The 57,671-nt window shown below is 34.7% G+C and carries 29 protein-coding genes and 2 pseudogenes (1 of these 31 running past the window's edge); 30 read left to right on the top strand and 1 reads right to left on the bottom strand.

The features are described 5' to 3' along the window. From ACEN2I_RS15925 to ACEN2I_RS15780, 30 genes and pseudogenes are all read left to right on the top strand, one after another. Positions 1–778, top strand: the 3' portion of a protein-coding gene (locus tag ACEN2I_RS15925; RefSeq protein ID WP_441767091.1) for a cellulase family glycosylhydrolase. The gene continues 389 nt to the left of window position 1, outside the view; only the last 778 of its 1,167 coding nucleotides appear in the window; its start codon lies beyond the left edge, outside the window; the stop codon is at positions 776–778. Between the two features lie 277 nt (positions 779–1,055). Then, positions 1,056–2,054, top strand: coding sequence for a glycoside hydrolase family 43 protein (locus ACEN2I_RS15920; RefSeq protein WP_441767090.1), 999 nt, complete (start codon positions 1,056–1,058; stop codon positions 2,052–2,054). 21 nt (positions 2,055–2,075) lie between these two features. Continuing rightward, positions 2,076–3,260, top strand: a complete 1,185-nt coding sequence (locus ACEN2I_RS15915) for an aldose epimerase family protein (protein WP_441767089.1) — start codon at positions 2,076–2,078, stop codon at positions 3,258–3,260. Between the two features lie 177 nt (positions 3,261–3,437). After that, on the top strand, positions 3,438–5,606 hold the full coding sequence (locus ACEN2I_RS15910; RefSeq protein WP_441767088.1) for a TIM-barrel domain-containing protein: 2,169 nt from the start codon (positions 3,438–3,440) through the stop codon (positions 5,604–5,606). A gap of 14 nt (positions 5,607–5,620) precedes the next feature. Further along, complete coding sequence (locus ACEN2I_RS15905; protein ID WP_441767087.1) at positions 5,621–7,978, top strand: GH92 family glycosyl hydrolase; 2,358 nt, start codon at positions 5,621–5,623, stop codon at positions 7,976–7,978. 116 nt (positions 7,979–8,094) lie between these two features. Then, entirely contained in the window at positions 8,095–11,676 is a 3,582-nt protein-coding gene (locus tag ACEN2I_RS15900; RefSeq protein WP_441767086.1) for a GDSL-type esterase/lipase family protein, read from the top strand. Between the two features lie 87 nt (positions 11,677–11,763). Beyond that, positions 11,764–12,747: a glycoside hydrolase family 43 protein gene (locus ACEN2I_RS15895; protein ID WP_441767085.1), complete on the top strand. Its 984-nt coding sequence runs from the start codon at positions 11,764–11,766 to the stop codon at positions 12,745–12,747. 799 nt (positions 12,748–13,546) lie between these two features. After that, on the top strand, positions 13,547–16,684 hold the full coding sequence (locus tag ACEN2I_RS15890; RefSeq protein WP_441767084.1) for a SusC/RagA family TonB-linked outer membrane protein: 3,138 nt from the start codon (positions 13,547–13,549) through the stop codon (positions 16,682–16,684). A gap of 16 nt (positions 16,685–16,700) precedes the next feature. After that, positions 16,701–18,593 (top strand): RagB/SusD family nutrient uptake outer membrane protein, encoded by a 1,893-nt coding sequence (locus ACEN2I_RS15885; protein WP_441767083.1) that lies wholly within the window; start codon positions 16,701–16,703, stop codon positions 18,591–18,593. Between the two features lie 18 nt (positions 18,594–18,611). Further along, a complete protein-coding gene (locus ACEN2I_RS15880) occupies positions 18,612–19,775 on the top strand; it encodes a SusF/SusE family outer membrane protein (protein WP_441767082.1) in 1,164 nt (387 codons plus the stop codon). A gap of 508 nt (positions 19,776–20,283) precedes the next feature. Continuing rightward, positions 20,284–24,417 carry a TIM-barrel domain-containing protein gene (locus tag ACEN2I_RS15875; RefSeq protein WP_441767081.1) on the top strand — a complete coding sequence of 1,378 codons (4,134 nt, stop codon included), beginning with the start codon at positions 20,284–20,286 and terminating at the stop codon, positions 24,415–24,417. A gap of 96 nt (positions 24,418–24,513) precedes the next feature. After that, positions 24,514–26,832 (top strand): RICIN domain-containing protein, encoded by a 2,319-nt coding sequence (locus ACEN2I_RS15870; protein WP_441767080.1) that lies wholly within the window; start codon positions 24,514–24,516, stop codon positions 26,830–26,832. Positions 26,833–26,850: 18 nt separating this feature from the next. Then, on the top strand, positions 26,851–28,965 hold the full coding sequence (locus ACEN2I_RS15865) for an RICIN domain-containing protein (RefSeq protein ID WP_441767079.1): 2,115 nt from the start codon (positions 26,851–26,853) through the stop codon (positions 28,963–28,965). Positions 28,966–29,079: 114 nt separating this feature from the next. Beyond that, positions 29,080–31,620, top strand: coding sequence for an RICIN domain-containing protein (locus ACEN2I_RS15860; protein ID WP_441767078.1), 2,541 nt, complete (start codon positions 29,080–29,082; stop codon positions 31,618–31,620). A gap of 110 nt (positions 31,621–31,730) precedes the next feature. After that, on the top strand, positions 31,731–34,979 hold the full coding sequence (locus ACEN2I_RS15855) for a TIM-barrel domain-containing protein (protein WP_441767077.1): 3,249 nt from the start codon (positions 31,731–31,733) through the stop codon (positions 34,977–34,979). Positions 34,980–35,431: 452 nt separating this feature from the next. After that, positions 35,432–35,959, top strand: a complete 528-nt coding sequence (locus tag ACEN2I_RS15850) for a GDSL-type esterase/lipase family protein (protein WP_441767076.1) — start codon at positions 35,432–35,434, stop codon at positions 35,957–35,959. Further along, positions 35,947–36,078 carry an SGNH/GDSL hydrolase family protein gene (locus ACEN2I_RS15845; RefSeq protein ID WP_441767116.1) on the top strand — a complete coding sequence of 44 codons (132 nt, stop codon included), beginning with the start codon at positions 35,947–35,949 and terminating at the stop codon, positions 36,076–36,078. The genes ACEN2I_RS15850 and ACEN2I_RS15845 overlap by 13 nt, the downstream gene beginning before the upstream one ends. A 292-nt stretch (positions 36,079–36,370) precedes the next feature. After that, entirely contained in the window at positions 36,371–37,312 is a 942-nt protein-coding gene (locus ACEN2I_RS15840) for an ROK family protein (protein ID WP_441767075.1), read from the top strand. Between the two features lie 35 nt (positions 37,313–37,347). Then, the gene (locus ACEN2I_RS15835; protein ID WP_441767074.1) at positions 37,348–37,863 is read left to right on the top strand and encodes a phosphoheptose isomerase; all 516 of its coding nucleotides are present in this window, start codon (positions 37,348–37,350) and stop codon (positions 37,861–37,863) included. Between the two features lie 152 nt (positions 37,864–38,015). After that, the gene (locus ACEN2I_RS15830) at positions 38,016–39,047 is read left to right on the top strand and encodes a LacI family DNA-binding transcriptional regulator (RefSeq protein ID WP_441767073.1); all 1,032 of its coding nucleotides are present in this window, start codon (positions 38,016–38,018) and stop codon (positions 39,045–39,047) included. 464 nt (positions 39,048–39,511) lie between these two features. After that, positions 39,512–42,625: a SusC/RagA family TonB-linked outer membrane protein gene (locus tag ACEN2I_RS15825; RefSeq protein WP_441767072.1), complete on the top strand. Its 3,114-nt coding sequence runs from the start codon at positions 39,512–39,514 to the stop codon at positions 42,623–42,625. A gap of 12 nt (positions 42,626–42,637) precedes the next feature. Beyond that, positions 42,638–44,251 (top strand): RagB/SusD family nutrient uptake outer membrane protein, encoded by a 1,614-nt coding sequence (locus ACEN2I_RS15820; protein WP_441767071.1) that lies wholly within the window; start codon positions 42,638–42,640, stop codon positions 44,249–44,251. Between the two features lie 30 nt (positions 44,252–44,281). Then, on the top strand, positions 44,282–45,403 hold the full coding sequence (locus ACEN2I_RS15815; RefSeq protein WP_441767070.1) for a SusE domain-containing protein: 1,122 nt from the start codon (positions 44,282–44,284) through the stop codon (positions 45,401–45,403). Between the two features lie 60 nt (positions 45,404–45,463). Continuing rightward, on the top strand, positions 45,464–46,648 hold the full coding sequence (locus ACEN2I_RS15810; RefSeq protein ID WP_441767069.1) for a glycoside hydrolase family 76 protein: 1,185 nt from the start codon (positions 45,464–45,466) through the stop codon (positions 46,646–46,648). Positions 46,649–46,804: 156 nt separating this feature from the next. Further along, entirely contained in the window at positions 46,805–48,613 is a 1,809-nt protein-coding gene (locus tag ACEN2I_RS15805) for a glycoside hydrolase family 2 protein (RefSeq protein WP_441767068.1), read from the top strand. A 3-nt stretch (positions 48,614–48,616) separates the two neighbouring features. After that, positions 48,617–50,911, top strand: a complete 2,295-nt coding sequence (locus tag ACEN2I_RS15800; protein ID WP_441767067.1) for a GH92 family glycosyl hydrolase — start codon at positions 48,617–48,619, stop codon at positions 50,909–50,911. 36 nt (positions 50,912–50,947) lie between these two features. Then, complete coding sequence (locus ACEN2I_RS15795) at positions 50,948–52,378, top strand: glycoside hydrolase family 125 protein (RefSeq protein WP_441767066.1); 1,431 nt, start codon at positions 50,948–50,950, stop codon at positions 52,376–52,378. Positions 52,379–52,408: 30 nt separating this feature from the next. After that, positions 52,409–54,589 carry a GH92 family glycosyl hydrolase gene (locus ACEN2I_RS15790; RefSeq protein WP_441767065.1) on the top strand — a complete coding sequence of 727 codons (2,181 nt, stop codon included), beginning with the start codon at positions 52,409–52,411 and terminating at the stop codon, positions 54,587–54,589. A 66-nt stretch (positions 54,590–54,655) separates the two neighbouring features. Next, positions 54,656–56,632, top strand: a complete 1,977-nt coding sequence (locus ACEN2I_RS15785) for a glycoside hydrolase family 97 protein (RefSeq protein ID WP_441767064.1) — start codon at positions 54,656–54,658, stop codon at positions 56,630–56,632. 4 nt (positions 56,633–56,636) lie between these two features. Beyond that, positions 56,637–57,028 (top strand): annotated as a pseudogene (locus ACEN2I_RS15780) (MFS transporter); the annotation flags it as partial. A 40-nt stretch (positions 57,029–57,068) separates the two neighbouring features. On the opposite strand, the pseudogene ACEN2I_RS15775 reads toward ACEN2I_RS15780, so the two are convergent. Then, positions 57,069–57,581: pseudogene (locus ACEN2I_RS15775) on the bottom strand (IS3 family transposase); the annotation flags it as partial. Positions 57,582–57,671 lie beyond the last annotated feature (90 nt).

Raw genomic sequence — 57,671 nt, 5'->3', positions numbered from 1 at the left:
TATTAAAACATTATTTGTTTTGTTCGATTCTTGCTGGGATCCTTTTCCGTTATCTGGAAAACAAAGAGCTCCAAAGCCTTTTCTGCATAATTCGGGCTGGGTGCAGTCCCCAGGACAAAAAGCACTTTTGGACGAAAAACAAACGCCGCGTTTAGAAAAGTATATTAAAGAAACAGTAGCGCACTTTAAAGACGATAATCGAATTATAGGCTGGGATATCTGGAATGAGCCAGACAACATGAACAGACCAGCTTATGATAAAGCAGAAAGGGACAATAAAGAAGATTTAGTTTACAAACTTTTGGAAAAAGCTTTTGAATGGGCACGTTCCAGTAATCCTTCACAACCTTTAACATCAGGAGTTTGGGCAGGTGATTGGTCTAGAAAAGGAATGAAACCTATTTTTAAATTACAACTGGAGCAATCAGATGTTATTTCCTTTCACTGTTATGACAAGCCAGCTGACTTTATAAACAGAATAAAAGAGTTAAAACGCTATGGAAAACCATTATTGTGCACTGAATATATGGCCAGACCAAATGGCAGTACTTTCGAAGGATTTTTGCCAATTGCCAAAGAAAACAAAATCGCTATGATGAATTGGGGATTAGTAGACGGGAAAACACAAACTAAATTTCCTTGGGATAGTTGGACAAAAAAATATAAGTCAGCACCGCCTGTATGGTTTCATGAAGTATTTAATGCTGATGGTACACCATACAAAAAATCAGAAACCGATTTTATTAGAAAAATTACATCCGAAGTAAATTCTAAATAAAAGACGACATCATAAAGAGAGCATACTTATTTTAAAATAACTGTGGTTAGTTGTTTAACGTGATTTCAAATTATTGGAACGCTTTGTACCGATAATTTGATTTTTAATTTAACCATTTTTAAAATAAGTCATCATAAGAAATCAAAAAAATCAAGATGAAATATATTCATTAATTAGTTTAAAAAGATGACCAAAAATGGGTCAAAAACAATTATATCTACGTATGAAAATAAATAATTCCATATTAAAAAAAGCACTATTACTGATCCTATTTTGTATGACAAGTAATGCTCTGTCAGCACAGCAAACCTTTACCAATCCTATTTTGGATTATGGACCAGATCCATACAGTACTTATCATAATGGCTATTATTATTACACCCATACCATGCAAAACCATCTGGTTCTTTTGAAAAGCAAAAATTTAGCAGATTTAAAAAACGCAGAAAAGAAAATCATTTGGACAGCACCGGCAAACACAGCATATTCTGCAGAAATCTGGGCACCTGAATTTCATTTTATTATGGGCAAATGGTATGTGTATTTTGCTGCAGACAACGGTTATAATAATACACACAGAATGTATGTTTTAGAAAATAATTCTGAAAATCCAATGGAAGGTGAGTGGATTTTTAAAGGAAAAATAGCCGCACAAACCGATAAATGGGCAATTGATGGGAATGTTTTTACCTATAAAAAACAATTATATATGATTTGGTCTGGTTGGGAAGGAGATACTAATGGGCAGCAAAATATTTATATCGCCAAAATGAAGAGTCCTACTGAAATTGACGGAGACAGAGTTTTAATTTCAAGTCCCACCAATCAATGGGAGTTGCATGGTGCATTGCACGATGATGTAAATCCCGCACAGGTAAACGTAAATGAGGGGCCTCAATTTCTGACACATAAAAATAAAGCCTTTATCGTCTTTTCAGCAAGTGGGTGCTGGACTGATAATTACAGTTTAGGTTTGCTCACTTTTACAGGAAAAAACAATTTATTGGATCCTTTGGCATGGGCAAAATCAGACAAACCCATTTTAGAAAAATCAGATAAAGCTAAAGTTTATGCTCCGGGACATAATTCTTTCTTTAAATCACCAAATGGTAAAGAAGACTGGATTTTGTACCATGCAAATTCAAATCCGGGAGAAGGATGCGGTATGCAAAGATCCCCAAGAATGCAACAAATAAAATGGGACAAAAACGGAAAACCAATTATAGGAGAACCAATATCTGAAGAAGTTACATTAGCAATTCCGGCAATGCAATAATTAGAAATTTAAAATATCAAAATGAAAAAAGTACAAATATTTACCATTCTTATTTCAGGGTTGCTCCTGCAGATTTCCTGTCAAAAAAGGCAGCAAGGCTACATCCAGAAATCAAATAAACTCCTATCAGAAAACGCAGATATACAACCCATCGTTCTTGATGCAGACAATTTTAAAGGAGAAATTGAAGGAAAAAAAGTGAGCCTTTACTGGATTAAAAACGAAAATATCCAGGCAGCTTTTACCAATTACGGTGGACGTTTAATTAGCTTATTGGTTAAAAATAATAAGAATGAATTTGTAGATGTAGTGGTTGGTTTTAAAAGTATAAAAGACTATCAGAATTCTACTGAGAAGTATTTTGGAGCTACTATCGGAAGAGTTGGTAATAGAATTGCCAAAGGTAAATTCAGCTTAAACGGAAAAAATTATAGTATTCCGATTAATAATGGTGAGAATGCTTTGCATGGTGGAACAAAAGGGTTCGAGGGCGTAGTTTGGGATGCAGAAAAAACAAACGAACATACTGTGGTTTTTACTTATATTTCCCCGGATATGGAAATGGGTTTTCCCGGAAACTTAAAAGTAAAGGTAACTTATAGTGTTACGAATGATAACGAAGTTAAAATAGAATACGAGGCTACAACCGATAAAACAACGATTGTAAACCTAACTAATCATGCCTTTTTTAATTTAAATGGAGAAGGAAGGGGTACTATCCTGAATCATATTATACAATTTAATGCTAAAGAATATACTCCTGTTGATAAAGGTTTAATTCCTACAGGGAAAATTGAATCTGTTACAGGTACCCCATTCGACTTTTTTACTCCACACACAATTGGAGAACGAATAAAATCAGATAACATTCAATTAAAGAATGGAGGTGGATATGATCATAATTTTGTATTAAAGCATAAAAATAAAGAAGAGATGATTCACTTAGGTTCAATCACTGGAGATTTATCAGGAGTTGTGATGAATGTCTATACCGAAGAACCTGGTTTTCAGTTTTATACTGGGAATTTTATGCAAAGTAAAAACACCTTTAAATCAGGTGCAAAAGATGATTACAGAACCGCTTTTGCTTTAGAAACGCAACATTTTCCAGATACACCGAATCAGTCTAATTTTCCATCAATAACATTAGAACCAAAAGCAGTTTATCACACTATTTCTTTGTATAAATTTTCGGTCAGCCCTTAGTTTGTTTTCTTTCTTTAATCACTTATAAGTAATTAATAGATTACTAAAAATACAATTCTCCTACTTATTTTTATAAAAAATTTTGTAAAATCAAAATGTTTACATTTATTTGCTAAATCGTTTTAGTATGTCTTAATGATGCATTTGTGATAATTTAATAACATTTAAATTTCTAATATGAATTTAAAACCCGTATTATTTTCAATTTTCTTTATTTCAACAGTAATATTAAAATCCACCAGTCAGGAAGTTTCGTTAAAGAGAACGACGTCGGTGGGTAATAGAATTGTAGAGTTTATACCGACAGGTTTTGATAAAAACAAAACACCCTCATTGATTTTTGCGACAGAACCAAAACCTAAAGGAAAAGTACCAACTGATTGGTCATTGATTCCGGAGTTTACATTCAACAATAGTAAAGCAAGTGCTGTTTTAAATTTGAAAGAAGATATAAGTTTATACGGAGGCGGAGAAGTTACAGGTCCTTTGTTGCGTAACGGTCAGGCTATTAAATTATGGAATACAGACACGGGAGCTTATAGTGTAGAAGGCGGCAAAAGATTGTATCAAACGCATCCATGGGTAATGGGTGTACGAAAAGATGGTTCTGCTTTCGGAATTATTTTTGACAGCACATGGAAAGCTGAGTTAATTACAAACTCAGATCAGATCATATATAATTCAGAAGGAGCTTTGTTCAGGGTATATATCATTGATAGAAAATCGCCTCAGGAAGTGATGAAAGGACTTTCTGAATTAACAGGCACAATCAAATTACCACCTCGCTGGGCATTGGGATATCACCAATGCCGATTTTCTTATGACAGCGAAAAACGTGTTATGGAAATCGCTGACACTTTCAGGGAAAAGAAAATTCCTGCTGATGTAGTTTGGATGGATATTGATTATATGCAGGGTTACAGGGTGTTTACATTTGACAGTATCAGATTCCCGAATCCGAAAGTTTTAAATAATAATTTACATAAAAAAGGATTTAAAGCCATTTATATGATAGATCCTGGAGTAAAAGTTGATAAGGAATATTCTGTTTATAAATCTGGTACAAAAAATAATGTATGGGTGAAGAAAAATAATGGAGAAGAATATCACGGAAAAGTTTGGCCTGGTGATTGTGCTTTTCCTGATTTTACAAATCCAAAAACTAGAAATTGGTGGTCTGGACTTTATAAAGATTTTTTAAACATTGGAATTGATGGTGTATGGAATGATATGAATGAACCAGCTGTAAATGATAATGATTTTCCTGAAGGTAAACGTTTAGGGACAATGCCTTATGATACGCCTCACAAAGGCGGTGGAAATTTGCCTAAAGGTGATCATTTACTTTATCATAATGCATATGGCAGATTAATGGTAGAAGCATCTTATGACGGAATTTTAAAAACAAACCCAGCCAAGCGCCCTTTTCTTTTAACCCGATCTAATTTATTAGGAGGACAGCGTTATGCCGCGACCTGGACAGGTGATAATTATGCCAGTGTCGAACACATGAAATTATCGGTACCAATGTCAATAACATTAGGATTGTCAGGTCAGCCATTCAGCGGACCGGATATTGGAGGTTTCCTTGGAGATACAAGTGGTGACTTATGGGCCAACTGGTTAGGTTTTGGAGCGTTTATGCCTTTTGCACGCGGTCATGCTTGTGCAGGAACAAATGACAAAGAACCATGGGCGTTTGGTCCAGAGATTGAAAAAACATCGCGTATTGCATTAGAAAGGCGCTATCGCTTGCTTCCGTATTTATACACTCTTTTCTATCAATCTTCTAAAACTGGAATGCCGGTTATGGCACCCGTATTTTTTGCAGATACTAAGGATTCACGTCTTAGAGCTGAAGAACAGGCTTTTTTGTTAGGAGCAAATCTTTTGGTTATTCCGGCATTTGCAAAAGATCCAATACTTCCTTCTGGAATTTGGGAAGAATTAAATCTTATAGAGGGTGAGAAGCAGGATAAATATCAGGCAAAATTGAGTATTAGAGGCGGAAGTATTATTCCTGCGGGTAAAGTGATTCAAAATGCTGGAGAAAATTCATTCGATCCTTTAAGTCTTTTTGTTTGCCTTGATGCAAGTGGTAAAGCAAACGGAGAACTTTACTTAGATTCAGGTGATGGATTTGGTTTTGAAAAAGGCGATTATGTTTTGCTAACTTTTAATGCAGAAAAAAAGAGTGATACTGTTTTTGTCAAAATTTCTAAAGTTGAAGGTAAGAGAAACAGCGATGAAGATGTAAAGGCAGTAAATGTAAGTGTAATGCTTGAAGGTAAAATATATACAGGTTCTGGTACACTGAAAGATGGAATTACGATTGATTTAAAATAAAATATAATTGAGATATGAAAAATATTCTGGTACGATTTTGCATTATAACTGTCGCCTTATTATCTTATAATATGGCCTTGAGTCAGCAATCTGGTAAAAAGTTGTCAGATTATGTAAATCCAAATATTGGAACGGCACATAGCCGTTGGTTTTTTTATACACCTGCTGCAATGCCTTTTGGACTTGCAAAACTGGGGCCTTCGACTAATGGGCATTTGGGCAATGCTCAGGGATGGGAAGCTACAGGTTATGATGATAGAGATACTTCGATAGAAGGGTTTGCCTGTTTACATGAATTTCAGATAGGCGGAATCGTATTGGCGCCATCGGTTGGTAAATTACAAACAATACCAGGAAGCCTTGATCATCCGGAAGATGGGTACAGATCAAAATTTGACCGTAAGGATGAATATGCTACAGCAGGCTACTATTCAGTTTTGCTTAAGGATTATAATATAAAAGCAGAACTTACAGCAACAAAAAGAGTCGGTTTTCAGCGGTATACATTTCCAAAATCTTCTCAGTCGAATATCATTTTTGATATTGGTAACAGACAGGGTGAGAGCGGCGCTGTTAAGGAATCAAAGGTTACCATTTCTGAAGATGGAAGAGTAGAAGGTTATGTGATTACAATTCCGGAATATGTTAAAAAATTTCAGTCTGGTGCTGATGTTGCTATATATTTCTCAGCCATTTTAGATAAAAAGCCAACGAGTTTTGGCGTATTTAATAAAAAAGAAACTCAGGCTGGGATTAAACAAATTGCAGGAGAAGGTGCAGGAGTTTATTTGACTTTCGATACAAAAGAGAATGAAATGATTACTGTTAAAATAGGGTTGTCTTATAACTCTATTGGCAATGCCCGAATTAATCTTGAAAGAGAAGCCAAAAAACTAAACTTTGCTGCGGCTAAGAAACAAAGCCTTGCGACATGGAACGACTATTTAGGCAGGATAGTCGTAGAAGGTAAAAATGAAACAGACAAAATTAAATTCTACACAGGTTTATATCACGCTTTATTGGGGCGTGGATTAGGAAGTGATGTAAATGGAGCTTATCCAATGAACAATGGTAAAGTGGGGCAGATTCCTTTGGATGCAAAAGGAAAACCACAGCACAATTATTATAATACGGATGCAATTTGGGGAGGCTTCTGGAACTTAACCCAATTATGGGCGCTCGCTTATCCTGAATATTATGCAGACTGGGTACAGGGACAAATATTGATCTACAAAGATGCAGGATGGCTTGGCGATGGTATTGCTAATAGCAAATATGTATCGGGCGTAGGTACCAACTTTACAGGACTTGCAATAGCATCGGCTTATAATTCCGGGATCCGTAATTTTGATGTAGAAAAAGGATATGAAGCAGCTCTGAAAAATGAATTAGAATGGAGAGGCAGAATAGAAGGTGCAGGTAAAATGGATGTGAAGCAATTTGTAAAACTAGGTTATTCTCCATACTTAGATAACATGGATTATCAAACCAGCGCAGAAGGTTCAGGATTTTCAGCTTCCCACACTTTGGAATATTCTTATAGTGCGTATGCTGTAGCGCAATTTGCTAAAGCGTTAGGTAAAACCAAAGATTATGAAAAACTTATAAAATTAGCTGATGGCTGGAAATTACTTTATGATAAAGAAACAACTTTTATAAGACCTAAGTATGCTAATGGAGAGTTTATAAAAGATTTTGATCCATCACAGCCGTGGAGAGGATTTCAGGAAGGGAATGCCTGGCAGTATACATTCTACGTTCCTCACAATGTTCCTGAATTAGTTAAAACTTTAGGAAAAGATACTTTTAACGATCGTTTGGATAACATTTTTACAAAATCCCAGGAAAATGTTTTTGGAGGCGGAACTAAAATCGATGCATTTGCCGGATTATCAGGATTTTATAATCATGGTAATCAGCCGAATTTACATATATCGTGGCTGTTTAATTTTTCAGGAAAACCATATCTCTCACAAAAATGGGTACGTGCTATTTGTGACGAATTTTATGGAACCGAAGGTATTCACGGCTATGGCTATGGTCAGGATGAAGACCAGGGTCAGTTAGGAGCTTGGTATGTTATGTCTTCTATTGGATTATTTGATGTTAGGGGACTTACAGATGTTAATCCGTCATTTCAAATTGGAAGCCCATTGTTTGATAAAGTCACTATAAGACAATTAGGAAAAAACCGTGATAAAAGTTTTGTTATTGATGTAAAAAATAATTCTAAAACCAATATTTACCTGCAGGAAGTAAAACTGAATGATACTGATTTAGATAATCTTTCAATCGACTTAGAGGCTGTTAAAAAAGGAGGGACTTTAAAAATGAAAGTAGATGTGAAGCCTGCAGCTACTTGGTCTGAATAAGTTATTTTCTATTATTTTCTTTCACAAAACGCGAATGTTATGAGAGCGATGATCTGCTGATTTAGATTGTACATCAGGTGTTTATAATTTTACTAACTAACTATAAAAACCAAAAAATGAAAAAAAAATTACTCTTATTATTTTACCTTTTATGTGGATTTATTCATCTGAATGGACAAACTCTTAATCAAAGTTTTTATGTGGATTTTGGTCCGACAGGGGGAACTCAGGGAGCAATAACATTAAGCCCTGATGCAAGTGGTCATTATTGGAATAATATGATAAGTGAAGGCGTAGGAAGCAGCCTCACTTTGATCAATGCTAATAACATTACTACAGGTTTTAAACTTGAAGTTACCGATAATTTTACATTAAATTCGACTGTAAATTATGGACCATCAGTAACAATGGCAGCTAATTTAGACGACTTAGCAATAGGAACCGCCACTCAGGATTATTTTTTTGTCGAGGTTCCTAATCCAACAGGACAGCTTAAAATACGCAATTTATCCCCTACAAAAGGCTATAAGTTTACTGTTTTTGGTTCAAGAGTTGCTTCTGGTTCGGGGGTAAGAGAATCGAAATTTGTTTTTACAGGAGGAAATTCTTTTACAGGTCAGCTTATAACAACAGATGGATCAACTGGGAACATTACCACAATGCTTAAAACAATACTATTATTACCGGATGCTTCAGGAGTTATAACTATAGACTTATCTATTGTTACAGGAAATTTCGCCTATATAAATGCCTTGAAAATGGAAGAATATGACATTCCGGTAAATCAAAGTATGTATGTAGATTTTGGCCCGACAGGTGGTAATAATGGAGCAATTACACCAAGCCCGGATGCAAACAATCACCATTGGAATAACCCAACAAACGGATCTGTAGGAGCGACAACTGCATTGATCAATGCTAACAACGTGGCTACCGGTTATACCATTACTGTCACTGATAATTTTTCAATAAATTCATCTGATAGTTATGGATTATTAACACCAACGACAGCTAATTTAGCTGATCTTGCAGTCAAAACTGCTACTTCAGATTATTTTTATTTAGAAAGCGGTAATCCTACAGGGCAGCTTAAAATAAGTAATTTATCTCCTTCAAAAGGGTATAAGTTTAATGTTTTTGGCTCAAGAGTTGCTGATCCGCCGGTAAGAGAATCGAAATTTATCTTTACAGGAAAAAATTCTTTTACAGGTCAACTTGTAACAACTGACGGTGCGGCTGGGAACAATAATACAATTATTAGCACAAATGTATTATTTCCGAATCTTTCCGGAGAAATAATTATTGACTTATCAATTATTAGTGGCGGTTTTGCATATATAAACGCTTTGAAAATTGAAGAATTTGAAATTCCTGTAATTAATGTAAACGCACTTCAAATAACAGGAAACAATATTATAACAAGTGGACAAACATCACAACTGTCAGTTGTAGTTACGCCGTCAAACGCAAGTTCATCTGCAGTAAGCTGGAAAGTTGATAATACTAATATTGCCACTATCACCAGCGCAGGTTTGCTTAGTCCTGTAGGTAATGGGGCGGTAGTAGTGACAGCAACGAGTTTGCTGACCCCTTCAGTTTCGGCTACTAAAACAATTAACGTTTCTAATCAGATATCAGAATTGTTTTTCTCAGGAACGGCTACAGAAAAAGGAGATAATATGAATGACGCTCTACCAATGAGAATGGTTAGGGGGCTGACTAATAACATAACAAACATTTTTGAAATATATACTTCATTAAAAGCAAATGGTACAATTAACTTTTATACTTCTAAATCTGGTGGTGCTTTTTATGGCGCGGGTTCAGGAGGGGGAGCACTTTCTTTAAATGGTGCAGGAATTGACCCCGCTGAAACAGGAACAGTACTTATTACCGTAAATTTAAATACTAATACATATAGCATTGTCCCAATAAGATGGGCTGTAGCCTCCAACATGATTACAGGCAGTTGGGCTGCTGCTGAAGGTGCTCCCTTGGATTATCAAGGTAACGGAATCTGGTCAAAAACAATTGATATGACTGTTTCCAATGGTGAAACTGACACTCGTTTTAGTTTTAAAGGAAATGGTGATTGGCCATATTCTTTCCATAAAGTTACAAATACTGCCAATACAGTAATGTTGAAATCAGAGTATCAGGCATATAATGTTCCGACTGAAGATATAGCACTTAAATATGGAAAATTTAAAATTACACTTGATTTAAGTACATACACATATTCAATTGAATGTGATAATATAGATGATTTGGAAATATCTGTAATGGGATCTTCTGTAGCAAACGGACATGGTGCTACTGATAATCATGGGTATGCTTATCAATATGCTCAATTACTTGGAGAGCGTTTTTCGAACGGAACAAGTTCTAAATTTACTACTTCAAATATTGCCATAAATGGAAATAATACGATTAGTCTCCTGAACCGATATGAAAAAGACCTTATAGGGGACTGCAGTAAATATGTAATTTACGGTCTTTCACTTGGTAATGAAGGCATTCATGAAAATGGGCAGCCAGCGTTTGACCAGTTTAAAGCTAATATGTTATTGCTTATTGCAAAGGCGAAACAAAACGGAAAAATTCCGGTGGTTATGAATAATTATACTCGTGAAGATTATAATGCAGCGGATTATAACTTTATAAAACAAATGAATTTGCTAATTCATGAATGGGATGTGCCAAGTATCAATCTTCTGGGAGCAATTGATAATGGAGCCGGCAGATGGGCAACAGGATATAAATCCGACGATTTACATCCAAATGATGTTGGACATACAGAGTTCTTTTATGCAATGGTTCCATCTTTATTTGATGCTTTAGAACAAGGAAAGTCCTTACCAAAAATTGTTGCAGGAACTCCTTTAAATATAAATAATATACTTTCTACAGGATCAATAAAATTTACACCTGAAAAAACCATACATTCATTTACAACATCGTTTGATGTTAAGATAAGTTCAATAGGTAATATAGCCTCTTTTAGTACAGCGACAACGGCTGGCATTATTGCTATTGATAAAGATGGACATCTAATTTACACTTCTCCTTCAGGAACTAAAATTACAGGATCTACTGTTTTAAATGACAATCAGTGGCACAAAATCACACTTACTCATTTTTACGCAAGAGGAACAACAGTTCTTTATTCAGGTGCTACACTTTTAGGAAGTCTTAATGAAAAATTAGAAGCAAAAATGTTTTCTTTAAATCCTGCAAATGCACCAACATCAATTCAGTATAAAAACTGGTTTTTCTACAGATCAGGGATGAATTTAGAAGAGGTAACAGCACTGAATAATGGTAACATGCTTAAATCAAGCCTTGAGTTATATGCTCCACTTGATGGAGGGCAGGCTACAGGTGATGCAACTTTTGCTAATCTTGCTCAAAGTACTAATAAAATTGACTTCTCAGCAGTAACCTTAAAAACTATTGACTTTAACAGTAGCAGTAAAATAATACAGTTATATCCAAATCCGGTACACGAAATCCTTACAATTGATTCTGGAGACAATGACATTAATAAAATTGAGGTCTATAATGCACTTGGAGGATTGGTTAAAACGGTTATTGACTCTAAAATAATAAGTGCAGGTTCATTTACTTCGGGAGTTTATATTCTGAAGATCTTTTATTCAGATTCCACAATTAGTTCTTATAAGATAATGAAGAAGTAAATTTGGGATTAAAAAAAATCAATTTTTATATAATCTGCCTTTTTTAAAGAGGCAGATTTTTTCTATAAACTATATATAAGAAAAACTATGAAACAGATTTTATTTTTTCTTCTGATTATTTGGTGTTCAAAAGCAATTGCACAACCAATAGTTTCAGGGAAAACAAAAAACAATAATCCCATTTTCAAAGGTTGGTATGCCGATCCTGAAGCAATTATTTTTGATAAAATGTATTGGGTTTATCCCACTTTTTCGGCTCCTTATGAGGACCAGATTTTTCTGGATGCTTTTTCTTCCAAAGATTTAACTCATTGGACAAAACATCAGAGAATTTTAGATACAGTGGCAGTAAAATGGGCAAAAAAAGCAATGTGGGCGCCTTCAATCATTAAAAATAAAAATAAATATTTCTTGTTTTTTGGAGCAAATGATATTCAGAGTGACAATGAAGTAGGCGGAATTGGTATTGCCGTAGCTTTAAAACCTGAAGGGCCTTATAAAGATTATTTAGGAAAACCACTGGTTGATAAATTTTATAACGGTGCACAACCTATTGATCAATTTGTATTTAGAGATAAAGATGGTCAGCATTATTTAATTTATGGAGGATGGAGACATTGTAATATTGCAAAGCTAAAAGCAGATTTTACAGGTTTTGTTCCTTTTGAAGAGAAAACTATTTTCAAAGAAATAACACCCGAAAACTATGTCGAAGGTCCTTTTATGTTTATCAGAAATAACAAATATTACTTTATGTGGTCTGAAGGAGGCTGGACAGGACCTGATTATTGTGTGGCATACGCGATTGCAGATTCTCCAATGGGGCCATTCAAAAGAATTGGAAAAATCTTAGAACAAGACCCTGAAATAGCTACAGGAGCGGGTCATCATTCTATTATAAAAACACCTGATTCTGACACCTATTATATTGTTTACCACAGAAGACCGCTTACTGAAACTGATTCAAGTTCCAGGGAAACGTGCATAGAGGAAATGTATTTTGATGAAAATGGTTTTATAAAACCTGTTGTTATAACAAACGAAGGGGTAAAAGCACATACCATTAAATAATTTAGATATTCTATTTAAAATAAAGAGATCTGTTAATACTTCTTTAAATTTTGCCCTTTAAAAAAATAAAAATCATCTTTCAAATCAGGATTATTAATTATGTTGATTGATTTTTTTATTTATTTATTTATACTGATTATCATACAGTTGTTTGTTGTTTTTAACAATGAATTTTAGCTAAGATTTATTCTTAAATATTTTTTAGACTTATTTAAAAAACCTGACAATGGAGTCATTAAAAACAATTTACCTGAGTTTTAAGAAGTCTCTGTAAGAATATTAGCCAACATGTGGAATAGATGCTGTCAATGTATTTTTTGACAAAACATCTTGTTTTTAAATTTTTTAAAAATGAATTTAGATTAAACTAATTGGATAAAAATTAAAAGAATACACCACTTTTTTTACCTTAAAAATGCTTGTATTTTATTCTTTCTTTTGGAGCAATTTTTCATTTGTAGTGTATTACGTATTTATTTTTTAAATATTCCATTTATTCTGCGTTTTCAGGCGTGTATGAACCATTTCAACATAATTATGAAACAAAATGGGATTAAAATTATGTTGTCTATAGCCTAATTTGGTCAAAAATTAAAATGACATTTTTTAGGATATAAAATTACACTATCAATAAAAAAAATGATAAATATTTTAACATGTTTAAAAAAAAGTAAAATTTGGTATCTTATTACTATTTCAATTTTTTTTCATATTGAAAATAGTAATAAAAATAAAATCTTAAAAAACACATTTTAATTCAAAAAGAAAACTAACTAATAAAAACCAAAAACTAACTCAAATGAAAATTAAACCGACTTGGAAAATTTTATCCACTCAACTGAACTTATTTACCTTGAGTAAAAAGTTTAGTAAGAATGGATTGATTTGCTTATTGTTTCTAATGCTCTGTGCGGGGAATGGTTATGCACAGAACAATTCACAGGATCCCATAAAAATAACCGGAAAAGTAACGGATTCTAAAGGACTTTCATTACCAAGTGCTACTGTATTGGAGAAAGGCACAAAAAATGCTGTAAATACAGATTTTGATGGTACTTTTAACATTACGGTATCTTCTCCTAATGCAGTACTTATATTTAAGTATATCGGAATGAAATCGCAAGAGCATCCTTTGAATAATGCTAAAAAAATAACAGTAGCAATGGCAGAGGAGACAAACGACCTTCAAACAGTTGTAGTTGTTGGTTATGGTACGATGAAAAAAGCTTCAGTTGTAGGATCTATTAGTACTGTAAAGCCTTCGTTATTACAAGTAGGAACTTCCCGTACATTAGGTAACAATCTGGCAGGTCAGGTAACTGGGATAATGGCCGTTCAAAGATCAGGTGAACCAGGCTATGATCAATCGGATATTAAGATTCGTGGAATCTCTACTTTTGCGGGGGGACAAAATCCGCTTGTATTAGTGGATGGAATTGAACGAAACCTAAACGATCTTGACCCTTCAGAAATTGAATCTTTCTCAGTTTTAAAAGATGCCGCTGCTGGTGCTGTTTATGGCGTTAGAGGTGCAAATGGAGTTATTTTGATCAATACCAAAAGAGGTTTTGTGGGTACTCCAAAAATACAGGTAAGAACAGAGTATTCTATTCAGGAACCTACTAAATTGCCAAGATTCATTGGTGCTGCACCGTATATGAGTTTGCTAAATGAATTAGCTGCAGACGATGGTAAAGTGCAACCCTATTCAGAAGATCGTATTTTAAAAACAGCAAGTAAATATGATCCTGATTTATATCCCGATGTAAACTGGGTAGATGAAATTACCAAAGATTATGCTTATACGTCCAGAACGAATTTAAACATTGCAGGAGGTTCTGAAATCCTAAGATATGCTTTGACAGCTTCTTATTATAGCGAGAAAGGTATACTTTCTGCTGATCCAAAGTTATCCTATGATACAGAAACGCGATTGAATAGAGCAAATATTCGTTCAAATGTTGATGTTAACTTGTCTAAAACAACTTTATTCAGATTAAATATCGGAGGTTTTCTACAAAATCTTAACAAAGGCAATAGCAGCACTGACGACTTGTTCGACAGTGCGTTTCAAACGACTCCTTTTGCGCATCCGGCAGTTTATTCAGACGGGACTATTCCTAAGGTTATAAACCGTGCAAACCCATGGGCTATGAATACGCAACAAGGATTCTACAAACACAGTGGCAGCAAAATTGAAAGTCTCGTGTCATTAGAACAAGATTTTAAAGCTATTACGCCAGGATTGAAAGCGAAATTCACGTATGCGTTTGATTCTTTTTCTGAAAATAAGGTAGAACGCGGTAAATCACCTAACTATTATAATGTTGCTACTGAAAGAGATCTTGATGGGAGCTTAATTCATGGAATTCAAGTATATGGTCAGGATTACCTTGGGTACAATAAAAATTATAACAATGATTATTTTGGAAATAAGCGTATTTATTTGGAAGCAAATCTATCGTATAGCCGTGCTTTTGGAAAACACGATGTAACAAGTATGTTGCTGTATAATCAAGATAGTTTTCAGGATGAAAGAGGGCCTCAGGCTTTTAAACATCAAGGAATGGCTGGAAGGGCTTCCTATACTTTTGACCGAAAATATGTTGGGGAAGTAAATTTTGGATACAATGGTTCAGAGAATTTTGCAAAAGGACAGCGTTTTGGATTTTTCCCTTCTGTATCTGCGGGCTGGATAGTAAGTGAAGAAAAATTTATGGAGCCGGTAAAACACATTTTCAATAAAATTAAATTTCGCGGATCTTATGGGTTGGCAGGAAATGATAACATTAATGGAAACAGAAGATTTGCCTATCAAACTACAATTAATGAGGGTAGTAATTCAGATTATCACTGGGGAAATGGTCAAGGTGTAAAATATGAAGGTATTGAGGAAGGTGAAATTGGAGTAACTAATTTAACATGGGAAAAAGTTGCAAAAGCAGATATTGGTTTAGAATTAGGAATATTGAATACGATTGATTTGACAATAGATGTATTTCAGGACAAAAGGAAAGACATCCTTATTCAACGAAATACTATTCCAAGCCAGGCAGGAATTATTAATTCGCCTTATGCCAATTTTGGGAAAATGGAAAATAAAGGATTTGAATTCGCCTTAAATTTCAATAAGCAGATAACTCCAGATTTTTTTATGAGCTGGCGCGCCAATTTTACTTTTGTTGAAAATAAAGTGACTGAAAGGGACGAAGCCGAAGCTGTAAAAGGCACTTACCGTTCTGCTACAGGTATTCAGCATAATACATTATATGGTTATATAGCAGCAGGGTTATATACTCAGGAAGACTTTGCTTCGGACAATGTATTAGTTTCAGGATTGCCAACACCTACATTTGGTAAAGTTCGTCCAGGAGACATTAAATATGAAGATAGAAATAAAGATGGACTGATAGATGGCTTAGACGAAGGTTTTATAGGTGGCACAACGGATCCTCAAATAGTATATGGTTTTGGAAATACTACTAAATACAAGCAATTCGATTTTAGCTTTTTCTTTCAGGGGATCGCAAAATCTGAACGAATCATAGGAGGAAGCACTTTTATACCAGGAACTGGTCAGGGTACTTTGGGGAATATTTATGATAACTACCAGGACCGTTGGACCGAAGAGAATCCTGATCAAAATGCATTTTATCCAAGATTGAGTTATGGTCCTAATATAAACAACGCTCTTCCATCGACCTGGTGGAAAAAAGACATGAGTTTTGGCCGATTGAAATCTGTAGAAGTTGGATACTCATTGCAGAAAAACACCGCAGAAAAAATGAGACTCCAAGGATTAAGGGTATATGTTAGCGGTAATAATTTATTCTACGTTTCGAATTTTAAACTTTGGGACCCTGAGCTAAATACATCAAATGGTTTGAAATACCCATCAACAAAATCTCTTCTTTTTGGATTAGATATAAGTCTATAATTTTAAAACAATGAAAATGAAAAATTTACATATCAGATTAATATTCCTTTTTTTAGGATTATTTTTATCGACTTCGTGTTCAGATTACTTAGATAAAGAGGATGATGTCGAGCTTACTTTGGACGCTGTGTTTCAGAGTAAAACGAAAACAGAGAATTGGCTGGCTAGCTGTTACTCCAGGATTCCGGATCCTACTTGGGGGTATACCCGCAGCTTGGGATGGGAAATTTTAGCAGATGATATGACTCCATCAGAGAGATGGCGTCAATATGACTGGCAAGTAATACCATTTGCGATTGGTGACTGGGCAGTTAGTTCACAATGGAACCCTGGCTATTGGAATAATTTACCTCAAAGAATAAGAGAATGTAACATCTTAATAAAAAACATTAAGGTTATACCTTCACAAAATCTAACTGAAAGTGAAGTAAAATTGATGATTGCTGAGTGCCGTTTTTTAAAAGCATATTATTACTCACTTTTAATAAATACTTATGGCCCAGTCCCTTTTAATCCTGATGAAATTACTCCCGTAGATTTTAATCTTCCGGATTTGCAAGTTGGCCAAACACCTTATGATGAAATTGTAAGCTGGATTGATAATGAATTAAAAGAGGCAGAAAAAGTTTTGCCGCAATCATACACAGATGGTAAAAAATACGGTCGTGCAACATCTATTATGTGTAAAGCTGTTAGAGCCAGAATGTTGCTTTTTGCAGCAAGCCCACTTGTAAACGGAAATCCAGAGTATGCTAATCACCTTTCAAAAGATGGGAAAGCATTATTTAACCCTTCTTACGATGCTAATAAATGGAAAATTGCGGCAGATGCAAGTAAAGATTTGATTATAAGTGCAGAAGCAGCCGGTCATAAATTGTATGTAGAATTGAATACTGCTGGAGAAATTGATCCGTTTTTATCTTGTCAAAAGTTACATCTTGTAGAAGCTAGTCAGGGAAACAGAGAAGTACTGTTTGCTCGTCCGAATGTAGAATCCAAAGAATATGACAGGCATACAGCACCAAGCGGAAGCGGTGGCGCTGGAGGATACGGTGTTACACAATCTCTGGTAGATGCATTTTTTACCGCAAATGGCTTGCCTATAAGTGATCCTGCTTCCGGATATGTTGAAAATGGTTTTTCCGGAGAAGATGGATATTGGACCAATGGATTAACAAAATGGAATGAATCTAAAAATGCGGGCTTAGTTACGGTCTCTGGTACTTACAATATGTATTGCAATCGTGAACCAAGATTTTATCTGGCAGTTAACTTTGATAGGGCATGGTATACAGATGGTGCAAATGCTGGAAAAGATCAAGGTAGAAAACTAGAGTTTTTTAACGGTGCTAAAGATAATAACCATACACATGATGCCCCGCAAAATGGCTATTTGGCTAAAAAAAGAACTGATCCAACAAGAGATCCTCTACGCGATTATTTTGCACCACGTCATGGAATTCTATATAGATTGGGAGAAGTATATTTAAACTATGCCGAAGCACTTAATGAATCAGATGCAGGTAATCCAGATATCTTGACATATCTTAACAAAATTAGACAAAGAGCTGGTGTAAGAACGTATACAACAGGAGCATCTGACGCTTTAAATATACATGTTGACAGTGATCAGGAAAGCATCAGAAAAATAATCAGAATGGAACGCAGAGTAGAACTTTGTACTGAAGGAATACGTTACGATGATTTAAGAAGATGGAAATTAGCAGAAACTGTCCTGAATGGTTCTTTTTATGGGATGAACTTTAATGGTAAAAATGAAGCTGAATTCTATAAAAGAACAGCGTACCAGACAAGAGTATATAGAAAATCATTTTACTGGTTTCCAATATACCTGGCAGAAATTGAAAAGAATCCAAATTTAGTCCAATCACCTTTCTGGGCCAAATAACTAAAAACCAAAACAAAAATGAAAAATATAAAAAATATTATCTCATTTATAATAATGAGTATAGTTCTTGTTTCGTGTGATGACAAGGGGATTGAAAATCATGATTGGCTTCAGGAGCCAAATTTTACTAATCCTATGACTTTAAGCCTTTCTAGTAATGAGGTTGTATTGATTAAAGAGAATGAAGATGCAGATGCTATAACTTTTACCTGGACACAAGGAAACGACAGGGGAGCCGGAACTACTTTAAAGTACTTCTTCCGTATCGATATCTTAGGAAATAATTTTAGTAAAGATATTGATGATGTGACTAAAAGAACCGTATATACGGAAGAAATTCCTGATGGTGTTTTAACTAAATCCTATACAGTTAAACAGTTAAACTCTTTATTATTGAAGCATTTTAAACGCCCGGGAGGTGCTGTAACGAATCTTGAAGTGCAAATAATAGCACAAGTAAATGGTGGAACACAGTTTCAGCTTCCAGAAGTATCTACATCAAGTTTTGCTGCTACAAGCTATAGCCCGGGACCATTACCGCTATTTATGGTTGGAGACGCTATAAGTGGCAGCTGGGATTACAATACAGGTAAAAGTTTACCAGAAATAACAGAGAGAACCCTATACAATTTTATAGGTGATTTCTCGGTTGGCTCATTCAAGGTTATTGAGAAACCAGGCAGTGAATTACCTTCTTACGATCCGGTTGCAGTAAATAATCTTGTGTATAACGAAACGAATCAGAGAACAGCCGATAATGTTTTTAAAGTAACTGAATCAGGTCGCCATTCCTTGTACATGGATATTGATAAAGGAACCTACATTTTTGGATATGTGCCTTATCAAAATGTTTATATGGTAGGAAATGCCATAACCGGAATTGGCTGGGATATTGGTAAGGCTAAACAAATGATATGGGATGCTAAGAATCCTGAAGTCTTCTCCTATAAAGGACAATTTGACGCCGGAGAATTTAAACTTTATACACAGCAGGGTGACTGGGGGGGCAGAGCTTTAATGCCTGCAATAAATGGTACCAAACTTATACCTGATGCAGATGCAATAGTAATGTCGTTGATGCCTAATGCCAATCCCGATAATAAATGGGTTATTGAAGCTACTGGAAATTACGAACTCATCGTTAATCCTTCTAAAATGACCATTAAACTAAAAAAACTGTAGATATAGTAATAACCATATTTTTAGATTAATAAATTGCCCCAAATAAATGAAGACAAAACTTTTCAATCTTGTATTGGAAAGTTTTGGATTCTTTTTTAGTTCTACGAATTTTAGGATTCAGACAATCATTTATTAAAATCGCTAAAACGTAAATTATATGTGATTATGATTAATTCGCTAAAACGTTTTATTATATTTTGTCGAGAAAAGAAAAAGAAGAAATGATAAATTTTATAACATGATAAAAACTTTACTCTGTAAATATAAGGATACTACTAATGTCTTTTTTATTGTGTACCCCTACTGTGATATTTCTAATGATTTAGCCCTTAAGCTAATTGCTATTTTGTTTTTCCTATTGTAAGACAGGAACAGCATATAATTTTATTTATACGGTTTAACACCTCATTATAACCCGAAGAAGTGTTTTGTAAGTCAAATATTCGCATTAACACCTCTTCGGAATTATTTAAAATTTGAATACAATAAAAATGTAAACTAAACAATTATGAAAAAAGGATTTAAGTTACTCCTATTGGTTTCTATATTGGTATTAAATGTATTCGTATCCAGGAGTCAGACTTCAAATATGGCTGGGGATAATATTGCGGTTTTTTACCCAAACAATTTTAAACCCACCGAGACATTACCCTCACTAATTTTTGTAAATGATTTAACTGACAAGGGAAGTGTTCCTGCTTCATGGTCGATAAAGCCTGTTTTTAGTACAGTAAATGGTAAAAGTACAGTGAAGATTTCTTATACAGGTAGTGTCGATTTTTATGGTAACGGAGAAGTTTCAGGGCCGTTGAAACGTAATGATACACAAGTTACATTATGGAACAGTGAGGCGCCAAATTATTGGATCGACAATGGTACTCGTTTGTATCAGTCGCATCCATGGATTATGGGTGTTCGCTCCAATGGTACTGCATTTGGGATTATTGCGGATCATACCTGGAAACAATCTTTTGTGATAACAAATCCAGTAACTATAACATCTGAAGGTCCTGGATTCAGGGTAATTATTATAGAAAGAAATAGTCCGCAGGAATTAGTAAAGACCCTTGGGGATTTAACAGGTAAAATAGAACTTCCCGCTTTATGGACGCTGGGCTTTCAGCAAAGCAGATTTACGTATACCCCGGATTCAAAGGTAAAAAGTATTGCTGATGAATTCAGAAATAGAAAAATTCCATGCGATGTACTTTGGATGGATATTGACTATATGGATCAATATAAGGTGTTTACTTTTAATCAAAGTACATTCGGTAATCCTAAAGGGTTGAATGATTATTTGCATACTAAAAATTTCAAAGCTGTTTACATGATTGACCCCGGCGTAAAAAAAGAGACAGGGTATTTTGTGTATGATCAGGGAAAATTGGGTAATCATTGGGTGCAAAAATCGGATGGTACGGAGTTTAACGGTCAGGTTTGGCCAGTTGATGTTGCCTTTCCTGATTATACCAGACCGGAAACCCGTACTTGGTGGGCAGGATTGTATAAAGATTTCATGGCGAAAGGGATAGACGGAATCTGGAATGACATGAATGAACCCTCAGTGTTTGAAACTCCAAACAAAACAATGCCTGAGGATAATTTACATCGTGGTGGTGGTGGATTTCCTGCCGGAAGTCACTTAAGATATCACAATGTATATGGGTATTTGATGGTCAAAGCAAGCCGCGAAGGAATCGTTGCAGCTAACCCGGATAAACGTCCGTTTGTTTTATCTCGATCTAACTTTTTGGGAGGTCAAAAATATGCCGCTACATGGACAGGTGACAACTCTTCTACCTGGGCACATTTAAAGCTTTCTATTCCAATGTCCATAACATTGGGACTTTCAGGCCAGCCCATTTCCGGTGCTGATATTGGAGGTTTCAACAACGATTGTACTCCTGATTTATTGGGGCATTGGATGGCACTTGGAGCTTATTATCCTTTCTCAAGAAATCATGCTGCAAACAACTCTGTTAATCAGGAACCATGGGTTTTTGGATCGCAAATTGAAAATGTGTCCCGCACCGCTGTTAATCGCAGGTATCGCCTTCTTCCTTATATGTACACCCTATTGAGAGAAGCTTCGGAAACTGGAATGCCTTTAATGAGACCCACATTCTTTGCAGATAATACAGATTTAAGTTTACGAAATGAACAACAAGCCTTTTTGCTTGGAAGAGACTTATTAGTAGTGCCGAGATGGGCTGTAAATCCCAATTTGCCAAAAGGAAATTGGAATAAAGTAACCCTAGAATCTACTGAGGATGATAAATATCAGGCTCATTTATATGTACGACCTGGTTCTGTAATTCCTGTTGGAGAAGTGATACAAAGCACAACAGATTACAAAAGTGATAATATTACCTATTTGATAAATCCATTGAAAGATGTTACAGCTAGTGGCGAAATTTATCATGATGATGGAGATGGATATGGCTACAAAACAAATGACTACGCACTGCACGGAATTAATGTAACAAAACACACTGCGGATTCATTAAAAGTGGTAATCAACCAAATAGCAGGAAGTAAAAACATTAATCGTGTGAGCAGAATTGGATATGTAACAGATAAAGGAATCGAATATTCAGGTTGGTCTACAAGTACCGTTCGCTATATACCCATTATCCCTGATCAAAATCAAAGTATTGATTTAAGCATGATAAATACAATGTTTCTTAAAGGAAGTTTTAATGCAAATATAATTCCAATGATAAATATTGGGGAAAAGAAATGGAAGTTTGATTCACAAAATTTAAAGGCAGGTCAAACCTACACATTAAAATTTATTCAGAGCAAAAACGCAGATGGATTGGAATGGGGAGGCGCAACAGGGATTTCTGGAAAAGCCATTCAAACGAATGATAGTAACAATACAATTTCATTTACTATAAACGCTGATGGTAATTATAGTATAACATTTGATGAATCTACATTAAACTATGTTATTCAAAAAACACCAGCTATAAATTCACTATCTATTGTAGGAGATGCTACGGATCTTATGAATTTTGATCTGATGGGATTACCTATGAGTCAATCTGTGGATGATTTGAATGTTTTTACATGGACTGGTCATTTATTTCCTAGTAATGGTAATACGGAGGGAAAATTTAAATTCCATAATGGTACGGAAGGGCAATGTGATGATGTATGGATTTATGCATCTACAGCCGACCAATCTTTGACTTCAACAGCAATGGTTATTGCAAATGGATGCTCTAACCCAGATAATAAATGGATAGTAAAATCTGGAGAAAATGGAACCTACAAAATAACTGTTAATACTGCTACGAGAATAGTCAAGATAGAAAAGCTTCATGAATTTGCAACTTTGGCTATAGTTGGAGATGCCAATTCAATAGGGTGGGATCCTAAAGGACTGCCAATGGATCATGATCTCAATAAGCCAAATATTTTCAAATGGACAGGAAAATTAACGGCAAGTAATGGTACGACAGAGGGAGCATTCAAGTTTCACTCTGGTGCTAATAATTTTTGCGATGATATTTGGGTGATGGCCACAGACGTAGATCAGACTTTGTCTGCAACTACATATAAAGTAGAAAAAGGCTGTAATAATGATAAAAAATGGAAAGTCCGCGAAGGTCAGACGGGAACCTATAATATCACTATTGACGTAATAGCAAAAACAATTAAAATAGAGCAGGTTATAAACTCTTTATCAATAGTAGGCGATGCAACTTCAATAGGCTGGGATCCAAAAGGACTTGCAATGCAGCAATCCACAGATAATATGAAAGTTTATACATGGACAGGAACTTTAGCAGCAGGCAATGGCAATACTACCGAAGGCAAATTCAAATTTCATTCTGGCATCAATAATTTTTGCGATGATATTTGGCTGAATTCCTCTGTCGCAGATCAATCGTTGTCTGCAAATTCATTTACAACAGTAAACGGATGCGCTTCTGATACTAAATGGCAAGTAAAAGCTGGAGAAACCGGAACTTATAAAGTAACCGTTAATCTTGAAACTAATAAAATAAATTTTCAAAAAGTAGCACTCCAATCCTTATCAATTGTTGGTGATGCAACTTCTGCAGGCAATAATACTAAAGGTTTATTGATGGAACAATCCGCTACTGATTTAAATGTTTATACCTGGATAGGAACATTATCTGCTACAAATGGCAGTACCGAAGGAAAATTCAAGTTTCGTTCAGTTAACGGTGGTAATTGTGAGGATACATGGCTGTACGCAGCAGTAGCAGACCAAACACTATCTGAGAGGGAATTTACAAAAGCCACAGGATGTATTACTCCTGATAATATGTGGAAAGTGCCAGTAGGAGAAACAGGTATATACAAAGTAACGGTTAACTTAAAGACTAATAAAGTAAGTATAAAAAACATTTCTACAAGCCTTGGACAAAGTAGTTTTATAAAAAAGCAAAATTTTATTTACCCTAATCCAGTAGAAAATACTCTTTTCTTCAGTGATGATATGACAGGAATAAATGTTAGTATTTTTTCGACAACTGGTAGTTTAATTTTAAAGCAAAAAGTAAATAGTAGTAACAATATTGATGTTTCTAAGCTAAGTGCTGGTCTGTATTTTATTACTGCTTATAAAAATGACAATAAGATTTATAATAAGTTCCTTAAAAAATAAGCTTAAAAGCCTTAACTATTCCATTAAGTTGGTTTAGTTAAGGCTTTTTTATTTACATCATTTAATATTTAGTCATTAATCTTAAAAAAGTAAATTATGAAGAATCTATTTAAAATTAGAAACGTATGTTCAGTATTCTTTTTGATATTTGTTTCTAATTTATTGGCACAAACAGCTGATCAAAGGGCAGAAAATTTACAGAATGGTACGAATACTATTTTTATGTCTGCCGACAAAAGTTACTATAAGCATAACAGTGCCTCAGATAATGATCCTTATGGTTATGGGTATTGGATACAGGCACATACGTTGGAAACTCTAGCAGATGCCTACCAAAGAACCCGTAATTCTGTTTATAAAGACCGAATGAAAAGCATTATTGCAGGAATTAGAAAATACAATTCGTATGGTGCAGGAACATATCACAATGATTTTTATGATGATCTGGAATGGCTTTGTCTAGCGAGTTTTAATTGCTATAATGCAACAAAAGATCCTGAATTTTTAGATGCAGTTCATCAAATGTGGACAGAAATTAAAACCGGATATGCAAATGGTGCGATGTCTTGGAAAAAAGGATGTACGATACCTTGTAAAAATTCAATTGCAAATGGTCCTGCCATCGTAATTGCGGTAAAATTATACCAATTAGAAGGGGATAATAACAACCTGCAGATGGCAAAAGACATTCATACCTGGATGAAAGTCAACGTTTTTAATATTCAGGGCGGAATTTGGGATTCACCAACAAATATGGATCCTGATTGGCAATTCTCATATAATTCAGGGATGTTTATCGCTGCTAGTTTAGAACTTAATCTTGCTACAGGTACACAGTCTTATATAGATGATGGGATCAAGGCATGTGAGTTTATGATGAATTACAGAAATTATAATGGAGGCGTATTTTTCCTGAACGAAAATGGACAGGGAGATGGTGGTTTATTTAAAGGGATTTTTGCGAAGAGGTTTGTAGAGTTTGTCCGTATGGGGAATTTAACGCAAGCTCAAAAAGACCGATATTTAGGCGTAATCAATTATACCAGCAATTATGTATGGGCGAAAGCGGTTAATAAATCTAACTATTTAATTAACTCCTATTGGGATTCATTACCAACAGGAACGATTGACTTATCTACTCAATCTGCTGGTTTGCATTTGTTTGAGTCGGTTGCCAGTTTAAACAAGGTTCATGCATACCAGAATATTAATTACGGGGGTTTTTATTCCCAGCTTTCAACAGGGACGTATACTTTGGCACAACTTCAGGCTAGAGGTATTTCTGATAATGATATCACATCTCTAACCATTCCAGCAGGTTATGTGGTTACGGTTTATGAGAATGATAATTTCGGGGGAGCTTCCAAAATATTTACAGCAAATTCCGCATGGCTTAATGATTGGAATGACAGGATTTCTTCCTTAAAAATAGTTGATACCAACAGTTCTTTAGTCAATGTGTATCAAGATGTAAATTTTGGAGGTTATACAGCAGGTCTGAATATTGGAGATTATACTTTAGCTCAACTCCAAGCCAAAGGGATATTAGATAATGATATTACTTCTTTGAAAATCACTGAAGGATATAAAGTAACAGTTTATGATGGAGATAATTTTACAGGAGCTTCAAAAGAGTTTACATCAACTACAGATTGGGCTGGTGATTGGAATGACAGAACTACATCTTTGCGTATTAGCACTAATGTACCTAGTTTAGGAAACAAAACCTACTATCTACAGAATCGTAACAGCGGATTGTATATGGATGTTTGGGGACTTAGTACTACTGATGGTGGCAATATAGCACAAGGAAATTATACAGGAGCTACTAATCAACAATTTAAATTCATCGATGTGGGAGATGGAGCTTATGAAATTCAAGCTGTTAATAGTGGTAAGGCAATAGATATTTCTGGAGTGAGTGTAGACAACGGAGCCAATGTTCATCAATGGTCTTATGTTGGAGCGGCCAACCAGCAATTTACAGCAGTGTCAACAGGTGATGGTTATTACAAATTGATAGCCAAACATAGTGGGAAATTAGTTGAGGTATCTGGTTTTAGTATTGTAAGCGGAGGAAATGTTCAACAATGGGAAGATTTAAATCAATCAAGCGGTCAATGGAAATTGATTACCATTGGTACAGCCAAATTCGCTAATTCAACATTGAAAGCAGAAAAAGAAGAGGAGACAATGCCTGTAAATCTATATCCAAATCCAGTCGAAAACACACTATTCTTTACAACCCAAATGGCAGGAACTCAGGTAAGTGTTTTTTCTGCGATGGGAAATTCCGTTTCGCAACAAAAAATAGCAGAAAATAATTTGGATGTTTCAGGGTTAGCAACGGGAACTTATTTTATAGTTTTCGAAAAAGATGGGGCGAAAATAACCAAGCGATTCATTAAAAAATAACACCAAACACTAGAAATTATGATACAAATATATAATCAGATTGATAAATTCAGATTGCGTTTTACCGCATTTTTAATGTTTATAAGTTTTGCAATTCCTGTTCAGGCACAGCTTAGCGGAAATCCTTTATTTACAGGAGCTGATCCTGAGATTCATTACTTTAACAATAAATATTACATCTATACTACTGCTATTTACGGCACACAGTTTCATGCGTATTCTTCAAATGATTTAACCAACTGGGTTGATGAAGGTCTTATTTTTGATCTTTTTCCGGATAGTCCCTGGGCACAATATAACGGCTGGGCTCCGGCTGTAGTTTTTAGAAATAATAAATACTATTTCTATTATACTGCCGAAACCAAAATAGGCTTGGCTGTGGGTAATACACCTATTGGTCCTTTTACAGATATTGGGTCACCACTTATTGGTACAGATCCTTACACCGATGATATTATTGATGCCAATGTTTTTGTTGACGATGACGGACAAGCCTATATTTATTATGGAGGTTCAGGCAAAAGCAGAATGGTGGTGCGTAAATTAAATCCGGATATGATTTCATTGGCAACTGGCCCTACAGATATCACACCTCAAAATTATACCGAAGCTCCTTATATGGTAAAGAGAAAAGGAATTTATTATATGACCTATTCTAATGGATCCTGGTTTAATGACACGTATAATGTGCAATATTCTACTTCAACTTCACCTATGGGGCCATGGACCTATAGAGGAAAAATATTAAGTTCAAACTCAGAAGACAAAGGTCCCGGACATCATGGAGTATTAAAAATAGGAAACTGTGATGAATATTACATGGTGTATCACAGGTATGAAAATGGCACATCGGGTGACAGAAAAATTGCTATCGACAGAATGTATTTCAATTCCGCCGATTTGATTGATCCTGTTAATATGACCAATTATGGAGTTGCACCTAGAATCCCAGATCAATCCTGCCCTACACAAAGTATCGTTTCGGGAGGTATTTATAAGTTAACGCACAAAGGAACGAATCAATGTTTGGATGTTTACAACAACGGAAGCCAATCGGGAGCGAATGTGCAGCAAAGTATAGATAATGGAAACGATGCACAGCGTTGGATTATTACACTGGAGGCTGATGGTTTTTATAAATTAACGCATAAAGGAACAGCTCAGGTTTTAGACGTTGATAATAATAGCAGTCAGTCTGGAGCCAATGTACAACAATGGACAGATCTTGGTACAAATGCTCAACGTTGGAAAATTGAAAAGATGTCTGATGGGTATTATAAATTGACCCACAAGGGAACCAATCAATCTTTGGATGTAGATAATAATAGTAATCAATCAGGAGCTAATGTACAGCAATGGGTAGATAATCCTAATACCAATAATGATGCACAACGATGGAAATTCGATTTAATAGAAGTTCCAATTGTTTCTGGAGGTGTTTACAGACTAACTCATAAAGGAACTAACCAAAGACTTGATGTAAGCGGAGGAAGCACACAGCAGGGTGCAAATGTGCAGCAGCATAACCCAAATGAAACGGATGCACAGCGTTGGGTAATTACAAAAGAAGCAGATGGTTTTTATAAATTGACTCATAGAGGAACCAATCAGGTATTGGATGTGGATAACAATAGCAGTCAGGCTGGAGCCAATGTGCAGCAATGGACAGATCTTGGTACTAATGCACAGCGTTGGAAAATTGATTTGATGCCGGATGGCTATTTCAAACTTACCCACAAAAATACTAGTTTATGTCTTGATGTTGTGAATAATCTAGCGGAGCCAGGAACAAATGTACACCAATACACAGATAATGGCAATGACGCACAACGCTGGAAAATGGATTTAATAAAACCTACAGCAAGTACTGCTAAATCAGGTAATTTAAAAGGAAAAACCGATGCTGTGGAAACGGCTTTAAATATATACCCAAATCCAGTAAAAAACATGCTTTTTTTTACACCCGAGATGAAAGGAATTCAGGTTCGTGTTTTTTCTCAAGCAGGAAACCTGGTTTTAGAGCAAAAAACGAAAGATAACAGTTTAGATGTTTCGGGTTTAACGACAGGAATTTATTTTGCTGTTTTTGAGAAAGACGGAGAAAAAATGACAAAACAATTTATTAAAAAATAACATAAAACTTGTTTAAAAAAAAACAATTAAGTTAATCTAAACATCTCTAAAAATACTCTTGTAAAGTTCGATTATAGAAAAGATAACTTTTAGGGATGTTTTAAAATTAAAATTATGATGAGAATTATACAAAAAAAATATAAAATATTTGGCCAGTTACGTCTTGCGGTCTTTTTCATATTTATAAGTTTGGTTGCGCCTCTACACGCACAGTTGAGCGGTAATCCGTTATTTTCCGGTGCAGATCCCGAAATTCATTATTTTAATAATAAATATTACATCTATCCTACAGCGTCAGCAGGAAAACAATTCCATGCTTATTCATCAGTAGATTTGACAAACTGGACAGATGAAGGGGTTATTTTTGATATTGGTCCTCAATGCAGCTGGGCAGAAAATAATGGCTGGGCTCCCGGATTAGCATACCGAAATAATAAATACTATTTCTATTATACTGCCGAAGTCAAAATTGGAGTTGCTGTGGGTGATTCTCCATTAGGTCCTTTTACAGATATAGGTGCTCCGCTTATTGCAACAGATCCATTTACAGATGATATTATTGATGCCATGGTATTTACAGATGACGATGGTCAGACCTATATTTATTATGGAGGATCAGGGAAAAGCAAATTAGCGGTTCGTAAATTAAATCCTGATATGGTTACTTTGTCCTCTGGTTCTACAAATATAACGCCTCAAAATTATACCGAAGGGCCTTATATGGTAAAGCGTAAAGGGATTTATTATATGATGTATTCAAATGGTTATTGGGGTAATGATTCCTATAATGTACAATACTCAACTTCCAATTCTCCTATCGGACCCTGGACATATCAGGGCACTGTACTGAGTTCTAATTCACAAGACAAGGGGCCAGGACATCATTCTGTCATAAAAATAGGGGATTGCGATGAGTATTACATCGTATACCATCGTTATGAAAGCGCATCAAGCGGAGACAGAAAAATTGCGATTGATCACATGTATTTTAATGAAAATGATTTAATTGAACCTGTAAACATGACCAATTATGGAGTTAATCCAAGAGTACCGGATAATACATGCTCATCATTGCAGGTATCTCAAATTGTTTCGGGTGGTGTTTATAAATTGTTACACAAAGGCACGAATCAGTGTTTAGAAGCAGCAAACAATAGCACCCAGCCAGGCACTAATATACAGCAAAATACCGATAACGGGAACGATTCACAACGTTGGGTTATTTCACTTGAATCGAATGGTTTTTATAAATTGACCCATAAAAATACCAATCAAAGTTTAGAAGTTTCAAATGGAAGTAATCAGCCTGAAGTAAATGTGCAGCAAGGTACAAGCACTGATTCTGATGCTCAATATTGGAATTTGGAAGCGATGACAGATGGTTACTTTAAGATCACGCATAAGGGAACAAGCCAATGTCTGGATGTAGATCAAAACAGTACTACTCCTTTAGCCAATGTGAAACAAAATACTGACAATGGAAGCGACGGACAGCGTTGGAAATTAGAATTAATTCAAGCGCCAATTGTTTCCGGAGGATTATATAAATTAACCCACAAAGGAACAAATCAGGTGATAAGTGTAGACAGAGATCTTATAACACCAGGTGCTAATATACATCAGTGGACTGATAGTGGTAATGTTGATGCTCAGCGTTGGTATATCACTCTCGAAAGTGACGGTTTTTATCAGTTGAAACACAAAGGGACGAATCAGGTTTTAGATGTTGATAATAATAGTGCTAATGATGGTGCCAATGTACAACAATGGGATGATACTGATAATGATGCCCAGCGCTGGAAACTGGATTTAATGCCTGATGGTTATTATAAAATAACCCATAAAGGCACAAATAAATGTCTTGATGTAGACAATGATCTTTCGGAACCAGGAACTAATATTCAACAGTGGACAGATCTTGATAACAATGCACAACGCTGGAAACTGGACTTAATGCCGGATGTTAACCCAATAATTGGTAGCGGAACAGGTTTGAAAGGAAACTATTTCAACGGAATGAATTTTGAAACACAAGTATATAGCAGGGTAGATTCTGCTATTAATTTTGACTGGGGATTCGGATCTCCGGATCCAAGTGTAAATCCAGATCGTTTCACAGCACGCTGGACAGGCCAGATACAGCCAAAATATAGTGGAGAATATACTTTTTACGTGACCAGTAATAATGGAAGAAGACTATGGATTAATAACCAATTAATTATTGATAAATGGCTTGATGACACAGGAGAAAACAGAGGTAGAATTTTCCTTTTAGCTGGTCAGAAATACAATATCAAATTAGAATATTTTGAAAACACTAGTGCTGCTAACTGCAAATTGGAATGGTCAAGTTTTCTACAGGGAAGAGAAGTGATATCTAAGTCACAATTTTATGAAACTACTTTAGGTATTGATAATTTGCAGTCAAACCTAGAAATTATTATAGCAAATCCTGTTGATCAGATATTGCATATTATGTCGGATATTGATTTATCATCTGCAGATATAAAAATTTATGATATGCAAGGCAGACTTTTGAATAATCCTCTAAAATATTACAACGATCTTTATGTAGGAAATTTGAAATCAGGTATTTACATAGTGCATATTCAAGTAAATGGTACCAGATATATAAAGAAATTTATAAAAAAATAAACCTAAAAGAAAAATAAATACTTCAAATAAAATCGTTGAATCCTAAATAGCCATTATTTTAGATGAAATGATTTGAAATATTTATTTAAAATTAATTTTTAAAATAGAATATGAAAACAAAACAATTTTTAGTTACAATTTTTAGTTTTGCTTCAGCAGTTTTATCTGCTCAGGAATACAAACCTGAAGCAAACCCATTGGCAACGATAGTATCAGGTAATACTAGGTTTACAGTACTTTCACCACGTGTAATTCGTATGGAATGGAGTGCTGATGGTAAGTTCGCAGACAATGCTTCCTTAACTTTTGTAAATCGAAATCTTCCTGTACCTAAATTTACTAAAAAAGAGACTAAAGGTGAATTGCAAATTGTTACCGACGTTGTTAAGCTTAAATATAAAAAAGGTTCAGGCAAGTTTTCCGATAAAAATCTGAGTGTAGATTTTATTGTAAATGGTAAAACTACAACATGGAAACCAGGATTGCCAAATAATAAAAACCTTTTGGGCACAACACGTACTTTGGATGGGGTTGATGGTCCGGCTAAAGAACTGGAACAAGGTATCATTTCACGCGATGGATGGTATTTGATAGACGACAGCGAGCGCCCGCTTTTTGATAATTCAGAATGGAATTGGGTAATGGCTCGTCCCGGAGATAAACATCAGGATTTGTATCTTTTTGCTTATGATTCCGATTATAAAAAGGCCTTAAAGGATTACACCGATATTGCAGGTAAAATCGCTATGCCGCCACGATTCGCCTTTGGTGCATGGTGGTCGAGATACAGAGAGTATTCAGACACTGAATTCCGTGATCTTGTTGGCGAATTCAAAATGCATGATGTCCCGCTTGATGTATTTGTAATTGATATGGACTGGCACGTAAAATCATTGCCTGAGTTTTTCAAAAATGGCCAGAGACAAAGAGACCAGGCCGGAGAAGATTCTGGCTGGACTGGATTTACATGGAATAGAAATTTGTTTCCTTCACCTGAAAAGTTTTTAAAATGGACAAATGAGCAGCATCTCAAAACCTGTTTAAATTTACATCCGGCATCAGGTATACAACCTTATGAAGAGGCATATCCTGAAATGGCCAAAGCAATGGGAATTGATCCGGCTACAAAAAAATATGTACCTTTTGATATTACAGATAAAAAATTCGCTACCAATTATATGAATCTGGTGTTGCATCCTATTGAAAAAGCAGGTGTAGACTTTTGGTGGTTGGACTGGCAGCAATGGGGCAGCACTAATATACCAGGAGTTAACCCTACTTTTTACTTAAATTATGTGCATTACAGTGACATGGAACGCCAAAACAAAGTGCGTCCTCTTATATTTCACCGTTGGGGAGGCCTAGGAAATCACAGATATCAAATCGGATTTTCAGGAGATACACATGTCACCTGGGAATCGCTAAATTATCAGCCCTATTTTACTGCTACTGCTGCCAATGTAGGATTTGGGTACTGGAGTCATGATATTGGCGGACATCAGGGTGATGCTGGAACAGCGGAACTATATACAAGATGGATTCAATGGGGGGTGTTTAGTCCGATTTTCAGAACGCATGCTACTGCAGCACCACAGCATGAAAGACGTATTTGGGCTTATCCTCTTGACAACTTTCTTATTATGAGAGAAGCCTATCTGCTTCGGTATTCTCTTGTGCCTTATTTATACAATGAAGCACGTAATACTTATGAAACCGGAGTTTCTACAGTTCATCCCATGTACTATGATTATCCAAAAGATGAAAATGCCTATTCTATACCAAATCAATATATGTTTGGCCGGGATATGATTGTAAACCCTATTACGAAACCTATTGAGAAAGATAATGTTGCTTTGTCACACGAAACATGGCTACCAGAGGGCAAATGGTACGAATGCAGTACAGGTAGTATAATAAATGGTGGTAAAAAAGTAACCATGCCTTTTACTTTGGGGGATATTCCTGTTTTTGTAAAAGAAGGAGCCATTATTCCGATGCAGACAAAAGTCGAAAGAACAGACGAAAAACCGCTTAATCCATTAATTCTTTCTTTCTATCCAGGTAAAAAAGGCGCTCTTAAGTTGTATGAAGATGAAGGCAATAATAATAATTTTAAGAAAAATGCTTTTACTTATACACCTGTAACTTCACAACAAACAGGAAATAAAATGAATATTGTAATAGCACCTGTAGAAGGATCATTTCCGGGAATGCTGGCCTCAAGAGGGTATGAACTTCGTTTTCCGTGCTCGTTTCCCCCAATAACAGTATCTGTGAACGGACAAAATATTCCTTATAGTGCAGAAGCTAAAGTTGGAAGCTGGTCATACGCTGGAAATGATTTTGAAACACATGTTTATGTACCGGAATCTCCAACGAATAAAACAGTTTCGATTGAGGTACAATTCCCGGATTATGATCAACAGCTTCTTTCAGCTAAAAAAGGGCAGATTAAATACATGAAAAATTTCGAAACATTTCGCTTGTTGAATGATTGGAATGATGGATTATACAGTCCTTTTGAAATAATGTCACTTTCTCAATTTGGTCAAAATCTGGAATATAACCTTACTGATATCAAAAAAGAAGTTGATGGATTTGAAGATCGCTGGAACAGTGCGCTCTTGATAATTCAATCGATCAGCGAAACAAATAAAGTGTATAAACCTTATTACAAATTTCTTAAAAATTATGGAACTATCTCCGAAAGACCAGAATTTAAAACATCTGAAACTGATTTAGAATCAGAGAAAAAAGCAAAAGTAGAGTTTGTTCAAAAAGGTTCTGATAAAATATATTATACAACAGATGGCTCTGTACCTACATACAATTCACAGTTTTATACAAAGGCGTTTGAAGTTGCGGTTCCGGCGCGTGTAAATGCAATTGCCTGTCCGGCTGGTGATGGTTCTTGCAGCTCTGTTATTTCAAAAATATTTTACAATAAAAAAACAGGTTTAAACTATAGTTTGTATAAAGGAAAATGGAATAAAATACCTGATTTTAGTAAACTTACACCAGTTGATAAAGGCTATGCTCCAGATTTTGATCTGAACAAAATTAAACATGATTCTAATAATTACGGTTTGGTTTATAATGGATTCATAAATATTCCTGCAGATGGAAATTATACTTTTTATATGTCTTCTGATGACGGTAGTAAACTTTATATCAATAATCAGCTTCTTATTGATAATGATGGTTTGCATGGTTTTGATGAAAAGAGAGGTGAAGTGACCTTAAAGAAAGGACTTTTACCAATTCGTTTAGAATATTTTCAGGAAAGTTATGGAGATGGGCTTTCAGTAGATTTTTCATCTGATCAAATTGCCAGAGTCAGCCTTTTTCCATCTATTTAATGTATCGACTTATATATTTGATTCCGTAGTTTAAATATTGAATAAAAAAGCCACATTTTTAAATGTGGCTTTTTTATTGTCCTTTTTCTTCAAATTGCTAAAAGTCTGCCATTTATAAAAATTTTGTAAATATAAATTATCTCAATATTTTATAATATTTTCTGGGATTAATAAATAATGCTATCAGCCAACCTATTTACTTCAGAATTTTTTTTTAAAATATTACTTGAAATATTTTGAATACTAAAACGTTTTAGTATATTTGCTCACTTTGTATCGTCTTTGATAATAAATAAAATAATTTAAAAATTTATTTTATTAATCGTTTTTTATAGTTAAAATTTTGATTTACTGGTAAATAAAAAAGAAATTTAATAAGATTTGAATGTAATATTTTATGTTTTGTATTAGACAGAGAGTAATTTTATTATAAATAAATTTATAGTGTTAGAATGAAAATCAAACTTTTTTTTTATTACCACCTGTTAATCCTGTTTTTTATTAACTCTTTATATGCTCAGGACTGGCCAAATTTAAACAGATATAAAGGAGAAAATTCTAAAATATCGATTTTAAATACTAAAGTGCATGACTGTCTAGTTTTTATGGGAAATTCTATAACAGAAAGATGGCTAAGTAAAAGGCCGGATTTTTTTAAAACTAAAAATTATATCAACAGAGGGATAAGCGGCCAAAAAAAACCTCAAATGTTATTGCGTTTTCGACAAGATGTTATTGATTTGAAACCAGCCGTAGTCGTTATTTTAGCCGGAATACATGACATTGCACAAAATACTGGACCTTATTCAGTAGAAAACACTTCAGGAAATATTTTTTCAATGTGCGAACTGGCAAAACAAAATGATATCAAAGTAATTATCTGTTCAGTTCCTCCTGCAATAGATTTTCCCTGGAGGCCAGAACTTGAACCGGCTCAAAAAGTTATTGATCTAAATAATATCCTTAAATCTTATCATTAAAAAATAAAATTCAATATGTAGATTATTTCTCAGCAAAGGTCAATGATAAAAATGGATTAAAGGCAGGACTTGCTACAGATGGTGTACATCCAAATGAAAAAGGATATGCTATTATGTAACCAATTTGTAAAAAAAATTCAAAATTATTAAAAAAATAATCTGAAAGTTATTTTTGAAAGTGAAGCAATAATTTGAAACCGGATGATAAACGTAATATTTAGAGTTTTTAATTATTGTTATATTAGAATAGTATTGTTTTATGACAATATAGTATCGAATGGTAAGTATCTTTCTTTTTAGGTTTGACACTGATTTTAATCTAAATCAGGTATGCTAACAAAAGTTGAATAATAAGAAGATAATGAATTTAATAATTGATTATAAAGTTAAAATAATTAAAATAATTAAAAAATGTCAGTAACAATAGGTATAGATATAGGTGGAAGTCATATTAGCAGTGCAGCTGTAAACAGCGATAATTTTAAAATAATTCAAGGTACATATTTTAGTGGAGATGTAGACAGCAAAGCTTCTAAAGAAGAAATAATTCAAAAATGGGTTGCCATAATTAACCAAACGATTAAGGTACTTTATGAAACACATACACTTTCTTCAGATGAAACAATAGGAATTGCTTTTTCAATGCCGGGTCCATTTCAGTATCAAACCGGAATAGCCATGTTTGAAGGAAATGACAAATATGAATCATTGTATAATGTTTCCGTTTCAGATGAGCTTTTAAAATATTTAAGTACCAAAAATGTTAGTTTCAGATTTTTGAATGATGCCAGTTGTTTTGGAGTAGGCGGAGCACTTAAACAAGAATCTGCAGGTGATAATAAAGTTGTTGCAATTACTTTAGGAACTGGTTTTGGTGCTGCTTTTTTAGATAATAAACTGCCTGTAACACAAGGGAGTAATGTACCGAATAATGGCTGCTTATGGGATAAACAATTTAAAGATAGTATCGCTGATAATTATTTTTCTACAAGATGGTTCTTAAATGAATATGAAAAAGCTACCGGAGAAAAACTAGCAGATGGCGTAAAAGAAATTGCCAGTATTGAAAATTACTCAACAGCAAAAATATTCGATGACTTTGCAAATAATTTAGGTGATTTTTTATCACCCTATATAATTAATTTTGATGCTGATTTGCTGGTAATTGGCGGAAATATTGCAAAATCATACCGATTATTTTTACCTAAACTGAAAGAAAATTTAAAAAGAAACAATATCAATTTATCAATAAGTATTATTGAAAACACAGAACAAACCAGTGTGTTAGGTTCTAGCTATCTCTTTAATGAGGCCTTTTGGGAAAAAATTAAAGAAGAACTGCCTTCTTTTTAGATTGGTCTAATTTATTAAATAAAAAATATACAAAAATGAATATAGAAATTTCAAATCAGGATAGTAAAGCAACAGTGTTTGATAAAATTAGAAATGAGATTGAAAAGTGTAGTTTTAATATTATAAATGAAGATCAAACGAGGCCATGGGGAGGTTTTTTTGTAATTGATGAAGCTCAGGCAGGTGATTTTATATCTAAGTTTTTTTCGCACTTAAGTCTTGATGAGGTCCAAATTACAAATAAATTAAGTCCAAAAATATTAGTGGTAGCCCCAGAAAGCAGGCTTTCATGGCAATATCATTTTAGAAGATCGGAAATCTGGAAAGTGGTTGAGGGTCCAGTTGGAGTAAAAATAAGTAATACAGATGTTGAGGGAGAGTTGAAAACGCTTAAAAATGGTGATTTTATTAAAATGGATAAAGGGGAGCGTCATCGATTAGTAGGTTTAGATTCATGGGGTATTGTTGCAGAAATTTGGCAGCACACAGATCAAAATAATCCATCTGATGAGGATGATATTGTACGGATTCAGGATGATTTTGGCCGTTAAAATCAATTTGTTTTAATAGAAGAAAAATAAAAAAAAGTTAATATGGTTTTTTGATAAATGTTTAAATTACACTAAATTAGATTTTAACAATACGCCATAACTTTACTATATTTGAACCAAATTTATGGTTTAAAATTTAAAATGATTCTTCAATGAAAAAAAAACCTGTTTCTATTAGAAATATTGCAGACGAACTAAAAATTTCTGTTACAACAGTATCATTTGTTTTAAACGGTAAGGCAAAAGAGAAACATATTTCTAAAGAGCTTACTAAAAAGGTTTTAGATTATGCAAAATTGATTAACTACAGGCCAAATCAAATTGCACAAAGCTTACGTACAGGCAAATCAAAAATTTTGGTTTTTATGGTTGAAGATATTTCAAATAATTTCTTTTCTAAATTGGCTCGTATTTTTGAAGATATTGCATACGATAAAGGCTATAAAGTTATATTTTGCAGTAATGAAAATGATGATGAGAAATCTAAAGACCTTATCAGCTTATTTAATTTTCGTCAGGTTGACGGTTTTGTTATTGTACCTTCACCGGGTTTAAAAGATACTATTGAAAATTTAATAAAAGACAACATACCTGTTATATTGTTAGACAGATTTTTTGAAGGATTAGATTGCAATAGTGTTGTGGTAAATAACGAAAAAGCCTCTTTTGATGCGACACAGCATTTGATTGACAATCAATTTAAAAACATTGGTTTTATCACTATTGCTCCAGACCAGAGTCAGATGCAAGGTCGTCTTTCAGGATATTTAAAAGCAGTAAATGAAAATGGATTAAGATCAATAACGCTTGAAATTCCTTACAATGAAGTTTATAAAGGAAAAGGAAAAGAGCATATAAGAAAATTCTTTGAGAAGGAGACAAGTTTAGATGCTGTGTTTTTTGCAACGAATTATTTGACACAAACCGGATTGGAAATTTTCAAGGAAAACAATCCATCTTTAATAGATAATCTTGGAATTATTTCCTTTGATGATAATGACCTGTATAAAATTTACAGCCCTACCATTACATCCGTTTCTCAGCCTTTAAATGATATAAGTACTAAACTGATGGAAATTATGCTGCCTCTTTTAAAGAAAAAAGATGTAACAGAAACAGTGCATAAAGTCATGATTAGTGCCGAACTTATTATCCGTGAATCTTCATTAAGGAAAATAATATAGCTTAAAAAAACTTTTTACAACTATCTTCTAATCTGATTGTCAATTTTAATTTGATTATCAGTTTTTTTATTATTTAATTTCTGACAGTATCAGGTTTTAGATATTGATTTTTGATTTTCTTTTGATTGATTTTTCTTCTGGATTGATAACATTTTCGGTGGCTTTCATTAAATTATATTCAATTTACCATCCTATTTAAAAGTATACTTTATAAAATTAACATAAAATTTATATTTAGTAAAAAAAATTTTGTTTTACTAAAACGTTTTAGTATGTTTGCTATGAATTAGTTTGTTAATTAATTGTTTAGCTTTTAATTTTAAGATTTACCGGATCTTTTAACCTTCAAAACAAGCTTTACTATTTTTTGGCTGCACTTTTTTAATAATAGTTTTTAGAATTTTTAAAAACTGTTATATGGAAAGTTAAATACTAATTTACTGGAAAACTAACCTTAAATTTTTATGATGAAACAATCAAATTGCAGAAAGAAAAGAATGCTTCTCATGCGTTTCTTTCTTACGAGTATTCTCTTTTTTGGCGGATATGTTTATTCGACCGCCCAAAATCAAAAAACACAAGTTACCGGAGTTATTATATCAAAATCAGATAACTTATCTCTCCCAGGGGTTTCGGTTATTGATGTAAGTGAGCCTAGAAATGGAGTTAATGCAGATTTTGATGGGCATTACTCTATAAATGTAAATAGCGGCACCACAACATTGCGATTTACTATGATTGGGTATAAGCCAGTCGAAGTAAAAGTAAATAACAGGACTTCCATAAATGTTGCCATGGATCTGGATGTGTCAAGTTTAGAGGAAGTTGTAGTTGTTGCTTATGGAACTCAAAAAAAGAGAAAAGTTATTGGCGCTATAGATCAGGTAAATAGTCAGGCTTTTGAAGGAAGACCAAGCGTTAATGCTACTCAGGCACTCCAGGGAAAAGCTCCTAGTTTGATCATTCAGCAGACCAACTCTGAGCCGGGTGCCGGTTTAAATATTAATATCAGAGGAATTAGTACATTAAATAACAATGGTCCTTTGATTGTAATTGACGGAATTGTAGGAGGAGATATTAATACTTTGAATCCTAATGATATAGATAGTGTCTCTGTATTAAAAGATGCAGGAAGTGCTGCAATTTATGGATCAAGAGCTAATAATGGAGTTGTTCTTATTACGACTAAAAAAGGGAGTAAAGGGAGGCCAATGACTGTGCAATATAGTAGCCTTGTAGGATATAATAACCCATTTTATTTTACCAAACCAGTTCATGGTTATGAAAATGCAATGTTGAGAAATGAGGCAGCTTACAATTCTGATGCTGCAAACGCGGTATTTACCTCAGATCAAATAGCTGAACTTAAAGCGAAAGGGGATACCGAGTGGTTTGCAGAAGAAATAGTAAAACCGGCGCTTCAGTTAAACCAAAATCTTTCTGTTTCAGGCGGGAATGAAAATTCTACTTATTTAGTTTCTTTAGGATATTTAGGTCAGGAAAGCAATTTTGTAGGACCAAAGAAGGGGATGGATCGCTACAATTTCAGAATAAATCTTACCAATGAGTTTGGGAAATTTAAATTGACATCTAGTTTAGCGTATGCAAAACAAAAAATTACAGATCACTCTTCCAGTACCGGTACCTTAATGGTAGATGCTTTCAGAGTTCCATTATATTATACACAAAAAGATGAAAGTGGTAATTATCTGACAAATGATGTATTACAGCAATTTAACTCTTTAGGAATTTTAGAACAGGGAGGTTTTAGAAAATATGATAATGATGATCTTTTTGGTTCTTTGAATGCAGAATTTAAATTGACGAGCTTCCTAAAAGTTAAAGGTGTATTTGGAGGACGTTTATGGAACGGCAGTATGTTTAGCAGAACAAAACAACTTGATTTTTCCCCATCAGGAGTTTACGGTGCAGACCGTGATACCAAGGATGAAACCACAAAAAGTCTTGACGTGAACACTCAATTTATGGTGGAATTTAACAAAAGCTTTGCTGGTGTTCATAACGTAGGTGCCATGATCGGTGTATCAAATGAAAATCACTCACACAGAGCAATTGGTCTTTATAAAAAATTTACAGATCCGGATTTGGGAATTCCGGGAACTGATACAGTTATTGGTGACGATTCATATAACTCTAACGGAACTAAACCTGACGGTAATTCAGCTTCTTCAAAAAACAGTCTTAATTCGCTGTTTGGCCGCGCCACATACGATTATAATGATAAATATTTTGCAGAAGTAAGCTTTAGATATGATGGTTCTTCAAAATTCAGGGAAGAAATAAGATGGGGTTTCTTTCCGGCAGCTACAGTAGGTTATGCACTTACAAAAGAAAACTTTATGGAAAACTACAGGGATAAGGTGGGTAATATTAAGCTAAAATCATCTTATGGAATTGTAGGGAATCAGAATGTTAGGGATTTTCAATATCAAACAACCTATTTTACTTTCCAGAATGCATACGCATTTAATAATTCTGGTGTAACCGGAACAGGATATAACTTTTCGAACGCTAATATTCAATGGGAAAAAGCTGCGACATTGAATGTTGGTCTGGAGGCCGATTTCTTTCAAGGTGCGTTGAGTTTCTCTTTCGATTATTTTGATAAAGTAACCAGGGATATCCTTGTTAAGCCACAGGTTCCTGGAGTTTTTGGTACGGATCTTCCGGATTTTAATGATGCTAAATTAGGAAATAGAGGATGGGAAATAAGTGCCACCTACAGGCATAAAGGCAAAGTTTTAAATCAAAGTTTAACGGTGAATATTGGAGATTCTAAAAACAAGGTACTTGAATATAGTGGTGGAGATGAAAGATTAACAGGTGTAGAAGAACTTCAGGTTTTACTTCGTGAAGGGCTGCCATATAATTCATACGTTGGTTTAAAAAGAGATGGCTATTTCCAAAATTGGGAAGAAATTCAGGGAGCTGCTGTTCCTAATGGATTATCCGTGCAGCCAGGTGACAACCGTTATGTAGATGCTAATAAGGATGGAAAGATTGATGATAATGACAAATTCATTTTTGGTAATCCTTTTCCACGATATACATTTGGAGCAACTTATACGGCAGATTACAAAAATTTCGATCTAAGTATTTTTATTCAGGGTGTTGGAAAAAGAACGATGATGATCAGAGGTGAACTAGTTGAGCCATTTCATTATAACTATGGTATGACCATGTACACCCATCAGTTGGATTACTGGACACCACAAAATCCGGATGCTCGATATCCGCGTTTGGCAAATAATGGTACACAATCTAATACGAATAACTTTAGAAACGGATCAGATATGTATTTATATGATGGCGCTTATGCCAGACTTAAAAATGTACAGTTAGGATATTCATTACCAAATCAGGTTACTGAGAAATTAGGTATGAGCCGTTTCCGTATGTATGTTTCGGGACAAAACCTGCTTACGTTATCAAAAGTGAAATTTGTGGATCCTGAGCTTTCTGAATTCAATAGTAACATGTCTCCTTCAGGAGCTAACAGCGGAAGAGCGTTTCCAACACAGGCTTATTACGGAATGGGTATTGATATTAGCTTTTAAAAAAAAATGAAAATGAGAAATTTACTTAAACAAATAAAATTCATACCAGTTGTATTATTGCTGCTGGTAAGCTGTGAAGATCTTGATCTTATACCTGAAGATAAATTTACCGATGCTACTTACTGGACAAGCGTAGCGAAGGCACAGACGTTTCTTAATACGGCATATTCACAAATGCAAAACAGCTCGCGTTTCTTTTACAACGAAGCTTTGTCTGATAATGCTTATAATGGAAGAGGGGATAATGAAGGAGCTGCATCTATGGCTGCTGGCATATATGACCCGTCTTTAGGAAGGCTAAAAAGTGAATGGAAAGACAGATATTCAGGAATTAAGACCTGTAATCTTATAATTGAAAATATAGATCGTGTACCAAATGCTGATCCGGCTGTAATTGCCAGAATGAAGGCTGAGGCGCGTTTCTTAAGAGCATTTCAGCACTTTCAATTGACGACATGGTTTGGTGATATTCCGTTACTTAAGAAAGATCCTTCTCTTCAGGAATCACAAACAATGACCCGTACTCCCCACGCAGAAGTGGTTGAGTATATATTAGATGAGCTCGATGCGATCATGCCATTATTGCCAAAAAATACTCAGTTAGCAGATACTGAAAGAGGAAGAATTACTGCCGGAGCTGCAGCAGCTCTAAAAGCAAGAGTGTTTTTATATGAAAGCAGATGGGAAGATGTTATCGAGACAACAGAGCAATTTATGGCCATGGCTTACGGTCAATACAGTCTTTTTTCATCTTATGAAGGTTTATTTCAGACAGCCAACGAATATAACAGTGAAGATATTTTGAGTTTGCAATATGTACCTATAGACAGAATGTGGGGAGAGTTTTTTGATATGGCACCAATATCTGCCGGAGCAAGATTAAATGCATTGGCACCGACCCAGGAATTGGTTGACAGTTATGTAATGCTTAACGGAAAAAGAATTAACGAAGCGGGTTCAGGTTACATTGAAAATAATCCATACATTAACAGAGATCCAAGACTTACAGCTACAGTAGTTTATGATCAATACAATTGGAAAGAAGCTGATGGAAGTTCTCACATCATTAACATCAAACCAGGTACTGGAGGCCCTGATGAATTTGTGCAAGGGTCTTCTGCAACGTCAACAGGTTATTATACCCGTAAATATTATGATGTACAACATTTAACGTCTTTAAATTCTGGATTAAATTTAATGCTTTTCCGTTATGCAGATATATTATTGATGTATGCAGAAGCTAAAAATGAATTAGGTCAAATGAATAGTACTGTTTGGGATCAGACCATTAAAGCTTTAAGAACCCGTGCAGGTTTTACAGATGCAGCTGCTTTATCTTTCAACAGTTCATTGGGTCAGCTTGCGCTTCAGGAAATCATAAGAAATGAACGCCGTACAGAATTTGGTATGGAAGGCTTAAGAATCTTTGATATCAGAAGATGGAAAATTGCCGAGGACGTATTAAATGGTTATGCCCATGGAGCAAAATTTGGACCTTCATCAATTGATAATGGTTATCTAAGAGTGAACTTAAGAAAATTTGACCCGGACAAGCATTATTTGTGGCCGGTACCAAGAGACGAGCGTTTGATCAACACTAATTTATCTCAAAATCCAAATTGGTAATATTAAATTAAAAATCTAAAAAATATAAAGATGAAAAATATATATTCAAAATTAGTATTAATTGTATGTGCAGTATTTCTTGTAAGCTGCGAGAACGATGACTCAATGAGCCATACAAAAGTAAGCGCTGTTAAAACGCTTTATGCACCTGAAAACAACAAATTTTTTGATCTTAACGCACAGAGTTCTGCAATATTTGAGTGGGAAGGAGCCAAAGCTGAAGATAATGGAGTAGTACTTTATGATGTGGTTTTCGACCGAGAAGACGGAGATTTTTCTAACCCTGTTTATATAATGCCTTCTGATGGCAAAGGATTTCAGCCAAGTTTAAATCTTTCTTTTATAGATTTGAACAAAATTGCAAAATTAGCAGGCATAGAATCAGAAACCCTTGGGAAGTTAAAGTGGACTGTTTACTCTTCTAAAGGAATAAATGTTGAAAAATCTACAGTTTCAAATGTAATTGAAATCCTAACACCAAGTGGATTTCCTGCTCCTGATCAGTTATTTATAACCGGTACAGGTTCTGAAACCGGAGAAGCAGTGGCTAATGCACAGGCTTTCAAAAAAACAGGTGCTAATACTTTTGAGATATATACGAAGCTGCAAGCCGGCAGTTATAAATTTATAACCAGAAAAAGCGGTACTCCTGAAGTTTTTTACATTAATGATGGTAAATTAAAACAAGACGGTGCTACAACTTATACCGGAGACAGTAAAGTATATAAAATAGCAGTTGATTTTACTAATGGTTCAACTAGTATGACGGAAATCAAAAAAGTAGAATTATGGTTCCCACCGCTAAGTCAGTATCTTTTTGAATATACTTACGCAGGAGGAGGAATCTGGAAAGCAGATAACAAACTTATTGTATTCAAACAAGAATCATGGGGTAGAGATGAGCGCTATAAATTTAAGTTTACAATAGTAAATGGTACTACAAGTGAGCAATGGTACGGAAGTACAAAAGGTGATAATAACAGACCAGATGCAAATACTCCTGCTTCATTTTGGTACATGGTTCCTGTAACTAATGATCCTTGGAATAATACTTTCAAATTTTCAGGTGCAGTAGATAACAAAAATGTAAATGCGGTAATCAATTTTAGTGCTTCAGTACCAGCTTACACTCACAGTTTTACAATTTTATAAATAAACCATGACGTCTCTTAAGGCTGTCCTTGAGAGACGTTATTTAAAATGAATTATATTATGAAAAGATTTTTTTCAAAAAGTTATAGTATTCTGTTTTTATCTGTTGTAGGATTGGGGCTATTGACCGTTTCATGCGAGGATGATGCAATTCCGTTACGCGATCCTAACAGTTCAGGTGATAATGATTTTATATACACCTGGGAAAAAACAGCAGATTCTTTACAGCTTTCTACTTATAATAATTATTTAGGATCCAACGGTACTTTTGTGGAAAATAATACCGGAAAGAGCACGTTTCATTATTGGCCTAATGCACACGCTCTTGATGTTTTGGTAGATGGATTTTTAAGAACAGGTGATAATAATTACAAAACCAAAATGAAAGCTTTGGTACAGGGGATTAAAGTAAAAAACGGTAATACCTATAACAACGTTTTTAACGATGACATGATCTGGCTGGCACTTTCAAGTCTTCGTGCTTATGATGCAACACAAGATCAGGAATATAAAGCTGTTGCCGAAGAATTATGGGGAAGAATAAAATTAAGCTGGAGCGACAATGTCTTTGGAGGAGGTATCACCTGGAAACAGGATACACCAAAGCAAAAAAATGCGGTATCTAATGCTCCTGCAGCTATTATTGCTCTAAGGCTTTATGATATAGACAAAAAAGCAGAAGATTTAGAATGGGCAAAGAAAATTTATGCATGGCAAAAAGCCAACTTAGTAGACCCTGTTACAGGCTTAGTGTGGGATAATATCTCAGAAGTAAATAATGTTGTGGTTACAAACAAGGACTGGGTATTTACTTATAACATGGGAACCTGGATAGGCGCCGGCTTAAGATTGTATAAAGCGACAAATGAGCAGACTTATCTTAACGATGCAGTAAAATCAGGAAGGTCAGTATTAACGAGTCCTAAATTAGTTTCAGAAGGTCTTTTGAGGGATGAAGGTCAGGGAGACGGTGGTTTGTTCAAAGGTATTTTGGTGCGTTATTTTACTGAACTTACTCAGCATCCAACCATCAATTCTACGGATAAGGAAAAGTTTGCAAATTTCTTAAAATTTAATGCTCAGACATTTTATAAAAAAGGAATTCAGAGACCAGCAATGTTCTCAGGGAATAATTGGAAAGTGGCTCCTGCTGCTGGTTCAAATACAGACCTTACAACGCAATTAAGCGGTGTAATGCTTATCGAAGCAGCAGCAAAACTGGATAAAGACGGATATTTTGATTAATTAAAAAGTGTTTGTTTTGTGTTGGTAATTTGTGTAATACCTGAAGGAGATGAGCTGCCTTCAGGTTTTGTAATATTTGTCTGACTGACATCAAAACATTGCTATAAAAATGCCTCATTTTAAATACTTGCCGAATTTCAAAAATAAAATATCATAATGAAAAATAAATTAACAATTATACTTTTCTTTTTTGCAGGCTTCGCATGTGTTTCACAATGGAAACCCCAAGGAGATAAAATAAAAACAAAATGGGCAGAACAGGTAGATCCTAATCATACGCTGACTGAATATCCACGACCAATAATGGAAAGGGAACAATGGAAAAATCTTAATGGCTTATGGAATTATGCTATACAAACTGTTGGACAAACAGCGCCAAAAGGATATGACGGAAAAATACTCGTTCCTTTTGCTGTTGAATCAAGCCTTTCGGGAGTAATGAAATCTGTAGGTTCCGAAAAAGAAGTTTGGTATGAGACCAATTTTACCATAGATAATAATTGGAAAAATAAAGATATTTTATTACATTTTGGCGCAGTAGACTGGAAAACAGAAGTGTGGGTTAATGATGTAAAAATTGGAACACATACTGGAGGTTTTACGCCATTTAATTTCAATATAACGCCGTTCCTGAATAGCAAATCTCAAAAGTTGGTTGTTAAGGTTTGGGATCCCACAAGCGATGGGACACAGCCAAGAGGTAAACAGGTTAAAAATCCTGAATCAATTTGGTACACACCTGTTACAGGAATTTGGCAAACGGTATGGTTGGAACCAGTAAGCAAAAAACACATTAATAATCTAAGAACAACACCCGATATTGATCGCAATGTTGTTAATGTCACACCAGAAATACAAGAAAGTACAGAAGGAGATATTGTCGAAATTACAGTTTTTGATGGAGCAAACACAATTGCTTCAGAAAGAGCCGTTGCAGGCCAGTCTTTGGATATTGTTTTAAATAATCCAAAATTATGGTCACCGGATTCTCCATTTTTGTATGATGTAAAAGTTAAACTCATTAGCAAAGGCAAAATCGTAGATGAGGTAAAAAGTTATTTTGCCATGCGTAAGATTTCTTCAAAAAGAGATGATAATGGTATTGTCAGAATGCAGTTGAATAATAAAGATTGTTTTCAGTTTGGTCCTCTTGATCAGGGATGGTGGCCTGACGGATTATACACGGCACCAACAGACGAAGCATTAAAATACGATATTGTAAGAACTAAAGAGTTAGGTTTTAATATGATTAGAAAGCATGTTAAAATAGAACCAGCAAGATGGTACACGAATTGTGATAAAATGGGTATTTTAGTATGGCAGGATATGCCAAACGGAGACGCAGGTCCAATTTGGCAAATGCACAACTATTTTGATGGAAATGAATTAAAAAGGACTGCACAATCTGAAGTAATATACAAAAAAGAATGGCGAGAAATTATGGACCATTTATATTCTTATCCAAGTATTGTAGTTTGGATTCCGTTTAATGAAGCCTGGGGACAATTTAAAACTGTCGAGATTACAGAATGGACTAAGAATCATGATCCAAGCCGATTGGTAAATTCTTCAAGCGGAGGAAATCATTTTCAAACTGGAGATATGTTAGATATTCATCATTATCCCGGGCCTGAATTAAAATTGTATGATGCCCGGAGAATCACGGTTTTGGGAGAATATGGCGGAATAGGCTTTCCGGTAACTGGGCATCTTTGGCAAACTGATAAAAATTGGGGTTACACTCAGTTTAAGAATACAGAGGAAACAACGGCTAAATACAAAGAATATGCAGATAAGCTGATTGCCTTGGCAAAAGTTGGTTTTTCAGCAGCGGTATATACACAAACAACTGATGTTGAGGGAGAAGTAAATGGTTTTATGACTTATGATCGTAAAGTAGATAAAATGAATTTTTCTGAAGTAAATAAAATAAATAAAGAAGTTATTAATGCTATAAATAATTAAGTTTTGGTAAAAAATAAAAATATCATTGTCCTTGTACTCTTCGCCTTTGTTTTTGTCAGCGCACAAAATAAGGAAGTAATAACACCGCAACAGCCTATAGATTGGGTAAATCCTCTAGTAGGTACAGATTCTGATTATGGCATATCAAACGGTAATACCTATCCTGCCATTGCTATGCCATGGGGAATGAATTTCTGGACGCCACAGACAGGAAGTATGGGCGATGGATGGTCTTATACTTATAAATCAAACCGAATTAAAGGCTTCAAACAAACACATCAGCCTTCACCCTGGATGAACGATTATGGTCAGTTTTCGATTATGCCTGTTACTGGTGAATTGAAGTTTAAGGAAGAAGACAGACAAAGCTGGTTTTCTCATAAAGCGGAAACCGTTACGCCTTATTATTACAGTGTGTATCTGGCAGATCATAATGTAACAACAGAAATCACGCCAACGGAAAGAGCTGCAAGATTTCGATTTACTTTTCCGGAAGCTGAAAAAGCGTATGTAGTTATTGATGCATTTGACAAAGGATCTTACGTGAAAATTATCCCTTCTGAAAGAAAAATTATTGGTTATACGACTAAAAACAGCGGAGGTGTTCCGGAAAATTTCAAAAACTATTTTGTAATTATTTTTGATAAGGATTTTGAAGTAAATTCAACTTTTAACGGAGCCGTTTTAGGAAATGCTTTAGAAATGAAAGCAGATCATGCCGGAGCCGTAATTGGATTTAAAACTAAGGCAGGAGAAAAAGTAAATGCTAAGGTGGCTTCATCCTTCATAAGTTATGATCAAGCTGAATTAAATTTAAAGGAAATCGGAAACAGTACTTTTGATCAGCTTAAAGAAAAAGGAAAAGGAATCTGGAACAAAGAATTGAGCAGAATAAAAGTAGATGGAGGGACACCAGATCAAATAGGAACTTTTTATTCCTGCTTATACAGATCGCTTCTTTTTCCGAGAAAGTTTTATGAATACGATCAAAATAACAAAGTAGTACATTACAGTCCGTATAACGGAAAAGTTTTGCCGGGTTATATGTTTGTTGATACTGGTTTTTGGGACACTTTTAGGGCTTTATATCCATTTTTAAATTTGATGTATCCGGAATTGAATACACAAATGCAGGAAGGTCTGTCAAATGCGTTTAACGAAAGTGGCTGGCTTCCTGAATGGTCTAGTCCAGGATTAAGGGATATTATGGTTGGCAACAATTCTGCATCTATTGTGTCAGAAGGGTATTTAAAAAGTGGTAAAGTAAAAAATTACGATATCGAAAATCTCTACAAAGCATTGAAACATGGTGCGAATAATCAGGGTCCACTAAAAGCTGTAGGACGAGCAGGCGTCGACTCTTATAATTCGTTAGGATATGTTCCTCACGATGAAATTAATGAAAGTGCCGCCAGAACATTAGAATATGCTTATGATGATTTTGCGATTTACCAATTGGCGAAAGCCCTAAACAAACCACAATCAGAAATTGATTTGTATAAAAGGAGAAGTTTAAATTACAAGAATCTTTTTGATCCGAAATACAATCTGATGCATCCTAAAAATAAGGATGGAAAATTTATGGAGCCTTTTGATCCTTTTCAATGGTTTAATGGATTTACCGAGGGGAACAGCTGGCATTACTCGTGGTCTGTTTTTCATGATGTACAAGGTTTAGTCGATTTAATGGGGGGGAATAAGGTTTTTAATTATCAATTAGATAAAGTTTTTTCTTTACCACCCGTTTTTGCTACAAAAGATTTTAAAGATGGCGTAATTCACGAAATGAGAGAAATGCAGATTGCAAACATGGGACAATATGCACATGGAAATCAGCCTATTCAGCATATGATTTACCTTTATAATTATGCAGGAGAACCCTGGAAAGCACAATATTGGGTAAGAGAAACCATTAACAGAATGTACCATGCAACACCGGATGGTTATTGCGGAGATGAAGATAACGGACAGACTTCGGCCTGGTATGTTTTCTCTTCGTTAGGATTTTATCCGGTTACTCCGGCTTCTGATCAATATGTTATAGGTGCTCCATTATTTAAAAAAGTGACAATTAAGCTTGAAAATGGTAATACCATAACGATAAATGCTGCTGCTAATAATGAACAGAATCGATATATTAAAGGGATGAAATTTAATGGAAAAACCTATTCGAAAAACTGGCTTAGCCACTCTGAATTAATGAAAGGAGCCAAGCTTGACTTTGATATGTCGGCAACACCAAATAACAAAAGAGGAATTAACAAAGATGATTTTCCATATTCATTATCTAATGAATAGCAGAAATTCTGTTTTTAAAATTTTAAAATATACAAAATGCAAAGAAGAAAATTTATCCAGAATACTGCTTTATTCGGCAGCTTAGCCCTTATTAATCCTATGGAAATAATTGCTGGAACAAGGGCGATTATTGATTTCCCTATCGTGAGAGTTGCAAAAGAAAAAAGAAATTTTGAAAGCGATTTTATTGAAAAAACAATTGCTGAGTTTCAAAAGAATGTAAAAGATAAAGAACTGGGATGGTTATTCAATAACTGTTTTCCAAATACACTTGATACAACTGTAACCTATTCGCAAAAAAATGGAAAACCGGATACGTATGTTATCACGGGCGATATTGATGCCATGTGGTTAAGGGATAGCTCTGCTCAGGTATGGCCTTATATGGCTTTTGCAAACAAAGATATTAAACTAAAAAACCTTATTGCAGGAGTTATAAACAGGCAGACAGAATACATTTTGAAAGATCCTTATGCCAATGCCTTCTATAATGACCCTAATAAAAAAGGAGAGTGGACCACCGATCATACAGACATGAAACCAGGTGTACACGAAAGAAAATATGAAATAGATTCACTTTGCTATCCAATTAGGCTTGCTTATAATTACTGGAAAAATACGGGAGACGTTGCCCCTTTTGATGAAAATTGGGTAAAAGCAATTAAGGAAACGCTAAAAGTATTTAGAGACCAACAGCAAAAAGATGGTAAAAACCCATATACATTTCAAAGAACAACACAGTTTGCCACTGATACAAGGCCATTAAAAGGGTATGGATATCCAGTAAAACCAGTTGGTCTTGTTTGTTCTGCTTTCAGACCAAGCGATGATGCTACTGTTTTTTCTTTCCTTATTCCATCTAACTTTTTTATTGTAGTCAGTATGAAACAAGCTGCAGAAATGATGGAAACCATTAAAAAGGACACTACTACGGCAAAAGACTTAAGAGCTTTAGGAGATGAGGTAGAAAAAGCAATTAAAGAATATGCAGTAGTAAAACATCCTAAATATGGAAATATTTTCGCTTTTGAAGTTGATGGTTTTGGAAGTCATTTGCTTATGGATGATTCGAATGTGCCTAGTTTATTAAGTCTTCCTTATTTGGATGCCATAGATGTAAATGATTCAACGTATCAAAATACCAGAAAATTTATCCTTTCAGAAGATAATCCTTTTTTCTTTAAAGGAAAAGTAGCTGAAGGAGTTGGAGGACCACACGTGGGTATGGACTTTATATGGCCAATGTCCATAGTAATGAGGGCTTATACAACTACTGATCAAAATGAAATTAAAGAATGCATTAGAATGCTTAAAGCTTCTCATGGAGGAACTGGTTTCATGCATGAAGGTTTTCATAAAGATGATGCTAAAAATTATACAAGGGATTGGTTTGCATGGACAAATACATTGTTTGGGGAATTATTATGGGATACTTATAAAAAGCACCCAAAACTACTTGAATTATAGCTGATTAAAACGTTTTAATTTTTATATAAAATGATAAAATTTCACAAGAATATTTTTCTTGCTGCCATTTCTATGTCAATTTTTGGCTTGAATGTGGCTGCCCAGAAATCAGGCGGAGGCCATGCTAAAGGAAAATATACCGCTTTAGTAAATCCTTTTATTGGCACAGCTCCATTGTTAGATACTAAAATAATAGGATACACTCCGCCGGCAGATATGCGTGTTTGGGCAGGTTTGGTTTTTCCGGGTTCATCCGTTCCAAATGCAATGGTACAGTTAAGTCCAATGACAAAATACAGATCGGGAGCAGGTTACGAGTATGAAGATACGGAGATTTTAGGATTTACACATACTAATAAAGGACATTGGAATCTTTGTCATATTCCGCTTTTACCAGTTCCCGATGGTGCTTCTTTTCCATATAAATCATCCTTTAGCCATGATCAGGAAAAAGCAAGCCCTGCTTATTATGAAGTGTATTTAAAGGACTACAATGTTCAGGTAAAATTAACTTCAACATTACGTTGTGGTGTACACGAATATACATTTAAAAATAACAAAGGCAGAAAAGTACTTTTTGATCTTGGAAAAGCAAATAACCATGTTGATGACTGGCAAATCAAACAGGAAAATTCCAATGCCGTAAGCGGTTTTCAAAGAACTGGAGGCGAAAAAATATATTTTTATGCAACGCTAAGCAGTCCAATTGAAAGATTAGATACTAAAGATATTGCCAAAAGTGGCGGCTATACATTAGTAAATATTAAAGATGACGATGCAAAACCAGTCACAGTAAAAATTGCGTTGTCGTTTGTGAGTGTAGAAAATGCAGCTGAAAATTTGAAAACCGAAGTAGGAGACAAAAGCTTTGCAAAAGTTTTTGATGGAGGAAGCTTGGAGTGGGAAAAGTTGCTTTCTAAAATCCAGGTTAAAGGCGGTACTGAACAACAAAATATAATGTTCTATAGCATGCTGTACAGATCCTTCTTGTGGCCGGCTTTGCGAAGCGATGTCAACGGACAGTTTACAGATGAAACCGGAAAAGTGCGAAAAGAAAGTTACCATTATTATACACTTCCTTCATTATGGGATGATTACAGAAATAAATTGGTTTTGATAAGCATTTTCTCTCCGGATGTTACCGCTGATATTATTAGCTCAATGATAAACGAAGGAGAGATTAAAGGCTTTATGCCTACGTTCTTTCACGGAGATCATGCAGCATCTTTTATTGCAGGCTCTTATATGAGGGGAATTAGAAATTATGATGTAAAAAAAGCTTACGAATTATTATTAAATAACGCTTACAAAGAAGGCGGTACAAGACCTCATATCTCAGAATACATTGCTTTAGGATACGTGCCAGAACAAGATATTAAAGATCCAAAAGTAGAAACGAAAGGAAATGCCGGAGTCACCAAAACTCTTGAATATGCTTATGATGATCACGCACTTTCGTTATTGGCAAAAGAGCTTAATGATACCGAGCATTACAACGATTTGGTTAAACGTTCTAAGAATTATGCAAATGTTTTTGATAAATCGACAACTTTCATGCGAGGCAAACTTGCCGATGGTAAGTGGGTTACACCATTTAATACGGAGTTTCCTTATTATGAGTATATGTACAGAGAAGCTAATGCATGGCAGTTATCCTTCTTTGCACTGCAGGATATGCCAGGATTAGTGAAGCTTTACGGTGGCGATAAATTATTTGAAGCGAAGCTCGATGAATTTTTTACCAAGCCATGGAATCCAAATTATATTGCATGGAATATATCAGGATTTATCGGACAGTATTGTCATGGAAACCAACCGGATCACGAAGCACCGTTTTCGTATTATTTTGTAAATAAACCTGAAAAATCACAAAAACGAATAGACGAAATATTGGATACAATGTACGGTATTGGACCAGAAAAACTGGCTATGAGTGGTATGGATGATGCGGGTGAAATGTCTTCGTGGTATGTGTTTGGAGCTCTAGGACTTTACCCGTTATCACCAGCCGATCCTGAATATATCGTAACAGTTCCAATTTTTAAGGAAGTAGCATGGACAACACCTGAAGGAAAAAAAGTAATAATAAAAAATCCTAATGCTAAAAGAGATCTGCAAGCTATTAAAGTAAATGGTTCTAAAATTGAAAATTATTTCATTTCGCACGATTTGTTTAAAAATGGCGGTGAAATTCAAGTTATCACTAAATAATAGAATTTTCTAGATAAAATAACCTCCCCTTGAAAATGGAGTGTTATTCATTTAAAAGCGATTTATATGAAAAAAATTAAATTATTAGCTTACTTGTTTTTGCTTTTTGGAGGATATAATAGCTATTCACGGAATAAAAGTTTTGCACTTACCTCTCCAAATGGTGAAATAAAAATATCGATTAATTTGGGTAATAAAATTTATTATTCGATTTTAACAGGAAACGAAGAGCTATTATCAAAAAATCATTTAGGATTAGTGCTGAAAAATGAAACTTTAGGTGTAAATCCTAAATTAGTAAACAGTAAAACGGGAAAAGTAAATGAGATGATAAAACCGATAGTACCGCTTAAATTTTCAACGGTTTCGAATTCATACAATTATTTATTGTTGAATTTTAAAGGAAATTATTCAGTTGAATTCCGTGCTTTTGATGAAGGTGTTGCTTACCGATTTATTACTTCTAAAAAAGGTGATATTGAAGTAATAAATGAAGACTTTTCGATTAATCTTTCAGAAGATTATCTGCTTCATTTACAACAGACAGGAAGCTTTAAAACATCTTGTGAAGAAGAATATTCACATATTGACTTAAAAGACTGGAAAGCTTCTGATAAAATGTCCTCACTTCCGATTTTAGCAGATTCTAAGAAACAATATAAGATATTAATAAGTGAATCTGATTTGTCTGATTATCCGGGAATGTTTTTAAAAAGAGAACGAAACGGCATTGTATCAATATTTCCAAAAGTTCCTTTAGAGTTTGGCCCTGACGGAGATAGAAGCCTTAAAATTTTAAAAGAAGCCGATTACATTGCAAAAACTTCAGGAACAAGAAGTTTTCCATGGCGTTATTTTGTAATCACTAAGAATGACAAACAGCTTATTGAAAATACCATGACATTGAAACTCGCTCCAAAAAGCGAGATTAAAGATTCTTCCTGGATAAAACCGGGACAGGCCAGCTGGGAATGGTGGAATGGTGCGACACCTTATGGACCAGATGTGAATTTTGTGTCTGGGTATAATTTAAACACTTATAAATATTTTATTGATTTTGCTTCAAAATTTGGTATCAAATACATCATTATGGATGAAGGGTGGGCAAAAAGTACCGAAGATCCTTATTCGCCTAATCCTGAGGTCGATGTTCAGGAATTGATTCGCTACGGAAAAGAAAAAAAAGTTGGTATAGTTTTATGGCTTACTTGGCTTACTGTGGATAAAAACATGGAACTTTTTAAAATCTTTAGCGAGTGGGGGGTAGTGGGAGTAAAAATTGACTTTATGGATCGTAGTGATCAGGTGATGGTCAATTATTATGAAAAAGTCATTAAAGAAGCCGCCAAATATCAAATATTTGTAGATTTTCATGGCGCGTTCAAACCAGCAGGTCTCGAATACAAATATCCAAATTTAATTTCTTACGAAGGTGTTAGAGGAATGGAACAAATGGGAGGCTGTACACCTGATAATAGTTTGTATTTTCCTTTTATACGTAATGCCGTTGGACCAATGGATTATACTCCTGGCGCTATGATTAGTATGCAGCCTGAAGTCTATAGATCAGAACGTCCTAATTCTGCCAGTATAGGTACAAGAGCTTATCAAATGGCATTATTTGTTGTTTTTGAGAGCGGTTTGCAAATGCTTGCAGATAATCCAACACTTTATTATCGTGAAAAGGAATGTACAAAATTTATAACATCGGTTCCTACAACATGGGATGAAACGGTTGCTTTAGAAGCAAAGGCAGGAGAATATGCAATTGTAGCCAAAAGGAAAGGTTCTAAATGGTTCATAGGCGGTATAACTAACAATGATGTAAAAGAAAGAACTTTTAAACTAAATCTAAGCTTTTTAAAATCAGGGAAATCATACAGCTTAATTTTATTTGAAGATGGAATTAACGCAGGATATCAGGCAATGGATTATAGAAAAAAGAATACTAATGTTACCAGTAATGATGTTATTACAGTAAAAATGGTTAAAAACGGCGGTTGGGCTGCAGTTTTTGAAGAAATTTTAAAAAAAAATAACTAAGACTATGAACAAAATACTTTTATGGTCGATTGCGGCAGTTTTTGCAGGTTTCTTATTGGGATTTGATACGGTTGTGATTTCTGGTGCTGATAAAAAATTATAGGAATTATGATATACATCAGATGTTTTTCATGAATCTGTAGTAATGGCTATGGCATTGTGGGGAACTGTTGTTGGAGCCATTTTAAGGGGAATTCAAACAAATACATTAGGAAGAAAGAAAACACTTATTTGGATTAGGGTTTAATTTTTAGTATCAGCTGTTGGTTCATCATTGGCAAATTATCCGTGAACTTTTATATTTTTTTGCTTTCTGGGCGGATTAGCTATTGGCGCTTCAAAATAGCCGCACCAGCATACGTGTCAGAAATTGTGCCAGCAAAAGACCGAAGAAGATTTGGACATGCAACAAAAAGTCGGACATTTTTTTTAAGACCTATGCTACACTTTTAATTTTATAAAATTCTAGTTCCATTTCTTTAGGTGTTTTATATCCCAAAGAAGAATGCAAACGTTTTCTATTATACCATACTTCTATATATTCAAAGACTGCTAATTTAGCTTCTTCAATGGTTGTGAATTTACGCTGATATATAAGTTCTGCTTTAAGGGTCTTGAAAAAACTTTCAGCTACAGCATTATCCCAACAATTAGCTTTTCTACTCATACTTTGAGTGATTAAAGTATTTTTATTAATCAATTTTCTGAATTCTATCGAAGCATATTGTATTCCTCTATCTGAATGAAAAAGTAAAGATTCTGTTATTTCTCTTTTTGATACTGCCATTTTCCAAGCTGGAATAATCGTTTGATCGGTATACATTCGTGTGCTTAATGACCATCCTATAACCTGCCTGTCATAGAAATCAATAATAGTAGTAAGATATAACCAGCCGGCAGCTGTTCTTATATAGGTTATATCAGACACCCAAACCTCATTAAGTGATTTTGGTGTAAAATTTTATTGAGATGATTACTGCACACTGGATATCGATGATTAGAATCTGTGGTTACTTTAAAGCGTCTTTTAAGTTTACTT

It is taken from the genome of Flavobacterium sp. W22_SRS_FK3, from assembly GCF_052113665.1.
Lineage (GTDB): Bacteria > Bacteroidota > Bacteroidia > Flavobacteriales > Flavobacteriaceae > Flavobacterium.
The sequence above is the reverse complement of the archived record's forward strand: the minus strand, read 5'-3'. Positions and strand labels throughout refer to the sequence as shown.

What these genes read in the sequence shown, in the direction of transcription:
- ACEN2I_RS15920 (WP_441767090.1), top strand. Translation starts at nt 1,056, where the DNA reads ATGACAAGTAATGCTCTGTCAGCACAGCAAACCTTTACCAATCCTATT.
- ACEN2I_RS15915 (WP_441767089.1), top strand. Translation starts at nt 2,076, where the DNA reads ATGAAAAAAGTACAAATATTTACCATTCTTATTTCAGGGTTGCTCCTG.
- ACEN2I_RS15910 (WP_441767088.1), top strand. Translation starts at nt 3,438, where the DNA reads ATGAATTTAAAACCCGTATTATTTTCAATTTTCTTTATTTCAACAGTA.
- ACEN2I_RS15905 (WP_441767087.1), top strand. Translation starts at nt 5,621, where the DNA reads ATGAAAAATATTCTGGTACGATTTTGCATTATAACTGTCGCCTTATTA.
- ACEN2I_RS15900 (WP_441767086.1), top strand. Translation starts at nt 8,095, where the DNA reads ATGAAAAAAAAATTACTCTTATTATTTTACCTTTTATGTGGATTTATT.
- ACEN2I_RS15895 (WP_441767085.1), top strand. Translation starts at nt 11,764, where the DNA reads ATGAAACAGATTTTATTTTTTCTTCTGATTATTTGGTGTTCAAAAGCA.
- ACEN2I_RS15890 (WP_441767084.1), top strand. Translation starts at nt 13,547, where the DNA reads ATGAAAATTAAACCGACTTGGAAAATTTTATCCACTCAACTGAACTTA.
- ACEN2I_RS15885 (WP_441767083.1), top strand. Translation starts at nt 16,701, where the DNA reads ATGAAAAATTTACATATCAGATTAATATTCCTTTTTTTAGGATTATTT.
- ACEN2I_RS15880 (WP_441767082.1), top strand. Translation starts at nt 18,612, where the DNA reads ATGAAAAATATAAAAAATATTATCTCATTTATAATAATGAGTATAGTT.
- ACEN2I_RS15875 (WP_441767081.1), top strand. Translation starts at nt 20,284, where the DNA reads ATGAAAAAAGGATTTAAGTTACTCCTATTGGTTTCTATATTGGTATTA.
- ACEN2I_RS15870 (WP_441767080.1), top strand. Translation starts at nt 24,514, where the DNA reads ATGAAGAATCTATTTAAAATTAGAAACGTATGTTCAGTATTCTTTTTG.
- ACEN2I_RS15865 (WP_441767079.1), top strand. Translation starts at nt 26,851, where the DNA reads ATGATACAAATATATAATCAGATTGATAAATTCAGATTGCGTTTTACC.
- ACEN2I_RS15860 (WP_441767078.1), top strand. Translation starts at nt 29,080, where the DNA reads ATGATGAGAATTATACAAAAAAAATATAAAATATTTGGCCAGTTACGT.
- ACEN2I_RS15855 (WP_441767077.1), top strand. Translation starts at nt 31,731, where the DNA reads ATGAAAACAAAACAATTTTTAGTTACAATTTTTAGTTTTGCTTCAGCA.
- ACEN2I_RS15850 (WP_441767076.1), top strand. Translation starts at nt 35,432, where the DNA reads ATGAAAATCAAACTTTTTTTTTATTACCACCTGTTAATCCTGTTTTTT.
- ACEN2I_RS15840 (WP_441767075.1), top strand. Translation starts at nt 36,371, where the DNA reads ATGTCAGTAACAATAGGTATAGATATAGGTGGAAGTCATATTAGCAGT.
- ACEN2I_RS15835 (WP_441767074.1), top strand. Translation starts at nt 37,348, where the DNA reads ATGAATATAGAAATTTCAAATCAGGATAGTAAAGCAACAGTGTTTGAT.
- ACEN2I_RS15830 (WP_441767073.1), top strand. Translation starts at nt 38,016, where the DNA reads ATGAAAAAAAAACCTGTTTCTATTAGAAATATTGCAGACGAACTAAAA.
- ACEN2I_RS15825 (WP_441767072.1), top strand. Translation starts at nt 39,512, where the DNA reads ATGATGAAACAATCAAATTGCAGAAAGAAAAGAATGCTTCTCATGCGT.
- ACEN2I_RS15820 (WP_441767071.1), top strand. Translation starts at nt 42,638, where the DNA reads ATGAGAAATTTACTTAAACAAATAAAATTCATACCAGTTGTATTATTG.
- ACEN2I_RS15815 (WP_441767070.1), top strand. Translation starts at nt 44,282, where the DNA reads ATGAAAAATATATATTCAAAATTAGTATTAATTGTATGTGCAGTATTT.
- ACEN2I_RS15810 (WP_441767069.1), top strand. Translation starts at nt 45,464, where the DNA reads ATGAAAAGATTTTTTTCAAAAAGTTATAGTATTCTGTTTTTATCTGTT.
- ACEN2I_RS15805 (WP_441767068.1), top strand. Translation starts at nt 46,805, where the DNA reads ATGAAAAATAAATTAACAATTATACTTTTCTTTTTTGCAGGCTTCGCA.
- ACEN2I_RS15795 (WP_441767066.1), top strand. Translation starts at nt 50,948, where the DNA reads ATGCAAAGAAGAAAATTTATCCAGAATACTGCTTTATTCGGCAGCTTA.
- ACEN2I_RS15790 (WP_441767065.1), top strand. Translation starts at nt 52,409, where the DNA reads ATGATAAAATTTCACAAGAATATTTTTCTTGCTGCCATTTCTATGTCA.
- ACEN2I_RS15785 (WP_441767064.1), top strand. Translation starts at nt 54,656, where the DNA reads ATGAAAAAAATTAAATTATTAGCTTACTTGTTTTTGCTTTTTGGAGGA.